The organism is Stenotrophomonas sp. YJH_SMC_32, assembly GCF_059369975.1.
Window position 1 is genome coordinate 1 of sequence record NZ_JCAFTE010000013.1, and the last position, 55437, is coordinate 55437.

At 64.6% G+C, this 55437-nt stretch carries 53 protein-coding genes and 1 pseudogene (1 of these 54 only partly in view); 26 read left to right on the forward strand and 28 right to left on the reverse strand.

The features are described from left to right. Positions 1-117: pseudogene (locus AC5P7S_RS14180) on the forward strand (IS110-like element ISStma4 family transposase); the annotation flags it as partial. A 34-nt stretch (positions 118-151) separates the two neighbouring features. Here the strand turns inward: AC5P7S_RS14180 and AC5P7S_RS14185 are convergent. The 6 genes from AC5P7S_RS14185 to AC5P7S_RS14210 all read right to left on the reverse strand — a co-directional run bounded on the left by AC5P7S_RS14185 (position 152) and on the right by AC5P7S_RS14210 (position 6398). Beyond that, positions 152-475 (reverse strand): hypothetical protein, encoded by a 324-nt coding sequence (locus AC5P7S_RS14185; protein WP_005415023.1) that lies wholly within the window; start codon positions 473-475, stop codon positions 152-154. A 110-nt stretch (positions 476-585) separates the two neighbouring features. Further along, on the reverse strand, positions 586-1887 hold the full coding sequence (locus AC5P7S_RS14190) for an APC family permease (protein WP_329845796.1): 1302 nt from the start codon (positions 1885-1887) through the stop codon (positions 586-588). Next, positions 1884-2645: a L,D-transpeptidase family protein gene (locus AC5P7S_RS14195; RefSeq protein WP_005415025.1), complete on the reverse strand. Its 762-nt coding sequence runs from the start codon at positions 2643-2645 to the stop codon at positions 1884-1886. Before AC5P7S_RS14195 ends, AC5P7S_RS14190 begins: the two co-directional genes overlap by 4 nt. A 15-nt stretch (positions 2646-2660) precedes the next feature. Next, positions 2661-3509, reverse strand: a complete 849-nt coding sequence (locus tag AC5P7S_RS14200; RefSeq protein WP_053498690.1) for a MurR/RpiR family transcriptional regulator — start codon at positions 3507-3509, stop codon at positions 2661-2663. Positions 3510-3867: 358 nt separating this feature from the next. Next, positions 3868-4962, reverse strand: coding sequence for a dipeptide epimerase (locus tag AC5P7S_RS14205; RefSeq protein ID WP_012478950.1), 1095 nt, complete (start codon positions 4960-4962; stop codon positions 3868-3870). Beyond that, entirely contained in the window at positions 4959-6398 is a 1440-nt protein-coding gene (locus AC5P7S_RS14210; RefSeq protein ID WP_095379385.1) for an SH3 domain-containing protein, read from the reverse strand. Before AC5P7S_RS14210 ends, AC5P7S_RS14205 begins: the two co-directional genes overlap by 4 nt. A gap of 132 nt (positions 6399-6530) precedes the next feature. Between AC5P7S_RS14210 and AC5P7S_RS14215 the strand changes: the two genes are divergently transcribed. The 9 genes from AC5P7S_RS14215 to hglS all read left to right on the forward strand — a co-directional run bounded on the left by AC5P7S_RS14215 (position 6531) and on the right by hglS (position 17552). Next, positions 6531-8003: a transglutaminase-like domain-containing protein gene (locus tag AC5P7S_RS14215; RefSeq protein ID WP_095379387.1), complete on the forward strand. Its 1473-nt coding sequence runs from the start codon at positions 6531-6533 to the stop codon at positions 8001-8003. A 51-nt stretch (positions 8004-8054) separates the two neighbouring features. Then, on the forward strand, positions 8055-11054 hold the full coding sequence (locus AC5P7S_RS14220; RefSeq protein WP_095379389.1) for a TonB-dependent receptor: 3000 nt from the start codon (positions 8055-8057) through the stop codon (positions 11052-11054). Further along, positions 11042-12628 carry a serine hydrolase domain-containing protein gene (locus AC5P7S_RS14225; RefSeq protein WP_242441394.1) on the forward strand — a complete coding sequence of 529 codons (1587 nt, stop codon included), beginning with the start codon at positions 11042-11044 and terminating at the stop codon, positions 12626-12628. Before AC5P7S_RS14220 ends, AC5P7S_RS14225 begins: the two co-directional genes overlap by 13 nt. Continuing rightward, on the forward strand, positions 12561-13274 hold the full coding sequence (locus AC5P7S_RS14230; protein ID WP_242441395.1) for a M15 family metallopeptidase: 714 nt from the start codon (positions 12561-12563) through the stop codon (positions 13272-13274). The genes AC5P7S_RS14225 and AC5P7S_RS14230 overlap by 68 nt, the downstream gene beginning before the upstream one ends. 381 nt (positions 13275-13655) lie before the next feature. After that, on the forward strand, positions 13656-14027 hold the full coding sequence (locus AC5P7S_RS14235; protein WP_065186625.1) for a hypothetical protein: 372 nt from the start codon (positions 13656-13658) through the stop codon (positions 14025-14027). A 232-nt stretch (positions 14028-14259) separates the two neighbouring features. Continuing rightward, positions 14260-14676 (forward strand): EF-hand domain-containing protein, encoded by a 417-nt coding sequence (locus AC5P7S_RS14240; protein ID WP_005407824.1) that lies wholly within the window; start codon positions 14260-14262, stop codon positions 14674-14676. An 84-nt stretch (positions 14677-14760) separates the two neighbouring features. Beyond that, positions 14761-15510, forward strand: a complete 750-nt coding sequence (locus AC5P7S_RS14245; protein ID WP_053499038.1) for an HAD family hydrolase — start codon at positions 14761-14763, stop codon at positions 15508-15510. Between the two features lie 31 nt (positions 15511-15541). Next, positions 15542-16030, forward strand: a complete 489-nt coding sequence (locus AC5P7S_RS14250) for a hypothetical protein (protein WP_005415036.1) — start codon at positions 15542-15544, stop codon at positions 16028-16030. Between the two features lie 160 nt (positions 16031-16190). Beyond that, on the forward strand, positions 16191-17552 hold the full coding sequence (gene hglS / locus AC5P7S_RS14255; RefSeq protein WP_095379396.1) for a 2-oxoadipate dioxygenase/decarboxylase HglS: 1362 nt from the start codon (positions 16191-16193) through the stop codon (positions 17550-17552). 136 nt (positions 17553-17688) lie between these two features. Here the strand turns inward: hglS and scpC are convergent, their stop codons facing one another. Beyond that, complete coding sequence (gene scpC, locus AC5P7S_RS14260; RefSeq protein ID WP_495213636.1) at positions 17689-19203, reverse strand: succinyl-CoA:acetate CoA-transferase ScpC; 1515 nt, start codon at positions 19201-19203, stop codon at positions 17689-17691. 385 nt (positions 19204-19588) lie between these two features. Between scpC and glnE the strand changes: the two genes are divergently transcribed. Beyond that, on the forward strand, positions 19589-22384 hold the full coding sequence (gene glnE / locus AC5P7S_RS14265; protein ID WP_495213637.1) for a bifunctional [glutamate--ammonia ligase]-adenylyl-L-tyrosine phosphorylase/[glutamate--ammonia-ligase] adenylyltransferase: 2796 nt from the start codon (positions 19589-19591) through the stop codon (positions 22382-22384). A gap of 175 nt (positions 22385-22559) precedes the next feature. Here glnE and AC5P7S_RS14270 read toward each other — a convergent pair whose 3' ends face one another. The 5 genes from AC5P7S_RS14270 to AC5P7S_RS14290 all read right to left on the reverse strand — a co-directional run bounded on the left by AC5P7S_RS14270 (position 22560) and on the right by AC5P7S_RS14290 (position 26238). Further along, positions 22560-23120, reverse strand: coding sequence for a queuosine precursor transporter (locus AC5P7S_RS14270; RefSeq protein ID WP_005415040.1), 561 nt, complete (start codon positions 23118-23120; stop codon positions 22560-22562). Between the two features lie 75 nt (positions 23121-23195). Continuing rightward, a complete protein-coding gene (locus AC5P7S_RS14275; protein WP_065197240.1) occupies positions 23196-23708 on the reverse strand; it encodes a hypothetical protein in 513 nt (170 codons plus the stop codon). 32 nt (positions 23709-23740) lie between these two features. Further along, positions 23741-24244 (reverse strand): hypothetical protein, encoded by a 504-nt coding sequence (locus tag AC5P7S_RS14280; RefSeq protein WP_032953871.1) that lies wholly within the window; start codon positions 24242-24244, stop codon positions 23741-23743. Between the two features lie 19 nt (positions 24245-24263). Continuing rightward, positions 24264-25115, reverse strand: a complete 852-nt coding sequence (locus AC5P7S_RS14285; RefSeq protein ID WP_095379185.1) for a DUF2145 domain-containing protein — start codon at positions 25113-25115, stop codon at positions 24264-24266. Between the two features lie 163 nt (positions 25116-25278). Then, positions 25279-26238, reverse strand: coding sequence for a mitochondrial fission ELM1 family protein (locus tag AC5P7S_RS14290; RefSeq protein ID WP_095379188.1), 960 nt, complete (start codon positions 26236-26238; stop codon positions 25279-25281). Positions 26239-26364: 126 nt separating this feature from the next. On the opposite strand from AC5P7S_RS14290, the gene AC5P7S_RS14295 reads away from it, so the two are divergent. Together AC5P7S_RS14295 and AC5P7S_RS14300 are read left to right on the forward strand one after the other, a co-directional pair. Then, on the forward strand, positions 26365-26955 hold the full coding sequence (locus AC5P7S_RS14295; RefSeq protein WP_095379191.1) for a malonic semialdehyde reductase: 591 nt from the start codon (positions 26365-26367) through the stop codon (positions 26953-26955). A gap of 86 nt (positions 26956-27041) precedes the next feature. Further along, on the forward strand, positions 27042-27749 hold the full coding sequence (locus AC5P7S_RS14300; protein WP_005415047.1) for a YceI family protein: 708 nt from the start codon (positions 27042-27044) through the stop codon (positions 27747-27749). 175 nt (positions 27750-27924) lie between these two features. Here AC5P7S_RS14300 and AC5P7S_RS14305 read toward each other — a convergent pair whose 3' ends face one another. Next, positions 27925-28326, reverse strand: a complete 402-nt coding sequence (locus tag AC5P7S_RS14305) for a hypothetical protein (protein WP_005415048.1) — start codon at positions 28324-28326, stop codon at positions 27925-27927. Positions 28327-28533: 207 nt separating this feature from the next. On the opposite strand from AC5P7S_RS14305, the gene AC5P7S_RS14310 reads away from it, so the two are divergent. Next, positions 28534-29355: a hypothetical protein gene (locus tag AC5P7S_RS14310; protein WP_095379193.1), complete on the forward strand. Its 822-nt coding sequence runs from the start codon at positions 28534-28536 to the stop codon at positions 29353-29355. Between the two features lie 62 nt (positions 29356-29417). On the opposite strand, the gene AC5P7S_RS14315 is transcribed toward AC5P7S_RS14310, so the two are convergent. Both AC5P7S_RS14315 and AC5P7S_RS14320 read right to left on the reverse strand, forming a co-directional pair. Next, complete coding sequence (locus AC5P7S_RS14315; RefSeq protein WP_095379195.1) at positions 29418-30215, reverse strand: siderophore-interacting protein; 798 nt, start codon at positions 30213-30215, stop codon at positions 29418-29420. Between the two features lie 60 nt (positions 30216-30275). Then, a complete protein-coding gene (locus AC5P7S_RS14320; protein ID WP_095379197.1) occupies positions 30276-30836 on the reverse strand; it encodes a PadR family transcriptional regulator in 561 nt (186 codons plus the stop codon). 545 nt (positions 30837-31381) lie between these two features. Here AC5P7S_RS14320 and aceE point away from each other — a divergent pair. The 3 genes from aceE to AC5P7S_RS14335 all read left to right on the forward strand — a co-directional run bounded on the left by aceE (position 31382) and on the right by AC5P7S_RS14335 (position 37515). Next, on the forward strand, positions 31382-34069 hold the full coding sequence (gene aceE, locus AC5P7S_RS14325) for a pyruvate dehydrogenase (acetyl-transferring), homodimeric type (protein WP_495213639.1): 2688 nt from the start codon (positions 31382-31384) through the stop codon (positions 34067-34069). 171 nt (positions 34070-34240) lie between these two features. Next, positions 34241-36613, forward strand: a complete 2373-nt coding sequence (locus AC5P7S_RS14330; RefSeq protein ID WP_197599087.1) for a sensor histidine kinase — start codon at positions 34241-34243, stop codon at positions 36611-36613. Next, positions 36610-37515, forward strand: coding sequence for a response regulator (locus AC5P7S_RS14335; RefSeq protein ID WP_095379199.1), 906 nt, complete (start codon positions 36610-36612; stop codon positions 37513-37515). The genes AC5P7S_RS14330 and AC5P7S_RS14335 overlap by 4 nt, the downstream gene beginning before the upstream one ends. Positions 37516-37585: 70 nt before the next feature. Here AC5P7S_RS14335 and AC5P7S_RS14340 read toward each other — a convergent pair whose 3' ends face one another. The 5 genes from AC5P7S_RS14340 to AC5P7S_RS14360 all read right to left on the reverse strand — a co-directional run bounded on the left by AC5P7S_RS14340 (position 37586) and on the right by AC5P7S_RS14360 (position 43223). Then, the gene (locus AC5P7S_RS14340; RefSeq protein ID WP_242441392.1) at positions 37586-38899 is read right to left on the reverse strand and encodes a DNA cytosine methyltransferase; all 1314 of its coding nucleotides are present in this window, start codon (positions 38897-38899) and stop codon (positions 37586-37588) included. Between the two features lie 941 nt (positions 38900-39840). Next, positions 39841-40206 carry a hypothetical protein gene (locus AC5P7S_RS14345; protein ID WP_065179808.1) on the reverse strand — a complete coding sequence of 122 codons (366 nt, stop codon included), beginning with the start codon at positions 40204-40206 and terminating at the stop codon, positions 39841-39843. Positions 40207-40693: 487 nt separating this feature from the next. After that, on the reverse strand, positions 40694-40909 hold the full coding sequence (locus AC5P7S_RS14350; protein ID WP_170944958.1) for a hypothetical protein: 216 nt from the start codon (positions 40907-40909) through the stop codon (positions 40694-40696). Positions 40910-41006: 97 nt separating this feature from the next. Further along, positions 41007-42332, reverse strand: coding sequence for an XVIPCD domain-containing protein (locus AC5P7S_RS14355; RefSeq protein ID WP_095379203.1), 1326 nt, complete (start codon positions 42330-42332; stop codon positions 41007-41009). Positions 42333-42353: 21 nt separating this feature from the next. Then, positions 42354-43223, reverse strand: a complete 870-nt coding sequence (locus AC5P7S_RS14360; protein WP_095379205.1) for a hypothetical protein — start codon at positions 43221-43223, stop codon at positions 42354-42356. A 215-nt stretch (positions 43224-43438) separates the two neighbouring features. On the opposite strand from AC5P7S_RS14360, the gene AC5P7S_RS14365 reads away from it, so the two are divergent. The 4 genes from AC5P7S_RS14365 (at position 43439) to AC5P7S_RS14380 (ending at position 47344) form a co-directional block, all read left to right on the forward strand. Next, positions 43439-44365, forward strand: coding sequence for an XVIPCD domain-containing protein (locus tag AC5P7S_RS14365; RefSeq protein WP_095379208.1), 927 nt, complete (start codon positions 43439-43441; stop codon positions 44363-44365). Then, complete coding sequence (locus AC5P7S_RS14370; protein ID WP_095379210.1) at positions 44362-44997, forward strand: hypothetical protein; 636 nt, start codon at positions 44362-44364, stop codon at positions 44995-44997. Before AC5P7S_RS14365 ends, AC5P7S_RS14370 begins: the two co-directional genes overlap by 4 nt. Positions 44998-44999: 2 nt before the next feature. Continuing rightward, complete coding sequence (locus tag AC5P7S_RS14375) at positions 45000-46013, forward strand: XVIPCD domain-containing protein (protein WP_095379212.1); 1014 nt, start codon at positions 45000-45002, stop codon at positions 46011-46013. 185 nt (positions 46014-46198) lie between these two features. Next, complete coding sequence (locus tag AC5P7S_RS14380; protein WP_095379214.1) at positions 46199-47344, forward strand: YncE family protein; 1146 nt, start codon at positions 46199-46201, stop codon at positions 47342-47344. 68 nt (positions 47345-47412) lie between these two features. Here AC5P7S_RS14380 and AC5P7S_RS14385 read toward each other — a convergent pair whose 3' ends face one another. Together AC5P7S_RS14385 and AC5P7S_RS14390 are read right to left on the reverse strand one after the other, a co-directional pair. Further along, positions 47413-47805, reverse strand: coding sequence for an XVIPCD domain-containing protein (locus AC5P7S_RS14385; protein ID WP_065186643.1), 393 nt, complete (start codon positions 47803-47805; stop codon positions 47413-47415). 75 nt (positions 47806-47880) lie between these two features. Beyond that, positions 47881-48360 (reverse strand): nuclear transport factor 2 family protein, encoded by a 480-nt coding sequence (locus AC5P7S_RS14390; RefSeq protein WP_095379216.1) that lies wholly within the window; start codon positions 48358-48360, stop codon positions 47881-47883. Positions 48361-48587: 227 nt separating this feature from the next. Between AC5P7S_RS14390 and AC5P7S_RS14395 the strand changes: the two genes are divergently transcribed. Then, positions 48588-49400, forward strand: a complete 813-nt coding sequence (locus tag AC5P7S_RS14395; RefSeq protein ID WP_095379219.1) for an alpha/beta fold hydrolase — start codon at positions 48588-48590, stop codon at positions 49398-49400. Positions 49401-49409: 9 nt separating this feature from the next. Then, complete coding sequence (locus AC5P7S_RS14400; RefSeq protein WP_005415066.1) at positions 49410-49583, forward strand: hypothetical protein; 174 nt, start codon at positions 49410-49412, stop codon at positions 49581-49583. Between the two features lie 112 nt (positions 49584-49695). Here the strand turns inward: AC5P7S_RS14400 and AC5P7S_RS14405 are convergent, their stop codons facing one another. After that, positions 49696-50376: a hypothetical protein gene (locus tag AC5P7S_RS14405; protein ID WP_095379228.1), complete on the reverse strand. Its 681-nt coding sequence runs from the start codon at positions 50374-50376 to the stop codon at positions 49696-49698. Between the two features lie 134 nt (positions 50377-50510). Here AC5P7S_RS14405 and AC5P7S_RS14410 point away from each other — a divergent pair, with 134 nt between their 5' ends. Together AC5P7S_RS14410 and AC5P7S_RS14415 are read left to right on the forward strand one after the other, a co-directional pair. After that, a complete protein-coding gene (locus tag AC5P7S_RS14410) occupies positions 50511-51170 on the forward strand; it encodes a hypothetical protein (RefSeq protein WP_170944957.1) in 660 nt (219 codons plus the stop codon). Between the two features lie 103 nt (positions 51171-51273). Continuing rightward, positions 51274-52242 (forward strand): polysaccharide deacetylase family protein, encoded by a 969-nt coding sequence (locus AC5P7S_RS14415; RefSeq protein WP_095379224.1) that lies wholly within the window; start codon positions 51274-51276, stop codon positions 52240-52242. A gap of 3 nt (positions 52243-52245) precedes the next feature. Here AC5P7S_RS14415 and AC5P7S_RS14420 read toward each other — a convergent pair whose 3' ends face one another. From AC5P7S_RS14420 to AC5P7S_RS14435, 4 genes are all read right to left on the reverse strand, one after another. Beyond that, positions 52246-53172 carry a class I SAM-dependent methyltransferase gene (locus tag AC5P7S_RS14420; RefSeq protein WP_428993042.1) on the reverse strand — a complete coding sequence of 309 codons (927 nt, stop codon included), beginning with the start codon at positions 53170-53172 and terminating at the stop codon, positions 52246-52248. Continuing rightward, entirely contained in the window at positions 53153-53530 is a 378-nt protein-coding gene (locus tag AC5P7S_RS14425) for a hypothetical protein (protein WP_095379426.1), read from the reverse strand. The genes AC5P7S_RS14420 and AC5P7S_RS14425 overlap by 20 nt, the downstream gene beginning before the upstream one ends. A 115-nt stretch (positions 53531-53645) precedes the next feature. Next, entirely contained in the window at positions 53646-54314 is a 669-nt protein-coding gene (locus tag AC5P7S_RS14430; RefSeq protein ID WP_141239403.1) for a hypothetical protein, read from the reverse strand. 145 nt (positions 54315-54459) lie between these two features. Then, positions 54460-54879, reverse strand: coding sequence for a hypothetical protein (locus AC5P7S_RS14435; RefSeq protein WP_095379401.1), 420 nt, complete (start codon positions 54877-54879; stop codon positions 54460-54462). A 90-nt stretch (positions 54880-54969) separates the two neighbouring features. Between AC5P7S_RS14435 and AC5P7S_RS14440 the strand changes: the two genes are divergently transcribed. Next, positions 54970-55254 (forward strand): hypothetical protein, encoded by a 285-nt coding sequence (locus AC5P7S_RS14440; protein WP_005415073.1) that lies wholly within the window; start codon positions 54970-54972, stop codon positions 55252-55254. A gap of 87 nt (positions 55255-55341) precedes the next feature. Here the strand turns inward: AC5P7S_RS14440 and dmeF are convergent, their stop codons facing one another. Beyond that, positions 55342-55437, reverse strand: partial view of a CDF family Co(II)/Ni(II) efflux transporter DmeF gene (gene dmeF, locus AC5P7S_RS14445; RefSeq protein ID WP_095379404.1) — the 3' end only. Its footprint extends 870 nt past the window's final position; the window shows 96 of its 966 coding nt (coding positions 871-966); its start codon lies off the right edge, out of view; it ends in the stop codon at positions 55342-55344.

Sequence of the window (55437 nt, forward strand, 5' to 3'; positions counted from 1 at the left end):
GCGAAAGGGAAGCCCTTCAAGGTCGTCATGTGTGCGGTGATGCGCAAGCTCATCCATCTGGTTTGGGGCGTACTGAAAAGCGGCCGCCCATTTGAGCCTGACGGCGCCCTTGCCTAGGCAAGGGCAACACGGTATCTACAGCAGCCTGGTGCTATCGCTTCAAGCGCGGATCCGCCAGCTGCGCTTCGTCCCAGCCACGGCGCACGGCGTTGCGTGCCTGCGCCCAGTCCAGGCGACTGCGGCCACGTTCGCTGGCCCAGCGCGATTCCAGTTCGCGCTCCACTTCCTCGTAGGCGCGGATCATGTCCTGCGCGCGCGCGGCATGGCCGATCCGGTAGGCCGGCTCGTAGTCCTCGAAGAACAGTTGGTCGTCGTAGTACGGCTCGGCGGTGTAGCGCTCGCGCCAATAGTCGCTGACCGCATCGCGCGGCGTGCTGTCGTCCGGTACGCGGCCGGGAATCTGGTACTCGGTCATGAAAAGGCTCCGTTGTGGACGAAGCCTGATCGTGCCTGCGTGGCGGTTAACGGTCCGGTCCGACAGCGTGATCGCCAGATCAATCCGCCAGGCATGGCCCGGCGCTCCGTTCACCCGGCGTCCGCATCCTTGCGCGGCAGCGTGTAGATCACCGCGCCAATGACGAACGCGACCAGTGCAGCGGCGATGTTCTGCCAGCTGGCACTGGCGAACAGGGCCAGGCACAACAGCAGCGCCAGCACCGGAATCAGCGGGCCACCGGGCAGCTTCAACGCGCCTGGGCGATCCGCGTAGCGCTTGGCCAGCACCAGGACGGCGGCAGCGGTGCCGATGTAGGCGAACAGGCGCGTGGTCATCGACAGCAGGGCGAGCTGCACGAACGAACCGGACAGCGCCAGTCCGAGCGCGATCAGGCCCTGGCACATGATCGATGCGGCCGGCGTATGGAAGCGCGGATGCACCTGCGCCAGGATCTTCGGGCCGTAACCATCGCGGGCCAGTGCGAACAGGAATCGCGGGCCCATCATCATCGTGTTGCTGTTGGTACCCAGGATGGAGATGGTCGCGCCGATGGTGAGGATCAGCGCCAGGGCCTCGCCGCCGAAACCGGCTGCGGCGTCGGCCAGCGGCGTGGCCGAGCTGGCCAGGCCGGCCAGCGTACCCTGCGCCACCACCTGCACCGCGCCATAGATGACGGTGACAGTGATGATCATGGTGATCAGCGCGAACGGAATATCGCGGCGTGGATTGCGGTACTCGCCGGCCGCGGCCGGGATGTTCTCGAAGCCGGCGTAGGCGTACAGCAGCAGCAGGGCGGCCTCGCCCATCCGTTGCAGGTCATGCGGGTCCGGGCGCTGGCCGGAGAAGGCCAGCTGTGGATCGATATAGAACGCGCCGATGGCCACGAACAGCAGCAGCGGCAGCATCTTGCCGATCACCAGCACCACGCCGGTGCGCGCGGCCGAGCGCACGCCGATGATGTTGACGCCGGTCAGGAAGCCCAGCGACACCACGATCACCGCGATGCGACCCATGCCGGCGCCGGCCCACGGCCAGAAGCGCGCGACCGCATCGGCCAGCGCGTTGCTCAATGCGGCCGCCGAGCTGATGCGGGTCAGCCAGATCATCCAGCCGATCTCGAACCCTGCGAAGCGGCCGAAGGCCTCGCGTGCGTAGAGGTAGCTGCCACCGGGTTCATCGAAGTAGCTGGCGGCCTGCGCGTAGCACAGCACCAGCAGCGCGACGACGATGCCAGCGGCGACCACGCCCCACAGGCTGAAGGGGCCGAGCAGGGCAACGGTGGCGGCCGGCAGCAGGTAGATACCGCTACCGATCACATCGTTGATCGACAGGCCGACGATCTGCCAGCGGCTGACCGCGCGCTGCAGCTGTGGTTCGTCCGGCGCGCTCAACGGGCGTCTCCGCTCAGCGCGGGCAGCTGCCACTGCACCTGCAGTCGCTGGTACTCGGTGCGCGGCAGCAGCACGAAGCGCGGCGTATCCTGCGGCCGCAGCCAGTCCAGCAGCGCCTGCATGCGCGCTTGTGGCATGGCGGTACAGCCGGCGGTGGCCTCCCCGGGCGTGCGCCACAGATGGGCGAAGATGCAGCTGCCCTTGCCGGGCTGGTTGTCCGGGTTGTGGGCGATGACGAAGCCCTCCCGGTAGCGCACGTCGCCCTTGTTGTGCAGATCCAGCCGCATCGGCTCGGTGGAGCCCTTGATCGCTGCACTGCCGACTTTCTTCTCATCGACGATGCGGTTGTAGAACGGCGAACCGGGCACGTCCATGCAGTAGCTGCTGTCCAGCATCGGCTGGTAAGGCATTGCGGTGCCGGGGCGTGTGACGGCATAGCCGAACGCACTGCCGAGCGCGAATATGCCGGCCGGGCTGCGACCGTCTCCTTCCTGCTTCTGCGGGCCATCGGCCTGTGCCGGATGCAGGCCCAGGCCCCAGGCGCTGCCGGTACGGCCGAGCGCCACCGGGAACGCCTGTCCGTGCGTGTGCCAGCCCTTGCCATCGCGCACATAGGCCTGCAGCTGCCCTTGGGTACTGTCCCAGCCATCGCTGGTGACCACGATCAGCTGGCGCGCGCCATCCAGCGGCGCCGCGTGAACGGACACCGTCGCAGCAAGCAGCAGCGCAGCGGTAGCGAGGCGAACCAGCGATTTCATCAACAGGTGCTCCGGTCAGGAATCCAGCAGGTGGTCGATCCGCTCCAGGTTTACCGCCAGCTGCTGCTGGCGGTCCGGATTGGTGTGGCAGAGCAGCACGAACAGGAAATCGAGCAGGGCGTGCATGGCGCTACGGTACAGCAGCTGCGCGACCTGCGGCGTGCGGTCGTGCGCGCAGACTGCCAGTGCCGCATCAGCATGTGCGCGCAGCGGGTTGGCAGTGTGGCGGGTAATGGAAATCACCTTGCCACCCATGTCCTGGAACTGCCGCGACAGCTGCGAAAGCTGCGGCAGGTTGCCGAATTCGGAGAACACCAGCAGCACATCGCCGGGGCGTGCGGCCGACAGGTTGGCCAGCATCAGGATCGGGTCGGTGTGCGGCACGACCAGCAGGCCGAGCAGCGACAGCCGCATGGCGAACTCGCGGGCGAACAGGCCGTCGTCACCCAGGCCATGGACGAACAGCTTGGGTGCGCCGTCGAGCAGCTGCACGATGCGCTCGATCTCCTCGCGTGGATTGGCCTGGCGTGTTTCCTCCTCGGCCTGCGCCTTGCTGCGGCGCAGGGCCTCGCCCAGGCGCAGGTAGTCATCGCCGCTGTCGGGTTCGCTGGGCACCTGTTGTGGATCGGCACCGGCGCGGGCCACGTCCTGGCCGATCGAGTACTTCAGGTCCGGGTAGCCCTTGAAGCCGAGCTTCTGGCTGAACTTCACCACGCTGGACTGGCTGATGCCCAGCGCACTGGCCAGCTGCTGCGATGAGTAGTCGCGCAGCAGGTGGGCGTTGTCGAGGATGAAGTCGGCGATGCGGCGCTCGATGGCAGACATCTGCCCGCGCTCGGTGCGGATCTTCAGCAGGGGCGGCATGCGGGGCGTCCGGGCATGTGTAGGCGCGTTGCGGCTGGCAGCGTAGAGCGTGTCATGGAATGGGTCGAGCGGGTTCCAGCCTCGAAGAGGTTACGGAGCGCAGTTGTTGCTTTTGAAGTTGAGTCCGCCTTCAAGCGAGCCGAGCACCGCAGGTCCGGCGAGGGCGAAGAGGCGCGGGTGTCCGAGCGTAGCGAGTTCCCGCGCCGTCCCTCGACGGGCCGAGGAGCGCAGGGAACCGGTGCGTAGCACCGGCTCGCGGTCGGCGGAGCGTTTCTTTTGGTTACTTTTCTTTTCGCGAAAAGAAAAGTAACGCCCGACCCAACGTCAGTGGCACGCCAGGCCAACCGCAAGGCAGAAATCACCCCAGCATCTCCAGCCCACGCACTTCGGTGATACCCAGCCCCGGCACGTCGCTGATGCTGATCTCCGATTCGTTGAAATGCACGCCGCCGCTGACCGGATCGAACTGGCCCAGCGAGGGACCGTCGAGGTCGACCTTGGTGATCACATCGCTCTTGGCCACGGCCAGGTGCACGGCCGCGGCCACGCTGATGCTCGATTCGATCATGCAGCCGATCATGCACGGCACGCCGTAGATGCCGGCGATGTCGGCGATGCGGATCGCGTTGGACAGGCCGCCGGTCTTCATCAGCTTGATGTTGATGATGTCGGCCGCGCGCTGCTGGATCAGGTCCATCACCTGGCTCGGGCTGAACACGCTCTCGTCGGCCATGACCGGCGTGTTGACGCGGTCGGTGACGTACTTCAGGCCGCTGATGTCGGCGGCCTTCACCGGCTGCTCCAGCAGCTCCAGTACCACGCCGGCTTCCTCCAGCGTGCGCATCGCATGCACCGCCTGCTTGGCGGTCCAGCCCTGGTTGGCGTCCAGGCGCAGCAGGGCGCGGCCCTCCACGGCGGCGTGGATTGCCTTGACCCGTTCGATGTCCAGTCCGATGTCCTTGCCGACCTTGATCTTTAACGACTCGAAGCCGCGTTCGATCGCCGACAACGAATCGGCCACCATCTTGTCGATGTAGTCCACGCTGATGGTGATGTCAGTGGTGATCACCGGGTCGCCGCCACCGAGCATCTGGTACAGCGGGGCACCGTGCAGCTGCGCCCACAGGTCGTACAGCGCGATCTCCACCGCGGCCTTGGCGCTGGTGTTGCGCTCCATCGCGGTCTGCACCAGCGTGCACAGGTGGTTGAGGTTGACCACGTCCTGGCCGATCAGGCGTGGGGCGATGAAGTGGCGGATCGCTTCGATGATCGAGCCGTGGGTATCACCGGTGATCACCGCTGTAGCCGGTGCCTCGCCGTAACCGGTGTGACCGGTGTCGGTGCGGATCAGCACCACCACGTCTTCCACGGTCTCCACCGTGCGCAGCGCGGTCTTGAACGGTGTCTTCAACGGCACGCGCAGCATGCCCAGTTCGATGGCGGTGATCTTCATTCAGGAGTCTTGGCCCGCAGGCGCTGGATGTTGGTGATGCGGTCGATGTAGCGGACGGTGTCGCTGGCCATCATCGGCTCCAGCGGCGTGACCGAAACACCATTGAGATGGGCCTGCACGCGTTTGCCGTCGGTACCGAACCAGCTGCCGCCCGCCGTATCGTGGATGACCCAGGTGCGGCCGTCGACGTGGCCGATGGCCATCATCACATGACCGGGAATGTAGACCAGGTCGCCCACCTTCAGGCTGGCGACGGCACGGTCGCGCACCGCCTTGCCGTCCTTGCCGGTGAACGGCAGGCGGTCCAGCGCCGGACTGACCGCCTGCGCGCTGGTATTGCGCGGCAGCAGCACGCCAAAGCTGCGGTAGATCTCGGAGACGAAACCGCTGCAGTCGCGGGTGTCGTAGTCGTGGCCCCAGCCGTAGCGTTCGCCGAGGAACTTGAAGCCCTGCTGCAGCAACAGGCGCGGGGTCAGCGGCAGGTAATCGGCGGCGGTGTCCTGCGAGCGCGGCAGCAGCGCCGGCACCAGCTTCAATCGGCCATCGGCCTCGCGTACCGGCAACTGCACCACCCACGAGGCGTGGGCCTGCTGGCCGTTCACCGGCTCTGACGCGGGCCAGTCGGCCAGCACCGGCAGGCGCACGCCCATGTCCAGCTGCAGGCGCGAGACGCGCGGCTCCTCCGGGGTATGGGCGGTCTGCGCGGTGGCGCCGGTGACGATCCGGTACGGTCCCTTCGCGCCGTAGCCGAGCACCGTGGCCTTGTCGCCGCTGGCGATGGCGTCGGCTTCGATCCACGCGCTGTAGCGCTCGCTGTGCACGAACAGCCAACGGCCATCGGTACTGCGATGGACCACGGCGACCTTGTCGCCGGGGAACAGTGCCGATTCCTGGAAGCGGTCGATGTCGGTGTCACCGACGGTGCTGAAGACGCGCTCGCGGGTGGGGAAGGTGCGCAGCGCGGCACGCTTCACCACCAGCCCATACTGCGGTGCCACCTGTGTGGGAATCGCATCGAGGCCGAGGTTGGCTTCGATAGTGCTGCGCAGCGCGGGTGCGATCGCCTGGCCCTTGTCGTTGTAGAGGGCGCGGGTGGGCCAGCTCGACAGCGCGGTGATGCTGGCGCGAACCGTCGCCGCATCAAGCTGGGCGGGCAGTGTGGCGATGTCCTGGATGTGGCTGTCCTGCGCCCGCATGCGCGCGTTCTGTGCTTCGATCTGCGCGCGATCCAGAATCGGCGCATCGGCGTCGTCCAAGCGCGCGGCCCAGTACTGCGGGGTCAGATAGGCCTCGTGCAGGCCGATCACATAGGGCAGCGGCGCACCCGGGTCGGGCGGTGGGGCCGCCTGTGCAAAGGCCGGGGCGGCCAGCAGGCACAGGGCCAGGGTCAAGCGGCGCGGCCAATGCCGGTGCCGTTCGCGGAAAGCCAGGCTCATGCGGTGCACACCCTCCTCGAATGCCTGTTGGAATATTTATTCCTTTTGGCCCCGAAAGCAAGAATAAATTATTGACCAACATCCCGGCCCGTGTTACACAGCCGTTACCACCCGCGCTGGGGAAGTGTCGCTGTGGATCCTGCCGTTCGCAAACCGCGTCTGACTGCCGCCGCCGGCCTGGGTGCCGTGTTGCTGCTGTGGGTGTCGGCCACGCACGCAGCAGGCGAGCGCAGCAGCCAGCAGCAGGCGCGTCAGGCGCAGGTGATCGACCTGATCGACAGCGGCCGTTTCCGCGACGCCGACGCGCTGCTGGCCACTACACCCGCCGCCACTGACGAAGCGTTCCAGCGCGAGCGCATGCGCCGCATCCGCCTGGATTTCGCCCTCGACGAAAACGCCGCCAAGGACGCCGTACGGCGCGGCATTCCCGATCTGACCGACGAGGAATTTGCGCGCTGGGACCAACTCGGCCTGATCGAGCATCTCGATATCGATGGCGAGCGTTGGTACTTCAAGCGCGCACCCTCGAACCTGTTCCTGCTCAGCGACGAAGCACGCGCGCGCCGCCGCACGGATGCACCGATGCCGCCTCCGGGCCCCAACGAAGTGCTCAATGCCCACCACGCAGGCGTGGTTGCTGCGGCCGAACAGAGTGGCCAGGCGTCGGTTCTGCCGCAGCGCTATGAATTCACCCAGTCGCTCACGGTGAAAGCCGATGTGGTGCCCGCCGGTGAAACGATCCGCGCGTGGATTCCGTACCCGCGCGAGATCCCCGGCCAGCAGGAGCAGGTGCAATGGCTGGGCAGCACCCCGGGCAAGGCGCGCGTGGCTCCGGCCCATACCCAGCAACGCACCGCCTACCTCGAAGCCAAAGTGGTTGCCGGGCAGCCGACCCGCTTCGAGATCCGCTACGCGGTCACGATCTTCGCCCGGCATACCGCGATCGATCCGGCCAGGGTGCAAGCCACACCGGAAGATTCCTCGTTGAAGCCCTACCTGGCCGAGCAGCTGCCGCATGTGCGCTTCACCCCTGCGCTGAAGCTGTTCTCCGACCAGGTGCTGCAGGGTGAAACGCGCCCGTATGAAGTGGTGCGCAGGCTGTTTGCTGCGGTCGATCGCATTCCCTGGGCCGGTGCGCGCGAATATTCCACGCTCAGCAACATCAGCGATTACGCGCTGCGGGCCGGCCATGCCGACTGCGGGCAGCAGACCCTGCTGCTGATCGCGCTGCTGCGCATGAACGGTATTCCTGCACGCTGGCAGTCGGGCATGGTGTTCTCCGGCGACGGCAGCGGCTACAACAACCTGCATGACTGGGGGCAGGTCTACCTGGCGCCGTATGGCTGGCTGCCGATGGACGTGACCACCGGCGCACTGGCCAGTGATGTGCCGGCCCTCCGTGACTTCTATCTGGGTGGCCTCGATGGCTACCGCATCGCCTTCAACGACGATTTCGGCCAGCCCTTCGTGCCGGCCAAGCAGCACTTCCGCTCGGAAACGGTCGACTCGCAGCGCGGCGAGGCCGAGTGGGCAGGCGGCAACCTGTACTTCGACCAATGGAGCTACGACTTCCAGTGGCGGGTACTGCCAGCCAGGCAACGCTAGCGCGACACATCGCATTCCACACCATTCAATTCTTGCAGGAGAGAGCAGGGGATGAAGGCTTACAGCATCAAGCGGGCGGCGTTGTGCGTCGCCCTTGGGGCGTGTCTGGGCATGATCGCGCCCAGCGCATTCGCACAGGATGGTTCAGTGGTTGGCCGGCTGGTCAGCGATGCCGGCCAGGTACCGGCCGGTGCCACGGTGACCGTACGCAATCCGGCAACGGGCTTCGTGCGCTCCGTGCAGGCCGAAGCCAACGGCAGCTACCGCATTCCGTTGCTGCCGGTGGGCACCTATGAGATGGAGGTCGGCTTGCCGGGTGGTGGCGCCAGCCGTGTCGGCCAGGTAACGGTCAGTCTCGGCAGCGCAACTACGGTGAACGTGCCGCTCGGCGCGGTCAGCACGCTGGGCACGGTTGAAGTACGGGCACCGCAGGTAGTGTCGATGGTGGATGTGAAGTCCACCGAGTCGGCCACCAACATCACCCGCGAGGAACTCTCGCGCCTGCCGGTGGACCGTGACATCACCGCCGTGGCGCTGCTGGCGCCGGGTGCGGTGAAGGGCAAGGGCTCGCTGGGTGGCCAAGGCATTTCCTTCGGGGGTTCGTCGGTGGCTGAGAACACCGTCTACATCAATGGCCTGAACGTCACCGACTTCTACAACCGGGTCGGCTTCTCGTCGGTACCGTTCTCGTTCTATCAGGAATTCCAGGTCAAGACCGGCGGCTACTCGGTGGAGTTCGGGCGCAGCACCGGCGGTGTCATCAACGCGGTGACCCGCTCGGGCAGCAATGATTTCAAGGCCGGTGCCGAGCTGGTGTTTGAGCCGCGCGCGTGGCAGTCGCAGGCGCGCGACCGCTACGACGGCAACGGCAGCCGCTACATCACCGCCAGCCGCGACGACTACAGCCGCAGCGCGCTGAATGTGTTCGCTTCCGGTGCGCTGGTGCAGGATCGACTGTTCTTCTTCGGAATGTATGAGGCGCGCGACTACCGCCCGACCTCGACCAACGACGCCGGTACGCGCCTGAGCCAGGGCAAGGCCGATGACCCGTTCTGGGGCGGCAAGATCGACTGGCAGATCACCGACAACCAGATGCTGTCGCTGTTCGGTTTCTCGGACAAGAGCAAGACGCTCACCGATGTCTACGCCTACGACTACGCCACTGGGCAGACCGTGGGCGAGCGCAGCAACCAGATCTACAACACGGTGGGCGGCAAGAACTGGTCCGGCACCTACAGCTGGCAGGTGAACAACGACCTGACCATGAAACTGATGTATGGCGAGAACAAGCGCAACCGTGTGCAGAGCTCGTTGATGGACCAGAACTGCAACCGCGTGTTCGACAACCGAACCGCCAGCCAGGGCGTGCCGCCCTCGCTGCAGGGTGACCGCAGCTGCACCAGCAGTTCGCAGCTCGAATCCGCATTGGACACCCGCAAGGCCGCGCGCGCCGATTTCGAATGGACGCTGGGCAACCACCTGCTTCGCTTCGGCCTGGATCGAGAGGAGAACACTTCCGACTACAGTCGCGCCTATCCCGGGCCGGGCGGCCTGCGCTACGACATCTACGCCCGCACGCCCGGCAGCTCGCTCAACGGCGGTGTCGTGCCGGCCAGCGGCCTGGTGGCGCGCACCCGTCGCTATGAAGTGGAGGGTGCATTCGAGACGATCAACTCGGCCTACTACCTGGAAGACAACTGGCAAGTGACGCCGAACCTCCTGCTGAACATGGGTCTGCGCCTGGAAGCCTTTGACAACAAGGGTGGCGACGGCAGCAGCTACATCAAGATCGACGACATGCTGGCCCCGCGCCTGGGCTTTTCCTGGGACGTGCGCGGCGATGGCACGACCAAGGTCTTCGGCAACCTGGGCCGCTACTTCCTGCCGGTTGCCAACGTCATCAACATCAAGCAGGCCGGTGGCTTCCTCGACGAGCGGACCTGGTATGAGTTCCTCGGCTACAGCGGCGCAGCCAACAACATCCCGAACCTGGGCGCGCAGATCGGCCCGGTGGACAACTCGCAGGGCGACGGCAGCGTGCCGGACCTGCGTGCCGAAGTTAACCGGGACATGGACCCGGTGTACCAGGACGAGGCGATCCTCGGCTTCCAGCAGATGATCAACGAAGCCTGGTCGGTCGGTGCCAGCGTGACCTATCGCCGGCTGCACAACGCCATCGATGACATGAACATCACCGCGACCGGGCAATGTGGTGCCATCGACGGGGTGTGGATCATGGGCAATCCGGGCCGCACCAACACCGTATGGGGTGACACCAACTGTGACGGCAGCAACGATGGCTGGATCAGCATCGATACGTCGAAGGAAGGCTGGGCGCTGTACGACGACAACGGCAACTACGTCGGCCAGCGCGGCTGGGTGAAGCCCAAGCGTGACTACAAGGCACTGGAGCTGCAAGTCGACCGGGCCTGGGACGGCAAGTGGGGCTTCAACGCGTCCTACACCCTCGCATACGGCCGCGGCAATGCAGAAGGCCCGGTCAACTCCGATACCGACTTCGCCGATGCCGGGCGTACCGAGAACTTCGACAATCCGTGGGTGAACTACCGCGGCTACGGCTATCTGGCCAACGACCGCCGACACCAGTTCAAGTTCCGTGGCAGCTATGCATTGACCGAGAACCTGAGCGTAGCCGCTACGCTGGGCGTGCAGTCGGGCAGCCCGATCACGCGCTTCGGCGCCGGTAATCCATTCGACGCCACCGATTTCCACAGCTACTACGTGTGCGTGTCCAACTGCCAGGCCACGGTGCCCTCCGAACGCGTGTTCGTACATTCCCCGCGCGGTGGCGATGGCCGCACGCCGTGGACCTACGACCTGGACGTGAGCGTGTCGTACAAGGTGCCGATCCCCACCGACCTGCGTCTCAAGCTGGCGGTGTACAACGTGCTCAACCAGCAGCGCGTGGTGACCGTGGATCAGGACTACGAACCGCAGGACAGTATCGGCACGCCGAATCCGCTGTACCGCTACGGTACCGGGTTCCAGTCGCCGCGTTATGCGCAGCTGACCGTCACATGGGCCTACTGAGACCCGCCCAGCACGCTCGACGCTGCATCTGCGTGGCCGTGCTGGCGGTGTTTCCGGTTGCGGCGGCGCAGACCAGCGCGACCGCCTCGATCGATGCCGACGTCGTCGCCGTGGTCCAGCACGAGCACCTGCCCGGGCTGGCCATGGCGGTGGTCGAGCAGGGGCGTGTGGTGTATCAGCATGCCGAGGGCGCGCGCGGCGACGGCGGCCGCATCGACCAGGACACGCTGTTCAAGATCGCCTCCAACAGCAAGGCGATGACCGCCGCGCTGCTGGCGCGGCTGGTGCAGCAGGGCAAGCTGCGCTGGGAGGATCCGGTGCGGCGGCATCTACCGGGCTTCCGCATGCACGATGCGTGGGTGGGCGAGCAGATGCAGGTGCGCGACCTGCTGATCCACAACAGCGGTCTCGGCCTGGGCGCCGGTGACCTGATGCTGTGGCCGGAGCCGAACGCGTTCACCCGTGCCGACATCATCGCGGGGCTGGCGCACCTGAAGCCGGTCAGCAGTTTCCGCAGCCGCTACGCCTACGACAACCTGATGTACGTGGTGGCCGGCGAACTGGCCGCTGCGACGGGTGGCAAACCGTATGACCAGTTGATGCGCGAGCAGGTGTTCGAGCCGCTGGGCATGACCCGCTGCCAAGTGGGGACGTGGTCGGTGAAGCGGGTCGGCAACGTGGCGCAGCCACATGCCTGGCGTGGCGACCACAATACGGTGGTGAACGCCGATGGTGCGATCAGCCCGGACCTGCCGTCGATGGCCGCCGGCGGCATCCGTTGTTCGCTGCGGGACATGACGCGCTGGATGCAGGTGCTGCTCGATCCCGGCCTGGCACCTGGCTGGTTGGATGCTGAGCAGCGCCGTACGCTGTGGACCCTGCACATGCCGATGCCGCTGGGTGAACGCCAGCGGCGTTGGGACAACGCGCATTTCTACGGCTACGGCTATGGCTGGCGCGTGTCGGACATGGATGGGCAGTGGAAGGTGGCGCACACCGGCACATTGTCGGGCATGTACTCGTCGCTGGCGCTGCTGCCTGAGCGCAAGGTGGGTGTGGTAATGCTGATCAACGGTGAAGGCGAGGATGCGCGCATCGCATTGATGCAGACCGCACTGAAGCGCTTCACCGCCCCCGATGAGGCGCGTCCGGCGCTGGCGTATCTGGCCGAACTGAAGGCTGACCAGGCCATGCGAGCGGCAGGCGGCCATCAGCGGCCGGCGACGTCGCAGGCACGGCCGACATCGGACGCCGATCTGCCGCGTTGGCAGGGCCGCTACACCGATCCGTGGCTGGGGCCGGCCTCGCTGTGCTCGGGCAAGGACGGCCTGCGCTTCAGCGTGGACAAGTCGCCCCGGCTGGAAGCGGCTGTGCTGCAGCTGCAGGGGCGCTGGCTGCTGCGCTGGGATACGCTGGGCGAAGACGCGCAGGCGTGGCTGCAGCCGGGTGAAGGCCTGGCACCGACACTGGACCTGCGCGCCATCGATCCGGACATCGACTTCAGCTATGACTTCCAGGACCTGCATTTCACTCGTACTGGCGATTGCCCTGACAGCGACCACCAGCGCCGCTGAGCCACCGCGCGTTTCACCGGCCACCGACGCGGCCAGCGCCGGGCTGGTGGAGATCCGTACGTTGTCGCCGCGCATCGACCTGGACATCCGCTATGCGGGCGCCAACAACTTCACCGGCGCGCGCGTGCCCGGCTACGAGGCGCCTTCGTGCTACCTGCTGGCGCCGGTGGCGAAGGCGCTGGCCGAGGTGGAACAGGACCTGCGCGCCGATGGCTTCGGCCTGCGCCTCTACGACTGCTACCGGCCGGTGCGTTCGGTGCAGGCCTTCATGGCCTGGGTGAACGATCCGCGCGAGCTCTCGCGCAAGGCACAGCAGTATCCGGACCTGGACAAGCCGCGCCTGCTGGCCGATGGCTACATCGCCGAACGCTCCGGCCACAGCCGCGGTGCCACGGTGGATCTGGGCCTGCTGGATTGCCGAAGCGGTGCATGTGCGCCGTTGGACATGGGCACTGACTTCGACTTCTTCGGGACACGTGCGCATACGCAGACGAGCGGGCTGAGTGAGACGCAGCAGGCGAACCGGCGGCAACTGGTGCAGGCAATGGCACGGCGTGGTTTCGTGAACTATCCGCAGGAGTGGTGGCACTACACGTTCCAGCCGGAACCGGATCCCGGCTCCGCGTACGACGTCCCGGTACGGTAGGGGTATCGGCAGGGCTGCGCCCTGCACCCGCGGTAGTGCCGGCCGCTGGCCGGCAACATCAGACGCAACAGCAACAGCGTGCGTTCCGTGGGTTGGCTGGGCGGTGCCGGAGTGCGGGGACGCCGTAAATCCGTCCATGGAGGCTTGGCAGCCGCATCCATGCGGCTGACACCCCGCATTCCGGCACCCGCCCCGCCTCTGACAGTTTCCCGTGTGGTCCGTTGTAGAGCCGAGCCCATGCTCGGCTGCTCTTTGTTCAATCGTCGAATTATTCGATCTCGATGGAGACTCATCCACGCACGGCGTGGATCTACCGTGGCTGCCGGATTGGGTCCGAAGCAGATCCCTTACACTGGCCGCCATCCCACCGTTGCCCATCCGATGAACCTTCCTCTGCACTTCGGCCTGCTCGGTACCCTGGAAGCCGGCGCCATCGCCATGCTGGTCGGGCTGCTGGTGTACTTCCTGTGGTCGCAGCTGTGCCGCCTGCTGCGGTGGTCGATGGGGCACGCGATCGGCTGGTCCTGCGTCATCGCCGTGATCATCGCCGCCGGCATCGATGCGTGGAAGCTGTTCTACATGGGCATCGTGCGGCTGGAATCGCCGCTGTACGCGCGCATCTTCCTGGCCACCATCCACGATCCGAACGAACTTGGCAGCCGTGTGGTGCTGGAAATCGCCGGTGCGCTCGCCGGTGTTGCTCTTGCATGGGTGTTGTTCAGTTCGCGGTCATCGGAAAAAACCGTCGACTGACGCAGGTTTTTCGTTGCCTGCCGGTTAAATGCAGAGGCGCTGAATGCGCATCTTATGAGCCACTCACTTCACCCTAACCACCGCGCTAAAGCATGCGTGGAGGCGAGTGGTTAATCGCATGTGTGCGGGCCGGTCGCGGCGCAAAATCGATTCAGAAACGCGGTGGCAGGGTAGGTGCCGTGCGGAATCAACACGCCGCGCAACACCACCCAATTGGCAGGAGACACCCCTGATGACTATTCGCAACCGCAAGCCCCTGATCGCCCTGATCGTCGCCGCTGGCAGCGTGCTGGCCATCCCGGCGATGGCCCAGTCGGCCAAGCAGCAGGCCGCGCATGCACAGAACGAGGCCGCTCAGGCCCAGCAGGCGGCTGCACAGGCCGGCCAGGCCGCCGACCAGGCGACCAATGCGGCCGCAGCGGCATCGGCACAGGCCAATGGCGGTGGCCAGACCTGGGCCAGCATCGATACCGATGGCAACGGCACCATCAGCAAGACCGAGGCGCAGGTGAACGCCGGCCTTGCCCAGGTGTTCGACCAGGCCGATACCAACAAGGACGGCGAGCTGAGCGCCGATGAGTACAAGGCCTACGTGGCCGCCCAGCAGGCCGGCGCCGGTGGCGCAGCGCAGGGTGCACAGGGCAGGTAAGTCCTGCGTCGGGGCGTATGGGAACCCGGGCGGCTTCGGCCACCCGGGTTTTTTTCGTCACCATGGCCCCTGTATCCTTGCGCGATGAACACCCCCACGCCTGCGCCGTCGCGCGCCATCGGCCTGGTCGGTTTTGACGGTGACGATACGCTGTGGAAGAGCGAGGACTACTACCGCAAGGCCGAGCAGGATTACCTTGACCTGCTGTCGCGCTATGTCGACGTGCATGACACCCAGACCGCCCGCCACCTGCTGGAAGTGCAGCAGCGCCACCTGGGCACCTTCGGCTACGGCGTCAAGAGCATGACCCTGTCGATGATCGAAGCGGCCATCGACATCACCGGCCAGCGCATCGAGGCCAAGGACATCCAGCGCATCCTGGAGATCGGCCACGACACCCTGCGCCACCCGGTCGAGCTGATCGATGGTGTACGCGAAGCGGTGGCGGCCATCGCCGAGCACTACCCGGTGGTGCTGATCACCAAGGGCGACCTGTTCCACCAGGAAGCGAAGATCAAGGTCGCCAACCTGGGCGAGCTGTTCCCGCGCATCGAGATCGTTTCCGAGAAGGACCCGGAGACCTACGCCCGCGTGCTGGCCGAATTCGACCTGCCGATGCAGCGCTTCGTGATGGTCGGCAACTCGCTGCGCTCGGACATCGAGCCGGTGGTGACCCTGGGTGGCTGGGGCGTGCATACCCCGTACGCAGTGACCTGGGCGCACGAGACCCAGCATGGCGTGGCCGACGACGAGCCGCGCATGGTCACCGCCGATACCGCCCACGACTGGCCGGCCGCACTGGCGGCGATCGAGGCAAAGGCCGCTGCGGCCTGACAGGGCCCGTCGGCTGCGGCAGAATCGGGGCATGAACCACCGACTGCGCGCGCTGATGTTGTTCCTGTTGCTGGCGCCGGCCACCGTGCTGGCCCAGCAGACCGCCGAGCGCTCAAGCGCCTACGACGTGGACACCGGCGACAGCTGGGTCGATGCCCAGCTGCAGGACATCAACCATTACGCCGAACGCTACCCCGACGCCTTCCTCGACGAAGTGTCGCGCTATGCCGACGTGCCGCGCGGCTACATCAGCGCGCTGTTCACCACCCACGGCTGGCAGGCCGGAGACATCTATTTCGCCTGCTTCTGGGCCAAGGCCAGTGGCCAGACCTGCCGCGACAGCGTGCGTGCCTTCAGCCAGGACCCGGAGGGCGGCTGGGAGGCGGTGGTCAAGCGCATGCCCACCAAGCCGGACAATCTGCACTACCGGGCTGTGCGCCATGCCATCGTGGCCAGCTACCAGCACTGGGACCGGCCGATCACCCTGGATGCCGCGCTGAAGCGCCAGTTGAAGCGGTAGGGTCGGCCGCTGGCCGGCAATTGCAGCCTTTCCAGGCGTCCGGGGTTGCCGGCCAGCGGCCGGCACTACCCGGTCATGTTGCTCTGCGTATCGCCGCCGCCGGGCGCTCCGGCGACAATACGGGTCCGAGCTGTTCCCCGTTCCCGTAATCGAGTGACTGATGAGCGCCTCTTTCGTTTCGCCTGATGTGATCCGCCGCCTGTTCGCGCAGGCCATGTCCCGCATGTACCGCACCGAAGTGCCGCTGTACGGCACGCTGGTGGAACTGGTGGAGCGGATCAACGCGCAGGTGCTTGCCCAGGACCCGGCGCTGGCCGCGCAGCTGCAGCGCAACGACGAGCGTGCGCGGCTGGATGAAGAGCGTCATGGCGCGATCCGCGTCGGTACCGTGCAGGAACTGGCGACGCTGCGCCGCCTGTTCGCGGTGATGGGCATGTACCCGGTCGGCTACTACGACCTGTCGGTGGCCGGCGTGCCGGTGCACTCCACCGCGTTCCGCCCGCTGACCGGCGCGGCGCTGGCGCAGAATCCGTTCCGCGTGTTCACCTCGCTGCTGCGCCTGGAGCTGATCGAAGACGAAGCCCTGCGTGCAGAGTCGGCGAAGATCCTGGCGCGCCGTCGCATCTTCACTGACGGCGCGCTGGCGCTGATCGACCAGGCCGAGCGCGACGGTGGCCTGTCGCAGGCCGATGCCGAGCGCTTCGTCCAGCAGGCGCTGGAAACCTTCCGCTGGCACGGCGATGCCACGGTCGATCTGCCGACCTACCACGCACTGCACAACGCGCACCGCCTGGTGGCTGACGTGGTCAGTTTCCGCGGCCCACACATCAACCACCTGACCCCGCGCACGCTGGACATCGACGCTGCACAGGCGGCAATGATCGAGCATGGCATGGCGGCCAAGGCCGTGATCGAAGGCCCGCCGCGCCGTGCCTGCCCGATCCTGCTGCGCCAGACCAGCTTCAAGGCGCTGGAAGAAGCCGTGCATTTCCCGGATGCCGAAGGTGGCGATGCCGGCACCCATACCGCGCGCTTCGGCGAGATCGAACAACGCGGCCTGGCGCTGACCCCGAAGGGCCGCGCGCTGTACGACCAGCTGTTGTCGCAGGCCCGCGACGCCGGTGGTGAAGGCAGCACCGGCGGCGACTACGGCCAGCGCCTGCAGGCGGTGTTCGCCAGCTTCCCGGATGACCATGACACCCTGCGCCAGGAAGGCCTGGGGTATTACCGCTACCAGCTGACCGACGCTGGCCGCGCCGCGCCGGAGCGCGTGGCCGATCTGCCCGCTGAAGTGCTGGTGGCCGCCGGCCTGGCCACGGCTGACCCGATCGTCTACGAGGATTTCCTGCCGGTCAGTGCCGCGGGCATCTTCCAGTCGAACCTGGGCGGCGAAGAACAGCGCGCCTATGCCGCGCATGCCAACCGCGAAGCCTTCGAGCAGGCCTTGGGCGTGGAGGTGAACGACGAGTTCGAGATCTACGAGCGGCTGCAGGCCGAATCGCTGGCGGCGCTGCGCGGGTAAACCGCTTGCCGTGGCGCCGAGCGTGGGCTCGGCTCTACAGGGATTCTGCGGAGCGGCCCCTTTGTAGAGCCGCCCGCTGGCCGGCTGTTGGGGAAGCCGGCCAGCGCCCGGCTCTACCCGAGGTCCGTAGCGGGCCTCAGCCCTTCATCGTTCCGGTATCCAGCCAGCGCTGGTGCCACGACAACGCTTCCGGCAGCAGGTGCGGGGTGTGCTTGCCGTAGCTCTCACGGCTGGCACGGTCGAAGTAATCCTGCAGCTGCGGGCGGAAGTCCGGGTGCGCGCAGCTGTCGATCAGCACCTGCGCGCGCTTGCGCGGGGTCAGGCCGCGCAGATCGGCCAGGCCCTGTTCGGTGACGATCACCGACACGTCGTGCTCGGTGTGGTCGACATGGCTGGCCATCGGCACGATCGCCGAGATGGTGCCGTTCTTGGCGGTGGACGGGCTCAGGAACGCTGACAGGAAACCGTTGCGGGCAAAGTCACCGGAACCGCCGATGCCGTTCATGATCCGCGTGCCCATCACGTGCGTCGAATTGACGTTGCCGTAGATGTCCACCTCGATCATGCCGTTCATGCCGATGCAGCCGAGGCGGCGCACCAGTTCCGGATGGTTGGAGATTTCCTGCGTGCGCATGATGATGCGCTCGCGGTAGAAATCGATGTTCTCCTTGAACGTCTCATTCGCCTGCGGGCTCAGCGCGAAGCCGGTGCACGAGGCGTAGCTCAGCACGCCGTCGCGCAGCAGGTCGAGCATGCCGTCCTGGATCACTTCGGTGAACGCGGCCAGGTCGCGGAAACCGCTCTTGGCCAGGCCAGCCAGCACGGCGTTGGGGATGTTGCCCACGCCCGACTGCAACGGCAGCAGGTTCGGCGGCAGGCGGCCCTTCTTCACCTCGTGCTTGAGGAACTCGATCAGGTGCGAGGCGATCTGTTCGCTGGTCGCATCGATCGGGCTGAACGGGCTGTTGCGGTCCGGGCCGTTGGTACGCACCACGGCCACGATCTTGTCCGGGTCGCAGCGCAGCGCGGTATCGCCGATGCGGTCGTTGGCGTTCACCAGCGGAATCGGCTTGCGGTGCGGCGGCAGGGCGGTGCCGTAGTAGATGTCATGCATGCCGTCGACGCCGGCCGGCTGCCATTCGTTGACCTCGACGATCACCTTCCTGGCCAGGTCCAGCCAGGTCTTGTTGTTGCCGACCGAGGTGGAGGGCACCAGCGAACCATCTTCGCGGATGGCCGAGACTTCGATGACAGCGGTATCGATCTCGCCATAGAAGCCGAACCACACGTGCTGGGCGACGTGGCTGAGGTGGATGTCGATGTAATCCAGCTTGCCCTCGTTGATGCGGTTGCGCGCATCCGGGTCGCTCTGGAACGGCATGCGCATGGCGATGCCATCGGCCTTGGCCAGCGCGCCATCGAGTTCCGGCGCGGTCGAGGCGCCGGTCATCAGCTTGATCTGGAAGGGATTGCTCTGGGCATGCACCGCTTCGATGCGGCGGGCCAGTTCGACGGGAACGGCCTTGGGATACCCGGAGCCGGTAAAGCCGCTCATGGCCACGGTTTCACCGGGCTGGATCAGCGCGGCTGCGGCCTCGGCGGAGACCACGCGGTCACGGAGACGCGCGTTGGCGATGCGATCAACAGACATGACGACAGTGTTTCTGGGGGGAATCCCGATTATCGGCCATCCTCATCCGTACGGGGGGTTCTACCTTCGTGGAATGGCTTTTCCCCCAGGGGCTCACCCATACCCACCGGTTCTGTTTTGCAGTGCAGCGTGCAAAGTGCTTTCGCAGCCCGCACGATGGCCCTGCATCCCGACGTGGGGGAGGGAGCAGAGCCCGCTGGCAGTTCGCTGCAAGCGGGCTTTTTTATTGCCTGTGGCCCAGTGTGAATACGCGGCCTGCATTATCGGTAGTGCCGGCCGCTGGCCGGCAACTGCAGCAACCTTCGGCAGAATCATGGGATCTGCCGGCCAGCGGCCGGCACTACCGGGTCCGTTGCGTCCCAGCCGGGTCGATACAATCAGACCCATGACCCTCGCCCCCGCTGACCTGCCCGCCCCGCTGCAGCCCCTTGTCGAACGCGCCCTGGCGCGCCTGGCCCAGGTCCTGCCCGAGCCCGTTCCTGCTGAACTGCTGCCGCTGCTGACCCGACTGGCGGTGGCCAGCGACTTCGCGCTGGACACCCTGGTGCGGCAACCGGCGCTGCTGGCGCAGCTGGCCACCCCCGGCTGCCCGCCGATCCCGCCACCGGTGCTCGATCCGCTGCAGCCCAGCGACTGGCCGGCGCAGATCCGGCGCTGGCGTACTGCCATGTCGACGCGGCTGATCTGGCGCGACCTGACCGGCCTGGACGACGTGGCACAGACCCTGGCCGGCGCCACCACCCTGGCCGAGGACTGCCTGCGGCTGGCGCTGGACGCGCTGCAGCAGGAATTCGCCCAGCGCCACGGTGTGGTCCGCGATGGCGAAGGCGCCGCGCAGCAGCTGGTGGTGTTCGGCCTCGGCAAGCTTGGCGGCGGCGAGCTCAACTTCAGTTCCGATATCGACCTGGTCTACGCCTATCCGCACGGCGGCGAATCCGACGGCCCGCGCGCGCTGGCCGCCGAAGAGTATTTCGCCCGCCTTGGCCAGCGCCTGGCCAAGCTGCTGGACGAAACCACCGTCGATGGCTTCAGCCACCGCGTCGACCTGCGCCTGCGCCCGTTCGGCAGCGCCGGCCGCGTCGCGCTGTCGTTCGCGGCGATGGACCAGTACTTCCAGCGCGAAGGCCGCGACTGGGAGCGCTATGCGTGGCTGAAGGCGCGCGCGGTCGCCGGTGATATCGAGGCCGGCGAAGCGTGGCTGCAGACCCTGCGCCCGTTCGTGTACCGCCGCTACCTGGATTTCACTGCGCTCGATGGCCTGCGCGAGATGAAGGCGGCGATCACCGCCGAAGTCGCGCGCCGCGAGCTGCACGAAGACATCAAGCGTGGCGCCGGTGGCATCCGCGAGATCGAGTTCCTGTGCCAGGCGCTGCAGCTGATCCGCGGTGGCCGCGAGCCTGCGCTGCGCGAGCGCCGCCTGCTGGTGGCGCTGGACGCGCTGGTGGCTGCGGGGCAGATCGCGCCCGAGGACGGCAGTGCGCTGCGCGAGGCCTACCTGTTCCTGCGCCGCCTGGAGAACCGCCTGCAGATGCTGCGCGATGCGCAGACCCACGTGCTGCCCAGCGATGCACTGGACCGCGAGCGCATCGCCGTCGGCCTCGGCTACCCGGACTGGGACGTGCTGCGCGCGGCGCTGGCCGAACAGCAGCAGCGGGTCAGTACCGAATTCGCCGCGCTGCTGGCACCGCGCAAGGGCCAGGCCGCGCCCGACGCGCTGGCCAATTACTGGCGTAGCCTGCCCGAGGCCAGCAACGCGCCGTTGCTGGCCGAAGCCGGTTTCCTCGATGCCAATGGCGCCGACCAGTCATTGCGTGACTTCGCGCAGGGCACCGGCGTGAAGTCATTATCCGATGCGGCGCGTGCGCGGCTGGATCGCGTACTGCCCGCGTTGCTGCATGCGGCCACGCGTTCGCCGCAACCCGACGCTGCGCTCAAGCGTGTGCTCGGCCTGTTGCAGGCCGTGCTGCGCCGGACCAGCTATCTCGCGCTGCTGGACGAACAACCGAGCGCGTTGGCGCGTCTGGTCGATGTGCTGGCGCGCAGCGCGCTGCTGGCCGAGCGGCTGGCCGCGTACCCGCTGCTGCTGGACGAACTGCTGGACGTGCGCGTGTCCGGGCCGATGCCCGATGCGGCCGGCATGCTGGCCGAGTGCCAGCAGGTGCTGGCGGTGGAAGATCCCGAATCCGCACTGCGCTGGCTCAACGAGACGCGGCTGGCGCTCAGCTTCCGCATGGCGATGGCCACGCTGGATGGCCGCCAGGGTGCGGTGGACAGCACGCGGCAACTGGCCGAGCTGGCGCAGGCGGTGGTTACCACCGTGCTGGCGATGGCCGAGGCGGACATGCGCGCCGCGCACGGCGGGATTCCCGGTGGACGTTTCGCGATCATCGGCTACGGCAGCCTCGGCGGGCTTGAGCTGGGCTTCGGTTCCGACCTGGACCTGGTGTTCCTGCACGACAATCCGGCCGGCGTGGAGGCCAGCGATGGCGCACGTCCGCTGGAACCGGGGCGCTGGTATGCACGACTGGCACAGAAGGTGATGGCGCTGCTTGGTGCGGTCACCGCCGCCGGGCGCCTGTACGACATCGACGTGCGCCTGCGCCCGGACGGTGGCAAGGGTTCGCTGGTGTCTTCGTTGGCCAGCTACACCGAGTACCAGCGCGAACGCGCGTGGACCTGGGAACACCAGGCCCTGGTGCGCGCACGCGGTGTGGCCGGTGATGCCAGCCTGCTGGCCGATTTCGAACAGGTGCGTGCACAGACACTGGGTCGTGAGCGCGATCCGGCCACGCTGTATGCCGATGTGCTGAAGATGCGCGGCCGCATGCGCACTGAACTGGACCGCAGCGATGCCGCGCGGCTGGACCTGAAACAGGGTGCCGGTGGCGTGGTGGACCTGGAGTTCCTGCTGCAGACCGGCGTGCTGGCGCGTAGTGCGCAGCATGCGGCGTTGCTGCAGCCACGCGACACGCCGTCGCTGATCGATGCGCTGGCGGTTGCCGGTTTCCTGCCGGAAGACACTGCGCAAGCACTGCATGGCGCGCATGCCACGCTGCTCGACGTGGGCCTGGCCTGCACGCTGGACCGTCGCCCGCGACTGGCACCGACCACGCCCGCGATTGAAGACGCGTGTGCGGCGATTACGGCGGCGTGCAGAGCGGCGGAGCTGCCGTTCGGGTGAGTGGGTGCACCCATTAGAGCAATTGCCCGGGGATGATCCGCTGTTGGTAGGTGCCGACCGTTGGTCGGCACAATCTGTCAGCGGTGATGAACTCTGATGGAGCGTGCCGACCAACGGTTGGCACCTACCGTGCTCATGTGCCATCCAAGGTCGGCACCTGCCAGAGCATGTGCGGTCAGCTGGTCGCGCGCAGCGGCGCCATCTTCCACAGCAGCGCGCGGAACGGGGCCAGCAGGCAGACGCCGATCGCCAGCTTCACTGCCAGGTCGCCGGCGGCCCAGCTCACCCACGGCAGGGTGGAACCGGCAAATGCGATCGACCAGAAAATGGTGGTATCCACCGTCGCGCTGCAGGTCGTGGCCACCATCGGTGCGCGCCACCAGCTGCCGCGGCGCAGGCGGTCGAACACGGTGATGTCCAGCAACTGCGCCACGATGAAGGCTGAGCACGAGGCAACGGCGATGCGCGGCGTGGCCACCCAGATCGACAACAGCACCGCCACCGCGAAGCCGATCCACGCCACGCGGCGCGCCGGGCCCGGGCCGAAGCGGCGGTTGATCAGGTTGCTGACCAGGAACGCGACCGGATAGCTGAAGGCGCCCCAGGTCAGCCAGTCGTTGATCGGGTACTGCACCAGCACGTTGGACAGCAGCACCACCGCGCCCATCGCCAATACCGCCAGCACCAGGGCGCGGGCGGTCAGCGGGGCAAACACAGGGGCAGGACGCACGGACATGGCGAGCCAGGGGGACAAAGGGGATCGCCCATTATCCGCCCGGCCCGCGGCAAAGCCAAAACCGCTTGTTCAGCTTTACAACGCTTCGCTCATCACATCGCCTGCGGCGTAGGCGGTGGGGACGTAAGCCAGCGCTTGGCCCTGTGCGCTCTTCACGGTCCAGCCGGCACCGGCCTCGGTGGGGTCGAAATGTACCTGCTGGCCGACCACGAAGGCCGCCGTCTGGTCTTCATGCACGCGCGCCGGCCAGCGCAGGGTGGCGGTCTGATCGGCCTTGTCGGGCACCTGCAGCTGCACCTGGCGCTCGCCGGCCGCCGTGATCTCCACCTTCTTCACGTCCATCGGCGGCAGTGGCACCGCCTTGGTGCGGGCAACCCTGCCATTGCGTTCGCTGGCCTTGAACGGCGCCTTGGACAGTTCGGACAGGCCCGCCGATGCAGCGAGCGGCACCGAGACCACGATCAGCGAGGTGATCAGCACGCTGGCTTCGCTGCTGTTCAACTGCGGCGCGGCGCCGGCATGGACGGTGGGCACCAGCAGCGCGGAGAGCAGCAGGGCGGAAGCGGGAACGCGCAGGCAACGGAACATGGAGACCTCCTGGTCAGCGTGGGGACGGCGGCTCAGCGCCGGGTATCGAAGATATCGCGCGGGCCGGTGGCCTCGGGCAGGTATTCCAGCGGGCGGCCCTGGTTGTCCTTCAGCTGCCAGCCCTGGTCGGCGCCGGTTGGCTCGAAGTTCACGGTCTGGCCCACGGTGAACTGCACGGCCGGGTCGCCGACGCCGCGCGGATACTGCATCGATGCGGTGTTCTGCGGATCGTTGGCATCACGCAGCAGCACTTCGCGGCGGCCATCGACGGTGGTGGCGATTGCGCTCACCTCCATCTGCGGCAGCTTGATCTGCTGCGGGCGGGCCAGCGGCTGGCCGGCATCGGCCGCATCCTGGGCTTCCTTCGCTGCTGCGGCGCGGGCCGAGGCCACCATCTGCGTGGACATTTCCAGGCTCGGTCCCTGCGGGCCCGGGTCATGGATGATCACGATGCGGCGTTCGGCGTGGGCGGCCGTCGACCACGCCAGGCCGGTGACGATCACCATCGACAACACAGAGGTAAGCAGCGGACGCATGTCGTTCTCCTTGCGGGATTCAGGGCGTGGAGGCGGTGGCACCGGCCACCGGCACATGGGGGATCACCAGTTCCTGCTGCAGCTGGCTGCGCTGGTGCAGGAAGTCGAACACCGATTCCACCGTCACCACCGAATAGTTGCCGGAGATGCGTTCGCCGGCTGGATGGTCGGTGGTGGTGGCGTTGGCTACGAACAGGCGCGCACCCACGCGCTTGCCGAGGCCGATATGCAGCACGCTGGGCTGGTACTTCTGCTGGCGCAGCCACTGCTGTGCCTGTTCGCGCTTGACGATGGCCGGCGCGCCTTCGGTCTGCGCCATCGCCGCCGCCAGCACTTCCAGCACCCACTGGTTGGAGTTCTGGTGGTCGGTGGCGAACGGGTAGGCGACCACGTTGTACCTTGTTTCGTGCAGCGCCTTGGGCTGGATCGAGGGCGGCACCAGCATCGCGCGCAGCGCCGCACGCAAGGGGGCCGACGGCACGCCGATGCGCAGGTCGGTATGGCCGCCGCTCTCGCCGACGAAGTTGCCGAGGCCCTCGTGGTACAGCTGCGAGCTGTCGGTCTTGCAGCGGTTGAGCAGGTGCATCGCGCGCCAGCGGCCGTCGTCCTCGCGCAGCAGGAAGGCCAGGTGGCTGTGGCGCAGGCCGTAGCGGCTCAGGTCCTGGCCACCGCGCGCGGCCACCACCACGTCCACCTCGGGCAGCGCGTCCAGGCGTTCGGCGGTGGTCCAGGCCACGTCCAGCATCGCCGCCTGCGACGCCACGCTCGGGTAGCGCTCGCGGCAGGCGGTGCTGTCGGCCCAGGCCGGTGCGGTCGCCAGCAGGCTGGCGATCAGCAGCGCGGCGCGGCGCAGGCGGGAAAAACGATCCATGTCGGTACCTTCAACGGCGGGCAGGCCCGCGCGCCGATCATACGCTGCTCAGCGCAGCGGGCGATCCACGCCCTTGCGCCGCGTAGTCGGGTAGTGCCGGCCGCTGGCCGGCATCGGCAGGGTGTTCGGTAATGCGTGCAGCATTGCCGGCCAGCGGCCGGCACTACCCCAGGGCCAGGCGCTGCTTCACTTCCGCCGCCACACGCGCGGTTTCGCGCAATGGCTCGATGCGGTCGTACTGCCAGTCCAACCAGTGCGGCTGCAAGCGCCCGCGTTCGCGCAGCTGCTGCTGGAACCGGGCCAGCCGGCCCTGCGCGGTATCGGCCAGCGCCACCATCACCGGCATGCGCGTGGCGCAGGCTTCAGAGAGCAGGTTCACCGAATCGGGCGAGACCACCACGCGGTTGGCCCAGCCGAGCAGGCCACCATAGGGATTGGTACCGTCGCCACCATCGCCCCAGATCACGTGCGGCAGGTCGGCGAACTTCGCGCGCAGGATCTCGGCCAGGGCTGGCGGCGTGCGTCGCGAGGTGGTGGCCAGCAGGCTGCCGCCTTCGTTGCGGATCTGCTCGGCCAGCGCCTGGAACACACCGACCATCGCGGTCTCATCCCACGGCGCCAGCGGTGTCGGCCCGCCCACCAGCAGTGCGGTGCGCGGACCGGGCAGGGTGCTGAAGCCGGCGAACGCGGCGCGGCCCCAGGCCAGCCAGTCGTCGTCCACCGGGTTGAGGCTGCCGAGCAGGGTCAGCACATTGCTGCCGCGCAGGGCGTCGTGTTCGGGCACCACCACCACGTCCCAATGGCGGGCGCCGATGCGCGGGTCGAGGATCTGCACCACCTGGCTGCCGCGTGCACGCAGCACGCGCAGGGCACCGGCCGCCTGGCGACCACAGCCGATCGCCAGTGTCGGCGCCTCGGCCGCCAGCGTCGCCAAGGCCTCGCCGTAGCCATTCACATCGCCGGGCAGCCGCCGCGGCGACAGCCAGCGCCAGGGTGCGCGCGGTTGCAGGAGCAGCGGTCGGTGGGTGCCCTGGCGCAGTGCCGAGGCCAGCGCGACCGCCTGGCGGACATTGCCCGCACGGCCGTCAGTGACCGTCCATGGCGCGCTCGATCGTTTCACCATTGGCATTAATTCGTTTCAGCCCTGCTGGGTGTTGCAACAGTCGCGACACTCTACACTGCGGCTCGTCGTTTCGCCCCGCGCCGCCCGCGGGCACTGACTTCCTTTCGCCGCCCTGGAGATCCACCGATGTCCCACGCGCTCGACGCCGCCGCCCTTGATCAGCTGTTCCGTACGGCCCGCACCCAGAACGCCTTCCTCGACAAGCCGGTCCCCGAGAGCCTGCTGAAGGAACTGTACGACCTGGTGAAGTGGGGCCCCACCGCGGCCAACACCACGCCGGCGCGCTTCGTCTTCGTCACCTCGAAGGAGGCCAAGGACAAGCTGGCCCCGGCGCTGTCCGAAGGCAACCTGGCCAAGACCATGGGCGCGCCGGTCACCGTCATCATCGGTTTCGACCTGGACTTCCACGAGAAGCTGCCGTACCTGTTCCCGCACACCGATGCCAAGGCCTGGTTCGATGGCCCGCAGGAAGGCCGCCACGAAGCCGCCATCCGCAACGGCAGCCTGCAGGGTGCCTACCTGATCCTGGCTGCGCGCGCGCTGGGCCTGGATGCCGGCCCGATGTCCGGCTTCGACCCGGCCAAGGTCGACGAAGCCTTCTTCGCCGGCACCTCCATCAAGTCGAATTTCCTGGTCAACCTGGGTTACGGTGATCCGGCGGGCCTGTTCCCGCGCCTGCCGCGCCTGTCGTTCGACGAAGCGGCGCGCATCGCGTAAGTCGCTGTATCGGTTTCGGGCCCGCTGTTCCGCGGCGGGCCATTGCTGCACCGTGTACCCACCCTACGATCCGGAGAGTTCCTCAGATGAGCGCCACCCGTAAACTGCTGCTGCCGCTGGCCCTGACCCTGGCCATCGCCGCCTGCTCCAAGCCGGCCGACACCGCTGCCCCGGCTGCCGATGCCGCCGCCCCGGCCACCACCGAGCAGGCTGCCACCCCGGCGGCTGATGCCGCTGCTGCCGCGCCGGCCGCCGAAGCGATCAAGATCGCCTCGGGCACCTACAAGCTGGACCCGAGCCACACCGACGTGCTGGCGCAGTGGAGCCACTTCGGCTTCTCCAACCCCAGCGCGCACTTCGGCAACGTCGAAGGCACCCTGGTGTACAACGCCGAAGACGTGACCAAGTCCACCGTGGAAGTGAAGCTGCCGCTGAGCGGCCTGAACAGCTTCACCGCCAAGTTTGACGAGCACCTGAAGAGCGCCGACTTCTTCGACGCCGCCAAGTTCGCCGATGCCACCTTCAAGAGCACCAAGGTGGAAGCGGCCGGCACCAACAAGCTGACCGTCACCGGCGACCTGACCATCAAGGGCATCACCAAGCCGGTCACCCTGGACGTCACCGTCAACGGCGGCGGCGAGCACCCGATGGCCAAGGTTCCGGCGGCTGGCTTCGATGCCACCACCACCCTGAAGCGCAGCGATTTCGGCGTCGGCGCCTACGCCCCGAACGTCAGCGATGAAGTGAAGATCCGCATCACCACCGAAGCCACCGGCGAAAAGCCGGCCGCTTGATGCACCCGACTCACTCGTCGTGAGAAGGCAGAAGGCCCGCTGAAAAGCGGGCCTTCTTTTTGGGTTCTGCATGCGAGGCACCCGATGCCGACGGGGTTGCCGGCCAGCGGCCGGCACTACCCGGCAGGTGCCAACCTGCATCTGGTGGGTGCGGACCGTTGGTCCGCACGATCCTTCAGCGCAGCGCGCCCAACCACACGCCACACGCTTCGCTCGGGCTCTGCTTGGCCTTCACCACCAGCCCGCTTACGCGCACGAAGGTCTGCGCGGCCTGTGCCACGACCTGGCGTGCGATCAGCGCCGCCTGCTTGGTGGCCGCCTGCTGCTTGCGCAGCTGCACGATGTTGATCGAAGGCCGACCCACCGGCGCGTACTTCTGGTCGCGGCGCAGCACGTCGGCCACCTGCGCCACTTCGAATTCGGCCTGCAGGTAGCGGTGCTGTGCTTCCACCAGCTCGCGCAGCGGCGCGCGCAGTGCAGCGGTGTCGGCGAAGGCGGCCAATGCCGCGTCGCAGGCGGCGTCATCGGCGAAGCGGGTACGCAGCGCGTCCACGCTGGCCAGGGTCAGTTTGGCCATGTGGGCCTCGTTGCTGCAGGAAAGGAGCGCGATTGTCGCATTGCCAGCTCGGTAGTGCCGGCCGCTGGCCGGCAATTGCATGGGAGTGTGCGGACCAACGGTCCGCACCCACCAGTCGATGGCGGTCCGCACCCACCGACGGCGGCGCAGCCGAGCATGGGCTCGGCTCCACAATGGCCCGCTGTATCACCCACGGAAGGAAGACCCATGCAGGACGCGCAGTACTGGTTGAACGAATTCTGGTCGGGCCTGAGCGTGCTCGATCTGGTGGGCGGCAGCGTGCTCGGTACGCTGCTCGGCCTGGTGCTGGGCATCGCCGGCTGGCGCTGGCTGCATCGCCGTGGTTGGTTGCAGCGGCGCAAGCGCTGGCATCACTGGCTGCTGGCCAGCTACGTGGTGCTGCTGCCGCTGGCCACTGCCTTCTTCGGCCTGCAGCTGGGTTTCACTGCCGGTGCGCACCGCGCGCTGTTCAAGCAGCTCGATCATTTCCAGCCGCACCTGCAGACCCTGGTGGAAGGCTGGAGCGAAGGCTTTACCGATTCGCTGGACGACCCGCGCATGCGCGAGGCACTGCGCAGCCAGGGCACGGTGGGCGACGTCGCCGACACCATCGCCTCGGCCTACCTCAGCGAGCATCCGCTGCCTGGCCTGGACCGTCTTGGCAACGGCCCATTGGCACGCGGCACCGGCTGGGTGATCGGCAGGGTGCGCGAGGGCCTGCTGCGCAGCATGGTGGAAGACACGCTGGTGGACAGGGCCGGTACCCTCGGCCTGGAACCCAAGGTGGTGCGCGAGGCGCTGACCATGCACGTCGATGAGCTGCTGCACACCCGTGGCGTGTTGCGGCTGGTGAAGGCGCAGATCAACGGCATGATGCCGGGCGTGTACTTCGGGCTGCTGTTGCCGTTGCTGATCATCGCCCTGCTGGTAGCGCTGGAGATCTGGGCCGCGCAGCGGTTCGGGTGGACGCGGCAGAGGGTAGTGCCGGCCGTTGGCCGGCAATTGCAGGTTCCTGCCGAAGGTTCATGAGGTTGCCGGTGCATGGGGTCAGATCCCTTTTCCACAGGAAAAGGGATCTGACCCCGAGCCGGTCAATCGCCGTCGGTTTCGTCCGGGTGGGCCTTCCAGTAGCCGGTGGAACGAATCCAGTCGCGTGGCACGCCCAGGTGGCCTTCGATGAACTTGCGCATCATCCGTGCGCGCCGTGATTCGGTGGCGATCCAGTAGAAGACATCGCCGTCCGGGGCCTCGAAGTCGGTCAGCATGTCTTCCAGCAGCGTACTGCTGGCCGCCGGGAAGCCGTTGCGCTCCAGCCAGTGGATGCGCACGTTCTCGTACTGCGGCAGGTCCTGGCGCTCGGTCTCGTCGCGCACTTCGATGAAGGCCTGCACCTCGGCACTGTCCGGCAGCACGTCCAGCCAACGGGCGATGGCCGGCAGTGCGGTTTCATCGCCGATCAGCACGTAGGCGTCGTAGCTGTCGGCCACCACGAACGAGCCGCGCGGGCCGCCGATCACCAGCATGTCGCCCGGCTGTGCGCGTTCGGCCCATGGCCCGGCCACGCCCTGGTCGTGCAGCACGAAGTCGATGGCCAGCTCGCCGGCTTCGTGGTCCCACCAGCGCGGGGTGTAGTCGCGCGAGGGCGAAGGCACCTTGCCGTCCGGGTAGCTGCGGCCTTCGGCGGTCAGCACCGGCAGCACCATCTCGCCCGCAGCGTTGGGGAAGAACAGCTTGATATGGTCGTCGGCGCCGGGCGAATCGAAGCCGGCCAGGTCGTCGCCACCCAGCACCACGCGGCGCATGTGCGGGGTGACCTCTTCAGTGCGCAGCACGGTCAGTTCACGGAAGCGCACATCCAGGCGCAGGCGCGTGTTGTTGTGTTCGGTCATGGGGGTTACCTGTAAAGGTGTCGCGCGGGGGCGCGCGGCGTAGGGGAGACCTGGCTGGCGTCAGTCTGGCTGGGTCGTTGAAATCGGTGGTTGCTCGCTACCGGCCGTACCGTTGAGCAGGGCCGAGGCCCGCGTCAGCAGTGCCGCCACTTCGTCCGCCTCACCCTCGGCCCAGCGGCCGTGGTGGTGCACCAGCGCCCGCTTGAACTCGCGCAGGGCCGCGGCCAGCGGCGGCGGCAGCGAGGCCTTGGTGATCTCGCGGGCACGGTCGAAGGCACGCCGCTGCGCCAGGCGCACCTGGGTGCGCTGCACCTTCAGCTCGAACTCGCCGGCGGCGGTGATGCGGAAGATCCGCTTGCCATCCACTTCCTCGGCCTCGATCCAGCCGGCCTGCTCGAAGCTGGCCAGCAGCGGGTACATGGTGCCGGCACTGGGCGTGTAGGCCTGCATGAACTGATTGCTGATCAGCTGCATCAGCTCGTAGCCATGGCGCGGCTGCTCGCCGATCAGGGCCAGCACCAGCAGGCGCAGGTCGCCGCGGCTGAGGACGCGCGGCTGGCCGTTGCGGCGCGGCACATCCGGATCGGTGGAACGGGCTCTGGCAGAAGCGGTACGGCTCATTTCGATATATCGGTAAACGAGTATGCAAACGATATATCGATATGTCGAAAGCGACAACATCCGATCCGGCCACAAGCAGGTGCAATTTGGGCCACGGACCTTCGTGCGCACAGCAAAAGGGGCGCCCCCTGCGAGGCGCCCCGGCGATGCTGTGGAAGGGAGCAGGGCCATCGGGCCCATCACTCGCGCCTCACCCTGGGCCCGTGGCTGGCAGCGATCCAGAGGCAGGTGCGACATGTTGTCGCCGGTTCAGAACCGCTGCCCCGCGCCCACCTACGGCGGTGCCGGAGTTGCCCTACAACCGTCATCGGCAGCAGTAACACTGCGTCCTGCGCATGGGCGCAGCGGCCCGCAAGCGACAGCCCGCGCCGCCGCCAAGGCCCGCCGCAGGGCCATCAGCGGGCCCGGCAAGCCCCTTGCGGACACTGGCCGGTTGCATCCATACGCCAGCGTAGCCAAGTGACGAAAGCCCTTGGTGCGCTACACTTTGCGGTCTAGAAATCTATACAACAGTCGCGCGCGTGCGTGCGGTTATGGGAGCGCTAATGAACTGGTTGAACGAGGTGCTGAACAACGACCCGAATCCTGTGGAAACCCAGGAGTGGATCGAGTCGTTGAAGGCCGTTATTGATGTCGAGGGCTCCGAGCGCGCGCATCAGCTGCTGGAAGGCATGGTGGAACTGACCCGTCGTTCGGGCGCCTACCTGCCGTTCTCTCCCACCACCGAATACGTCAATACCATCGAACCGCAGTTCGAGGCCAAGAGCCCGGGCAACGCCGAGCTGGAATGGCGCATCCGTTCGATCATCCGCTGGAACGCGATGGCCACCGTGGTGCGCGCCAACCGCAAGCCGGGTGACCTGGGCGGCCACATCGCCTCGTTCGCCTCCGGCGCCACCCTGTACGACGTGGGCTTCAACCACTTCTGGCGCGCCCCGAGCGAAAACCACCCGGGCGACCTGCTGTTCATCCAGGGCCACAGCGCCCCGGGCATCTACGCGCGTTCCTTCCTGGAAGGCCGCATCAGCGAAGAGCAGCTGGACAAGTTCCGCATGGAAGTGGACGGCGGTGGCCTGTCCTCGTACCCGCACCCGTGGCTGATGCCGGACTACTGGCAGACCCCGACCGTGTCGATGGGCCTGGGCCCGCTGGCCGCCATCTACCAGGCGCAGTTCATGCGCTACCTGGAAAACCGTGGCCTGATCGAGAAGTCCGACCGCAAGGTGTGGTGCTTCATCGGCGACGGCGAGAGCGACGAGCCGGAAACCCTGGGTGCCATCGCCCTGGCCGGCCGTGAAGGCCTGGACAACCTGATCTTCGTGGTGAACTGCAACCTGCAGCGCCTGGACGGCCCGGTGCGCGGCAACGGCAAGATCATCCAGGAACTGGAAGGCGTGTTCCGTGGCGGCGGCTGGAACGTCATCAAGCTGCTGTGGGGCGGTTACTGGGATGCCCTGCTGGCCAAGGACACCAACGGCGTCCTGAAGAAGCTGATGATGGAAACCGTCGACGGCGAATACCAGAACTGCAAGGCCTTCGGCGGCGCCTATACCCGCGAGCATTTCTTCGGCAAGTACCCGGAAACCGCCGCGATGGTCGCCGGCCTGAGCGACGACGACATCTGGCGCCTGAACCGTGGTGGCCACGACCCGCACAAGGTGTACGCCGCCTACCACCAGGCCGTGAACACCAAGGGCATGCCGACCGTCATCCTGGCCAAGACCGTGAAGGGTTACGGCATGGGCAGCGCCGGTGAAGCGCTGAACCCGACCCACCAGACCAAGAAGCTGGACGACGAAGCGGTGCGCCACTTCCGCGACCGCTTCAACATTCCGGTGACCGACGCGCAGCTGGCCGACGGCCAGGTGCCGTTCTACCACCCGGGCCCGGATTCGCCGGAAGTGCAGTACCTGCAGGAACGCCGTGCCGCGCTGGGCGGTTACCTGCCGCAGCGCCGCCGCAAGGCCGACAAGACCTTCGTGGCGCCGAAGCTGGAGGCCTACGAGCGCCTGCTGAAGAGCAGCGGCGAGCGCAGCTACTCCACCACCATGGCCTTCGTGCAGAGCCTGAACATCACCCTGCGTGACAAGGAACTGGGCCCGCACATCGTGCCGATCGTGGCCGACGAAGCCCGTACCTTCGGCATGGAAGGCCTGTTCCGCCAGATCGGCATCTACGCGCCGTTCGGCCAGAAGTACAAGCCGGTCGACGCCGACCAGCTGATGTTCTACCGCGAAGACCAGAGCGGCCAGGTGCTGCAGCAGGGCATCAGCGAGCCGGGTGCGATCAGCTCGTGGATGGCCGCCGGTACCAGCTACTCGGTCAGCAACGTGCCGATGCTGCCGTTCTACATCTATTACTCGATGTTCGGCTTCCAGCGCGTGGGCGACATCGCCTGGCAGGCCGCCGATATGCGTACCCGCGGCTTCCTGCTGGGTGGCACCGCCGGCCGCACCACGCTGAACGGTGAAGGCCTGCAGCACGAAGATGGCTTCAGCCATCTGGTGGCCGGTGGCATTCCGAACGTGCGCAGCTACGACCCGACCTTTGGCTTCGAAGTGACGGTGATCCTGCAGCACGGCACCAAGCGCATGATGGAAGACCAGGTGGACGAGTATTACTACGTCACCCTGATGAACGAGAACTACACCCACCCGGAAATGCCGGAAGGCGCGGCCGAAGGCATCGTCAAGGGCATGTACCTGCTGACCGACGCCGGCAAGCCGAAGAAGGGCGAGCTGCGCGTGCAGCTGCTGGGCTCGGGCACCATCCTGCACGAAGCCATTGCCGCGGCAGAGCTGCTGGACAAGGACTTCGGCGTGACCGCCGATATCTGGAGCTGCCCGAGCTTCAACGAACTGCGTCGCGATGGTTTCGACGTGGAACGTGCCAACCGCCTGCATCCGGAAGGTGAGCAGCGCAAGGCCTACGTGACCGAACTGCTGGAAGGCCGCCAGGGCCCGGCAATTGCCGCCACCGACTACGTGCGTGCGTATGCGGACCAGATCCGTGCGTTCGTGCCGATGTCGTACACGGTGCTGGGTACGGATGGTTTCGGCCGTTCGGATACGCGTGCGAACCTGCGTCGGTTCTTTGAAGTGGACCGCTACTACATCGCGCATGCCGCGATTGCGGCACTGGCGAAGGAAGGGAAGATGACCGCGAAGGATGTGGCCCGGGCGATCAAGCAGTACAAGATTGATCCGGAGAAGGCTAATCCTGTTGGGGTTTGATTTCGTCAATTAATTGACGAAAGAAGGGCGGCCATTGGCCGCCCTTTTTTTTAAGTGCGCTGCCCCGCGGCGCGTACTCCGTTAGTCTCTGCTTTGAGCCGCCTCTAAATGGATGGTGCGAGGAGTGCCTGAATTTACTATGCTACTCAACATTGATCGTGATTGATCTTGATGAATTTGGACGGGAAACGGGGGGCTGGGATGCAAGAAGATCTATATTTCGATGTGAGTTCTGGACTCAAGAGCGTTATTGGTAGGGATCTCATTACCAATGACGAGGTGGCGATCTTCGAGCTGGTAAAGAACTCATTTGATGCGAATGCTAGCAATGTCCAAATTTATTTCGGTGCGGCCGAAATAATAATCGTAGACGATGGCGAAGGAATGTCGCTTAACGAAATAAAGTCAAAGTGGCTTCAAGTCGCATACTCGTCTAAGAAAGGAAGCGATCAATCAAACTTCCGAGCAAATCTCACTGCACGAAAGCATTATGCGGGTAGCAAGGGTATAGGTCGATTTTCATCAGATCGATTGGGGGAGAGCTTGGTTCTTCAAACTAGAGCGTCTCAGGCTGCAGATGATTTAGTTAATAAACTTCGCATCGAATGGGGGCTCTTCGATGGGGACTTGACTGCAAAGTTTGAAAGTATACCAATCGCGTATTCAACTTCTTCCGCGTTCGAACTACCAGAGGAGCTGACAGTTCCGGAGCACGGAACCGCAATTTCAGTGGAAAATACAAGGCTCGTCTGGGATCGCGACAGAATTAAACAGCTTAAGCGATCTTTGGCAAAGTTAATTAATCCCTTTGGCTCTGCATCTGACGGATTTCGAATTAGAATAGTTGCGCCGGCTGAGTTGGGTGCGGATAGGGATTTAATAGCTAAATCTGAAAGTCGCCAGAATATTGAGAGTGACCTCATTAATGGCGATGTTGGAAATTTTATATTCGCAAGTCTTCGGGAAAAAACGACTCACATCAATGTGTGTATCGAAGGGGAAGGTTCAAAAATAGTCACCACCCTGACCGATCGTGGTGAGGTTGTTTATAAGATACGAGAGGATAATGTGTACGGACTTCTTGCTCAGGCCGGATTTACGTGCGATCTCTACTATCTTAATCAGTCGGCTAAGGCAACATTCGCTCGAAGGATGGGGATGCCTTCCGTTCAATTCGGATCGGTTTTCCTTTTTAGAAATGGGTTCAGAGTCTTTCCTGTGGGGGAGGAGCATGATGACACATTCGGTATCGACCGTAGGAAGCAGCAAGGTTACGCAAGATACCTTGGTACTCGCGATGTCATTGGAAGGATCGATGTCTTCGGAACTGAGGCTCTGTTCCGAGAGGCTTCCAGTCGAAATCAGGGGTTGGTAGATACCCCTGCTGTGCTCGAGCTGTTTGATTGCTTTTGGGAGAAATGCCTAAAGCGTTTGGAGCGATATGTAGTTCCAGTTACCTGGGCAGATAAGGCTGAAAAGAATACAGATGACCTTTCTCGGCTGTTGACCGATGCAGGTAAAGCGAGAGTTACCTCAGCATTTGCAAAGATAGTAGAGGATGAAGATGTTGAGGTTATTTCGTACAGTAAGGATCTAATTTCCGCCTTGAATGAAAGGTCTGCGCAATTTGAATCCTCGCTGGATAGCTTGAAAACTATCGCACTTAAGACCGCTGACAAAGGACTACTTGATAGCCTTGAGCTAGCGGAAGAGCGATTTGCAGAGCTACGCAAAGCCGAAGCAGATGCACTCAAAACTGCGGAGCAAGAACGCTTAGCGAAAGAAAGGGCGCAGCGTGAGGCAAGTCAAGCTCGGGCCGCAGCCGAATCCGCCAATCTGGAACTGGAGGAGGAGAGAAGCAGGAATCTCTTCCTTAAGTCGATGACGAGTTTGGATCTGGATGTGATAGTTAATATGCATCATCAGATTACCATCTACGCTGCTGACCTGCGGACTCAAGTGGAGAACTGCTTGGCAGTGGCAAGGATAAAAGGGGGGCTAGCTCTGGCTGATGCGGAGGCTCGTCTAGAACAAGTGTCCTTCCTTTCCCAGAAAATACTCTCAGTATCCAAGATTGCTACTAAAGCGAACTTTAGATTGGAGTCTGATCAGATTGAGGATGATATAGCGTCATTCGTTGAAAGCTATATAAATGATGCGAATAAGCCGTTCCTCAACAACATTTCGGTCGTCGTTTCCAAGGGTGATGTCTCTCTTTCAAAGAGGTTCCGGCCAATGGAGATGGCGGTCGTTATTGATAATTTGATAAATAATTCGAAAAAGGCTGGCGCCAGTGAGTTGTTGGTTACTATGGGTATGGAAGCTAAAGATGTTCTCCTGATTTCATTTGCTGACAATGGCTCTGGATTAGATAAGGGGATATCGGATCCATCCCGAATATTTGAAATGGGGTTCACTAGAACTAGCGGCTCTGGATTGGGGCTCTATCACGTGCGGCAGGCGCTGGGAGAGTTGAATGGAAGCATAGCGATGGACCATGCTCATGAGCATGGCGCAAAATTTGACATAAGGATCACAAAATGAAATTGGATTTCACTGTTTTGTGGATCGATGACCAGCCGAAGCATATTCAAAGCTATCAGGAGTCTCTGCAACTGAAGATCGCCCCGCTGGGCTTTCAGTTGGAGGTGGTTTCTGCCCGGAGCATCGCTGAAATCGCAGATGCGGTTGGCTCGAGGGACGGCCACGACGGTATAGATTTGGTTCTGGTCGATTATGATCTAGGAAATGGCGGTGGTGGTGAGGTTGCTCTCGAGCAGGTTCGGAAGATATTTAGATATAAGGAGATAATTTTCTACTCCGCAACTGACGTAGAGAAGCTGCGCACGCTGGCGTATGAGCGTTCGGTGGATGGCGTGCATTTTTCGACCCGCTTTGGCTTGGTTCAGGAGGCCGCTGATGTGGTGCGAAAGCTGCTCGGGAAAGTGCTTGATATCGACCACATGAGGGGGCTGGTGATGGCAGCGGCCAGCGACATTGACGATCTTGTGGAGCGGAGTTTGGTCGCCGTGTATGGCAAGCTGGAATCGTCGCTGCGAAAGGAGTTCGTCACTGATCTTCATAATCAGATGACAAGGAAGCTGGAGAGATGGCAGCAGGACCTCGATCAAGCCATGCAGATCGGAGATCTCGAGTCTCTCTTAGCGCTAAAGGCCATGTATAGCGCAGCCGATAAGCTCACATCTCTGAGGAAGAGGCTAGAACTTCAGGCTCCTTCCACGGATGAGCGCAACGAAAAGATGAAGCACTACGCTACCAATATCGTGCCACGAAGAAATAAGCTGGCGCACGCGCGGTTGGATCGGGCGGGAGCTCTTCCTGAAGGATTTACTTCAGAAGATATGACTGCGCTTAGGCTGGACTACATCAATCATAGGAAGAATTTTGTTGAAGTTGCGGTATTGCTTGATGTGAATTTTGATTGAGTTATTCGGAGCGGAGAGGGGTGGGGCAAGATGCCGAATTCACCTCTCTCCGCAATATTATGGCGCGTCCCTAAGGGGGTGCCAGAGGCGTCGAATCGATAGACCCTTGACGAATGATTCTTGCGAGATGCTCGCCGATCGCCTTCGCCATGGGAACTGGAACCGCATTGCCGATTTGGGTGTATTTGGGCAGCTCCCGCTCGTGAATGCCTTGTAGAGGGTTGCCTGCACGCCGGATACCCCCTGTGGTTCTCTTACCTTTAAACTGATACCAATCTGGAAACCCCTGAAGTCTTGCCCATTCACGGACCGAAAGCGTTCGAGGCTGTTCAAAATGGACATAGTCATCAGGTAGCGAGGTCGCCGTTACAGTGGGTCCTTTGTCCGTCCATTGCTTCGGCAGTACACGCTGCGCAAATTTTTTTGTCGACTCAAACGAATCGCCCTTTATCATTGCATCGAACTTCATAATTACCGACAGACTGTGCTTGCTATAAGTGTGTTCCGTAATAGGATCACCCTGTTGAGCGATTATGAGACCATCATGAGAGCGTCTGAGGTCAATCTGAGTTTGGCTGAGCGGCTGCCAGGGATAGAGCGTGGTGCTGCCGCCATTGATATAGTAGGGATCTACGAGATCACCAAGAACGTCCAGAATTGACGGTGCATGCGAAAGGCTACCGGATGGAAGGAAGCCGCTCGATATACCAGTCCCATCGATTTCATCAATGTCTCTTCTTTTGGTGACCTCGCCCGCTATGTCGCTACGAATTCCAACAAGTATTACGCGCGGCCTGTTCTGACAAACGCCATAATTTCTCGCATAAACAAGTTCAGCCGCGAGCTGGTAATCTCCGATGCCCGCGAATGCCCGCTTAACGTCGCGCCATATCTCTCCGGGTTCCCCAAAATAGGTCCATTTTCCGGTAAGTAGGCCTCGAACATTCTCAAAGACAAACGCTCTGGGTCGCAAGCGATCGACAGCTCGGGCCATATCCTTATAGAGGTGGTTGGAGGGTATGTCCTCTTTGCTTACCGCATAAGATCTTCGATGCCCTATCCCAGAAAAGCCCTGGCAAGGAGGGCCGCCAACAATGAGATCGATTTCCCCATGATTCAATGAGAATTCAGAGCGTATGTCTCGTTGAATTCTTTCGAGGTTCTCTTTCTTGGTGATCTTTCTCGCGTCAGCTGAGCTGAACCTGTTTAGCCACTTCTCCTGATCCAATCCGTCGCCGAACCAAGGATGAATTTGCATCCTATTTGAGATGTACGTTGCGCGAGCATCTAGGTTAATTTCGTTAACATATATTGGCGTGAATCCTGCTTGCTCGAGCCCAAGGCCAAACCCGCCGCAGCCGGCGAATAGATCGACGACGCTCAAAAATTGCTTTTCCAATGAGCTCCCCCAGTGTTACTAAGTTTCATCCGTTAATGGATAGATCCTTCACGCAACCCGTTATCATACCCCAGAATCACGGCCTGATGGCAGTGCGTACTATCCGCGATTGTATGATCGCAGGTGCTGGCGCGGTTGCCCAGGTGGAGTCTGGTCGCAAGGGGGGGGCTTCGCCAATGATGGCCCCGAGCGGCTTGGTGTTCTAATGTGCTTAGGCCTCATGTACTTTTTGAAGTGAGAGGTTTGCAGACCTTAAGGGTGGGGAAGACATGGAGCAGGTGAAGGACTATTCGGACAGTCGACTCTATGCTGGTTGTGTGTACTGCGGGATGCAGGTGACTACAAGAGACCATGTCCCATCTAAAGCATTTCTAGATGCTCCTTATCCGGAGAATCTTCCCGTGGTTGGTGCATGCAAAGACTGTAATGAGGGGTTCTCGAAGGACGAGCGATATGTTGCCTGTGTGATTGAAGTGGCTAGAAGAGGGAGCTCTGAACCTCTGGAGATGAGGAGGCTGACCGTCGCCGCTACGCTACAGAGATCTCCGAATCTGAAGGCGCTGATTGATTCTGGGCGTTCTGAACTGAATGGGAGGGTGCAGTATGGCTTCGATTCCAATCGACTGGAGCGAGTCCTAGTAAAGCTTGCTAAGGGGCATGCTTGCTATGAGTTGGCGGTTTGGAACTTGAGGGCTCCGAGTTCTGTATGGTGGGCGCCTCTCGTCGCACTCTCAGAGCTGGAGCGCGATCAGTTTGATGAGCCTGTGCTGGTTAACACTATTGGCGAAGTTGGATCAATCTGGAATCGAAGCGCAGATGCTGTTTTCCAGTCGACAGAGATGAAATGATCCGGAGCTGTGATAGCAAAAGGGATCTGGCTGGGCTCGCTCTGCTTTAAATGCGGTTTGAATTTAGGTGGCTCAGGGCTACCCCCCATGCAACCGCTCAGCTACCTGAGCAGTCAACGCAACACACGCCATCTTCAACCCTTCCATCACCCGATCCCCCAGATACTCCTCGGGCGCGCCGTTCTGCCGAGTCCGCTCCGCAGCCAGCATCAACTCCGCCACCACGCGCAAACCAGCCAACGCACAATCCGCATCCGCCAGCTGAAGGCAACGCCCGGGCAATTGATGCCGCTCCGGCCAAGGCTGGCCGTCCGCGGCCGCACCGGTTCCGATGCGGTGCAGCGTGGCGACGAAGGCGTTGGGATCGACGGACGGTTCGCGCTCGGGTTCGGCGTTGTCCGGATCGTACTGCGCGTGCAGGGAACGGAAGTCCGATGTGTTCATGGCAATGCTCCGTACAGGACAGATAGCAGCGCCACCGATAAAGGCGGCGGACGGTGCGTGTCTCGAAAACCGGTGAATACCCAATCCGGCGGGTCCGAGGACCCCCACGCACCGCCCGCCATGGATCGCGAACGGATTGCCAGCCGGCGCCATCCGAAGATGACGCCGACTGGCAAGCGCAAAGCACTGGGTATTCAGACGGGTTTTCGAGTCCCGCGCCACCTAGTGCGAGGTGGCATGCCAAGGTGTACTCGCATGGTTGCGAGATGCCAAGAAACCGTGGGCCGCAGAGGCCGCAAATGCTGACGCTTACAGCATTGTTGCATGGGGCGCGCGTGGCAGAACCCTTGCGGTGCAGTGGTTTCGGACGGTGTTAAGTTACAGCCCGAATGCGCATTGAAAAGCACGGTTTGCAGCTGTTCGGGATCCCAAAAGCGACACGTAGCCCACAGAGCCCATTCGCGCAGCGTGCCGATTGCGACACAACTTAACTTTGCACCGCTACGCGCGGCCGAGGCCACAGCGCATCGTCGCGCTCTAGGTCGTAGTCGCTGCCGAACGCCAGCGCCGCGTCGTGTGGAGGAAGGTCTGCGTAGCAGCCCAGCAGGTACTCATCCATGCCTGCGTCACCATGATCGATGGCGAACAGGTAGAGAAGCTCCTTGTCGAAAGCTTCCAGCCATGCAGGGTCGATCTTGGTCATGGTCATGGTCATCCTCCCGAAGCAGGGGAGGATGACCTGGGGAGGTCTCAGGGGCTGCGACCTCCTGCCCCAAGGGAGGCCGCCTCGATCTGGGCGATCAGCCCATGCGCATGGCGTGGCTCTGCTGTTCCTGCGTACGTGCATCCAGCGCCTGCTGCTCATTCTGGCGGGCGAGCTCGCGCTGATCGCCCACCACAGCCAGTTGCTGCAGCGATTCAGCCACCGGCGTTTGTGCAGCCACGGCAGTGGGCATTCCTGCACGCAGGTGGGCAGGGTCAGATAGGTCGCCTTGTACAACAAAGATGGTGTGACCCGCCGGCTGATTGGCCGTGGCGTTGCTCAGCACCACATGGTCCACCTGTTCCAGACCCTGCTCGCGTGCCCTCACTGTCAGGCTGGCGGCGAGGTTCTCACTGGTCGCGTCGAAGGGGCGGCCGTGCTTCTCGTCCAGTGCAGCGACGCCCTGACGAATCTGCTGATGGAGGGCATAGTCCGGGCTGCCTGGCTCTATCGCCGCGATTCGGCGTCCTTCCTTAAAGAGAGGCTCGGGCTCCTGCGTAGACACCACGCGCGGGCTCTTGGCGATCTCTCTGTAGGGATCTTCAGGATGAAACTGCTTCGCCTTGACCTCGCGTTCCAGGCGAACCTCGCGGGTCTCGTTCAACGCGGAAATCTCGGCGGGATCGGTCTCTTTGGTTGTTCTATCGAGCGGGGGAACGCCCACTGTGCGGTTCCAGCTGCCGTCTTTGGCGTCGTAGCTGTGATAGTCGAACTTGGTACCAATCACGTTCGGATCTACGGCGTCGCGCTGCAGGAGCGCTGCGCCCTCGAACTTGCTCAGCTCAACGAAGTAGAAATGCCCAGCGGGCTGCGGCATATCCAGGTGCACGCTGACGGCCGTCTTGCCAGCACGGAATGCGCCGGCAGCGCTGTTGTCGAGCATGTTCTGCCAGACCTTTTCGGCTGCCTGCTCGCCGCGTTTGTGCTCCGTGGACACCAGCAGCAAGCGTGGCGTCCAGCAGTTCACATTGAGGTCGTTCTTTTCGAACGAAACATCGTGGGATTTGAGCGTGCTGGTGTAGGGCAGGTTGAGTGCCAGATCGGGCCTGCCGGCCTCCATCCAACTTTTGCGCTCCGCCAGGTCGTTCCTGATCAGATCCTGGCCGAAGGTTTCTTGCCTGCGTTCGGTGAACGCTACGTTCTTCTCGTTGCCGAACAGCGTGGCCTGTTGCTCGGCAACGGCGGTTGCAAAGCTGTTGGCCACCCGGCCGGGGAGGCTGTCGTTGCGCACAACACCCAACGCAAGCAGGCCGTAGCCATCATTGTTGGGAAGCTGCGCGAGATAGTTCCAATACAGCTCGCGGTTTCCCTCCTTCGCGTAGGAGGACAGGACACGAATGTCCTTATCGGTAAGTCCGCTCATGATTCATCCTTGAGATGCGGTTTACGGCTGAACGCGATAGCGGCTCAGAAGATCACGAACGCTGGTTTCCAGTCGCTGCCAGTCGCTCAGCATGACGCGTGCATAGTTCATCTCGATCGCGATGCTGTCGCCCACGTCCACGATGGAATGGCGGCACATTGCGATCTGGCCTTCGCCAGCGCGTTCAAGTGTCTTTCCCTGAACTACAAGTCCGTCAGGAATCCGATCTGCCGGGTCGCAGCTGATGAACGTTGTCAGTTGGCCCTCCGCCGAGCGGGCCACATACCAGTCTGGCTCCATCCCCGGGTTGTGCACGTAAGGCCTGCCCAGCGCAGCCTCCGAGTCCTTTGCATAGGCTGCCATCAACGATGGGTCAATCGCATACGGCGTCAGACCCCAGCGTTCGGGTTGTGCAACGCGCAGCGCGAGGTTCTCTACCGGGTCCCTTCGCTCCAGTGATCCCGGTGCGCTGGTGGCCTCACTGCTGGACCGACGTGCCAGATAGTTCTGGATGGGAACGCGATCGATGTATCTAAGCTCGACCAGTACCTGCCGCCGGCTGTCCTGCGAGCTGCGCACCGGGCGATCACCGGGGGGCGCTGCATCGAAATCCGGCCAGAACACCGTGAGCATGACGCCTCCATCGGCCAGGGGGCCCGTCTGGTTGTAGTAGAGGTTGGCCGGGAACATGAAGCGGTGCGGGCCAAGCCGAGCTTCCACCGGCTGCGTCGTGTAGGTCTGTCCGCCCACCGTACGTGGGCTGGTTGCGGTTTCGGACATGGGGGTTCCGTTCGGGTCCTTTTCCGTGGATGGGGCCTTCGCGCAGGCGGTGGTGCTCAACACGGCCACCAGGGCGAAGGAGGCAAGCCGGCAAGCCGGTGCTCTGCTCATGGGCGATTCCCTTGCATGACCGGAACGACTATAGATCGGTGGAATGGCAAGCTCCAGTCGTTGCCGGGACCTTGCTCACGCCCGGGTCCAGTACTGCACGCTGGCTCACATATTCAGCAAATCGCGATCGGCGTCCTCAATTCCTCCACCTGCCCCCTATCCCACCTATGCCATCATCCGCCCAGGACCGCAGCACCCATCAAGGCTGAACAGGCATGGAGCAGGCAACACGCTACACCGTAACCCTTTATCTGGCCGCGCCCGGCACCCCGCTGAAAAGTGGGGGCATTTCGCCGCGCGGCCACATGTACCTGCAGGTCGCTGCGGGCGACGAGGCTCACAGCTACGGTTTCGCGCCGCCGCGCCAAGCACCGGGCGAAACCCGCACCGGCGTGCAGTACGCGCAGGTACGCCACGACGATGCCGACGAGCATCTGGACCCGTACTACAGCCGCACTCTGGAAATCACCGAGGAGCATTACGGCTGCCTGCGTGATTTCGCCGAGGAACCAGCCGAGTTCGAATTCGATTTGGATCGCCCGGCCACCATCAATCGCTGCAGCGATTTCGTCTGGGCGGCCCTGCACTACGCCGGCCTGCATCCGCTGCCGGCGCCGCTGGATGGGGGCAGCAACCTGGGCGAGTTCGCGGTGCTGTTCAACCTGCCGGAGATCCAGTGCATTGCCGCGCCGTTCCCGGGCAGCGACCTGAATGCCGAAATCCACCACGCGATGCCCGAGCGCGAGGCCGAGCATCATCGCCAGGGCGACCGTGCCAGCGATGAGCCGCCGCCGACGCCGATCGAAGTGGCCGGCACGCTGCTGGACCCTTCGCACCCCGACCATCGCCTGTTCTCGCAGCTGATCCAGAAAGTGGCCGAGCTGGATGCCGCGCATGGGCGCCCGTTCGATGCGGCCAGCCAGCGCATCAGCGCCAGCCTGCTGGTGCTGGCCAAGCAGAACAACCTCTCGCGCGTGGACCACGTGCTGCTCAGCCGGCCGACCCAAAACAGCCATGCCGCCGAGAGCATCTTCATCGTGCAGGGCGACCGCAACGACCCAGGGCACCGCCGCGCCAGCATCGCCACCGAGGTGGCGGCCAAGACCGATGTGGCCGATTCGCTGCGGTTGAAGGAGCAATGACGCGTCCAGTTCGGCGGAGGCTGGTGGTACTGGCGGTGCTGGGCGCGCTGGCGGCATGCCGTGCGTCACCAGCGCCTGAGGTTGCGCCGTCCCTGCTGACGCGCGCACAGGCCGAGGCCCGCACGGTTGTGCCGCTCACGCGGGCCGTGCAGTTGCAGAAGGCCGGTCGGATTGCCGAGGTCACGTTTGATTTGCCGGCGCCCCAGAAGCCGGCCATTCCGATCCTGAACATCGGGTTGCGGCTGCAGGATACCGATGGGCGACGGCTGCTGGATGCTTCGGAGAAGATCACGCTGGGACGGCTGCCAACGCGGCTGCGCCTGGAGCGTATTGATGGCGGTGCACCTGGTCCTGTGCAGCTCTGGCAGCGTACTCGCGATGGACGCGATTCTCAGAAAATCGGGGAGGATGGCGTGGTAACAGACCTGACGACGGGGAGCGTGGACATCAACAGCTTGGCCGAGGCCGGGTTGTACTCTGAAGAGGTGCTCTATCGCACGTTGCAGTTGGCGCAGGTCGGAGGCATTGCACCCGGGCGCTACGTTCTGCGGGTGGACCTTGTGGAGGATCGGCCCCGGCTGGAAGGCCTGAAAGCAGAACTGATCGTTGGCTATCAATCACTAGGAAAGTGAACATGCACAAGGACGATGCCGAACGCTACAGCGTAACCATTCATCTGGCGGCCCCCGGCACGCCGCGCTACGGCCGTGATGCTGAGGGAAACAGGTTTCTGCTGGAGCCCTCGTTCGCGGGGCACATGTTCCTGTCGCTGCGCCGTTCGGGTGAACCCTTGCCGGAGAGCATGGGTTTCACCCACGCAGGCACCAAGGACGAGCCGAACAGGGGCAAAGTCGATGACATGGATGTGTTGGTCTACGACAAGCCCCGCTTCGAGCGCACGATCGAGATCAGCAAGGAGCAGTACGACCGCATCCTCGAGTTCTCGGCGAACCCGAAGAAGCACGGCTTCGACATGGAGTACGACTTCTTCTCCAACGCGTGCACCGATTTCGCATGGGGTGCCCTGAACCACGCTGGGCTGCGCCCGGTCGGGCTGGCCGGGGAGATCACCAACTACGAGGGCGCTACCAGGGTCCTGGACAACATCCGCGCGGTCAATGCCATTCCGCAGCAGGTGAAGGGCAGCGAACTGGACAAGGTGCAGTGGAACCCGATGCCGAAGCAGACCTTCCGCGAGTGGATGTTCACCGAGAACGGCGAGCAGTGGCGCGGCAACAGTACGCTCGCGGCAAGCGGCACGCCCGCAGACCCGGCGCACGACGATCATGCCCGCCTCAACCAGATCCACCAGCAGGTAGCCGACCTCGGCGCTTTCGGGGCGCGCAACGGCAATGTCAGTGCCAGCCTGCTCGCGCTGTCGAAGGAGCAGCAGTTCTCGCGCGTGGACGAGGTGGTGCTGGGCGAGCAGCGCGGTGATACCGCACCGCAGCTGTTCATCGTGCAGGGGGACCGCAGTGACCCGGCACACCAGCGCGCCAGCATGCCGGCGGAGGTGGCTGCGCAGGCACCGGTGGAGGCCTCGTTCGATCGGGTCGCGCAGTTGCAGCAGAATGAGCCGCAACGAGACGCGCAGCGCCTGCAGGAGGAGCAGCAGCTTCAGCAGAGCCACGGCCCACGGATGGCATAGCGGCGGGCGCAGCATCGAGGTCGAGCGTCGGCCATTCCCGCGCCGGCGCACGCCACGCCCCCCACCTGCTACCATTCCCCCGCATCCCCAGCCAGCCCACCCCGCGCAGACAGATGTGGGGCGGGCCGTCGCAGTACGGCCCAGCGAGCCAGGACACCTTCCCGTGCCCATTCAAGGACGCTCGCATGTTCAGTACTCCTCTCTTCCGCTCGGCCGCCCTGGCCGTTGCCGTTTTGCTCAGCCTCGGCGTGCCCTCCGCGTTCGCCGACAACGCGCCCGCCGCCAGTGCCACCGCCGCTGTACAGCGCCAGGCCGTGGCCAAGGGCCTGTACGAGCTGGCTTACAGCCCGAAGCAGAACGCCGTGTTCGTGGCCTCGTCCGGCGGCTTCGGCGATGACGCCGGCCCGGCCCAGGTGCTGCGCCTGAACCCGGCCACGCTGGCCGTGGAAACCCGCATCCCGCTGGAGCGCAAGGCGTTCGGTGTGGTGCTGGATGACGCCCACAACCGCCTGTACGTGGGCAACACCGTGGACCTGTCGGTGACCGTGGTCGACACCGCGCAGAACAAGGCCGTCGGCACCCTCCAGCTGATGGAGAAGAAGACCGGCAAGGACGGCAAGGCCGCCTACACCCATGACCTGCGCGAGCTGGTGGTCGACAGCGCGGCCAACCGCCTGTACGTGACCGGCCACAGCAGCCAGCCGGACGTGAGCAGCGTGCTGTTCGTGATCGATACCACCACGCTGAAGGTGATCAACACCATCGACGGCCTGGGCAATGCCAAGGCACCGGGCCTGGCGCTGGATGCGGCCAACAAGCGCGTCTACACCAGCAACCTGCTGGCCGACCTGGTGGTGGTGGGTACCGATTCGAACAAGGTGGTGGCGCAGCACAGGATCGCCGCCGAGCAGCCGATGAACATCGCGCTGGATCCGGCCGGCAAGCGCCTGTTCGTGACCGACCAGGGCTCGGAATTCCTGCGTGGTTACCAGGCCAAGAGCAGCGGCCTGGTCAGCAAGCATCCGGGCCAGCGCGTGCTGGTGCTCGACCGCAGCACCGGCAAGGAACTGGCCAGCATCCCGACCGATGCCGGCCCGCTGGGTATCCTGCTGGATGCACCGCGCAAGCGCCTGTACGTGACCAACCGCGAAGCCGGTACGGTGACCGCGTACAACAGTGACAGCTACCAGAAGGTGGCGACCTACAAGGTGCCGACCCACCCGAACAGCCTGGCGCTGGATGCGAAGAACAACGTGTTGTTCGTGAGCATCAAGAACGGCGAGAAGGATGACAAGGGCGCTGACGAGAGCGTGGCGCGGATCCAGCTGTAACAGCGGTGCACAGGCTGTAAACGCAGGGGCAGGGCGCAACGCGCTGCCCCTATTTCATGTCGCAGCGTTTACCCCAGCCGCGGCGCGGGGTTCTGCATTTCCTGCGCCTGCGCCTCAACCTGCTGCTGCACATCCAACCCCAACTTCTGCATCGACTGCTCCACCGGCGTCTGCGCCGCCACCGCGGTCGGCATCATCGCGCGCAGGTGCGCCGGATTGGCCGGGTCGCCCTGCACCACGAAGATGTTGTGTCCGGCCGAGTGCTGGGCCGTGGCGTTGCTGACCAGCACGTGGTCGACCTGTTGCAGGCCCTGTTCGCGGGCGAGCACGGTCAGGCTGGCGGTCAGGCGTTCGCTGGTCTGGTCGAACGCACGGCCATGCTGGGCGTCCAGTGCGGCCACGCCCTGACGGATCTGCTGGTTGAGGCCGTAGTCGGGGTGGTTGGGGGTGATTTCTGCCATGGCGATCGAACGGTAGCGGTGGGTCGGGGTGAACCCCGCCAGTATAGATCCGGCCGGTGAAGGGCGCCGGAAAGGTCAGTCCGCCGGCCGATGGTCATAGCTGATCACCCGTTCGGCCAGCCAGTGCCCGTCCACGCGGCGCCAGACCTGGATGAAGCGGGCCTGGCCGGTCCAGCGTTCCACCCCGTCCTTGCCGCGCTCGTAAAAACGGTGGTCGCCGATTTCGAGCGCCCGCTCATCGTGCAGCGGAAACACCTGCAGCGAAGATTCCACGAGCTCGCGGCGCAGCTGCCAGCCACCCTCGCGCGCGCTGCTGCACAGGTTGGCCACGCTGTGGCGGAAGTCCTCGCGGCTGCTGGCCGACTTGCCATCCTTGTCATGGAAGAACTCCATGTCCTGGGTGGTCATCGCGGCGGCCTTGTCAGCATCGCAGGCCTCGAAGGCGGCGGCGAACAGCTGGGTGTCGGCCTGGCGGATCTGCTCGCGCAGGTCATCGGAGGGCGCGGGTGCGGCGGCGAGGCCGGCGGCCAGCAGGGGGAGGGTGAGCAGCAGCATGGCGAAGCTCCAGGGAGGGTTCACGCAGGCTCGCATGGCGCTTGGGCCACTGCAGCCGGCTTCCGACGAAACGGCCCTGCCACGGAATGAATGCCCATATTGGCGGCCCGGTTCCAGCCTTGAGGCCGTTGCCTGTGCAGGGGATGTCATGAGCGGCCGGGATTCCCTCACGGCCGCCACAGGTGACGGCCATTAGCCTGCACTCCTTCCCTTCCACAGGAGCTCCCATGCCTGCTTCCCGCATCCGCCTGCACGTTGAAGACACGGGTGGCGATGGCCGCCCGGTCATCCTGATCCACGGCTGGCCGCTGTCCGCCGATGCCTGGAAGACGCAGGTGGCGATCCTGCGCGACGCCCAGTATCGGGTGATCAGCTACGACCGGCGTGGCTTTGGCCGCTCTGACAAGCCGGCCGAAGGTTATGACTACGACACGCTGGCGGCGGACCTGGCGGGGCTGATCGAGGAGCATGACCTGCGCGACGCCACCCTGGTCGGTTTCTCGATGGGTGGCGGCGAGGTGGCGCGCTACGTGGCCAACCATGGCCAGGATCGCCTGCAGAGTGTGGTGTTCGCGGCCGCTGTGCCGCCGTTCCTGCTGCGCAGCGACGACAATCCGCAGGGGCCACTGACCCAGGCCAAGGCCGATGAAATGCGCAGCGGATTGGAGAAGGACCGCGAAGCGCTCTTCGATGGCTTCACCCGCGACTTCTTCAGCGCCAACGGCCAGTTGATGGTCAGCGAGGAGACGCGCCAGGCGGCGATCGCGCTGTGCCATCAATCCGACCAGGCGGCGGCGCTGGGCTGCATGAAGGCGTTCGCCACGACCGATTTCCGGGATGACCTGAAGAAGATCACGGTGCCGACCTTGATCCTGCACGGCGACAGTGACGCCATCGTGCCGTTCGAGGGCTCTGGGCAGCGTACCCACAAGGCCATCAAGGGCAGCGAAGTGGTGATCCTGGAAGGCGCGCCACATGGCTGCAACACCAGCCACGCCGACCGCTTCAATCTGGCCCTGCTGAACTTCCTGAAGCGCTAAGCTGCGGCCATGCGCCAGACCAGAACACCCCCGTGGAAGAAGCCCAACCCCAAGGGCCAGACGTCGCAACCGCTGTCGGATGCGCAGAAGGCCGCGGCGCGGCAGCGGGCGGAGGAGAACGGGCGGCGCTATCCGAACCTGGTGGACAACATGTGGGCGGCGAAGCTGCCGCGTGGGTCGTGATTCAAAGGCTGGGTGCGGGCCTGGTGGAGAGCCGAGCCGATGCTCGGCTGGCGCGCGCAGCGCGTGCCGTCCGGAGAAGGGGGGCAAAGGGCAGCGGAGCATGGGCTCGGCGCTAAGGGCCGGGCAGTGGCTGCCAGTCCGCCTCCCTCCACGGCGCAACGTCGCGTTGCTGTACGTCAATGGCCTCGATTGGCAACCCGGCCAGCCGTGCCAGTTCCGCACGCAGCATTTCGGTGTCCAACGGCAGCGCGATGGCCACCTGCAGGCGGTCGCCCTGCTGCCGGACCTGCACGGGCACGACCGCACGGGCTTCATGCTCACCGCCGGTGCGACCGATCGGGTAGCGCATCGCCGTGGGCCGCCCCAGCTGTGCGAGCGCGGGTTGCCATGCCTGCAGCACGACGGGCTGTGCGGCCACGGGAACCTGCGCCTCGACGACGGTTCCTGCATAACCGATGAGATTGCCCACCATCACCTGGAAGCGTGCGCCATCGGGGATGACCAGCACGGTGGCGATCAGCGCCATCAGCGAGAGGATGGCCGCGGCGAAGCGCCAACTGCGCGGCGCGGCGGCGGCGCGGGTCGCCGTGCGCAGCCCCGGCTTGCGCCGCAGCTTGCGCGCGTAGATGCGCCGATCCTTCCTGCGCGGGCTGGTGCTGTGCGCCGGCAGGTTCAACGGGACGCGTGGCAGCCGGGCGACGCGCGCGTCGATCAGGCGCGCGAGCAGCCACCACGCGAGCACGAATGCCAGCAGGGGCAGCAGCGTTCGTACGATCAGGTACAGCATCACCATCGGGAACACCAAGGAAAATTCGCATTCAAACAACCGTGCCATCGTAACGGCGCTGCGTAGTGTGTGTCGCATCCGCCAGCCGACACGTGCGAACTGCTTGGTTAGGATGGCTCTTTGCTGTCATGGATGAACCGATGAGCGCTGCCACCTCCCGAATCCGCCGCATCTGTGGGCAGGGGCCGATCCTGCTGATGCTGCAGCTGGTCGCGTTGCTGTCCGTTGCACTGGCTTCCGGGTTCTTCCATTGCCGCGTCGACCTGCTGCTGGAGCCGATCACCGCGGCGTGCGGTGGCCCGGATGAGCAGGCGCGGTTGCAGATGGCCGAACAGGTGATGGCGCGCGCCGGTGCATTGGACGACTGGCAGCCATTGAGCTGGATTCCATTGGCGGGCATCGTGCTGGCGCTGCTGGGTGCGATGGCGGTGTGCGCGAGCCGCGCGCTGTGGCTGCGCGATGGGCTGCGCACGGCGAACGTGGCGCTGCTGCTGCTGCATGGCGGCGCACTGTGCTTGGCCGGGTGGACGCTGCACCTGTACGAGAACGCATGGAACAGCGTGGCGCGCTTGTCACCCACGGCATGCCTGATGGACCTGGGGGCGGAGGGCGATACCCCGCTGGTGCAGGCGCAGTCCGTGGTGTTCCACATCCTGACGCGTGAGAACGCAACGCTGATGCGCAATCCGGACGACCTGGCGCTGGTGCTGGTGGCGTTGTTGATGGCGACGATGGTGGGCGGCATCTCCCTGTGGCGGGCGATCGTGCGGGTTCGGGCGGCACGATCGGCAGTGGCCTGACGGGCCTCCGCGGCCGACCGGATCCGAGACATGCAGAGCGCACGCTCGGCGGCGCGCGGCAATCGCGCTACAGTCGACGCCTCGCCACTCTAGGGAAGACCCGATGCGCTTGTTGCTGCGTGCGTTGCCGTTGTTGCTGTGTTCGCTGGCCGTACACGCCGCCGAGGTGGACCGTCGTATCGCGGTGACCATCGATGATCTGCCATGGGCACGGCTGGACCAGATCGTGCCGCCGGATCTGCAGGCGCGGCACGAAGCGTTGATGGCCCAGCTGCGCGAGGCCGGCGTGCCGGTGGTGGGCTTCGTCAATGAGAACAAGCTTGAGGTGAATGGACAGGTGCAGCCGGCGCGGGTGCAGATGCTGCGCGACTGGCGCGAGGCTGGCTATGTGCTGGGCAACCACACGTACTCGCACATGGATCTGAATGCGAAAGGCGTGGCGGCGTTCCAGCAGGATTTCCTGCGCGGCGAAACGGTGCTGCGGCCGCTGCTGGCCGAGAAGGGGCAGGCGCCACAGTGGATGCGCCACCCCTACCTGCGGGCCGGGCGCACCGCGGATGAGCGCGTGCAGATGGAGGCGTTCTTCAAGCAGCATGGCTATCGCGTGGCACCGGTGACGGTGGACAACGGGGAATGGGTGTGGGCGTTCGCCTATGCCAACGTGATGAACGAGCAGGCGGATTCGCCGGCGAGCGACGCGACGCTGGCGCAGCTGCGCAAGGGCTACGTGCCGTACATGCTGAACAAGCTGGATTACTACGAGAAGCAGTCGCAGGCGCTGCTGGGGTACGCGCTGCCGCAGGTGTGGCTGATGCACGCCAACGAGCTCAATGCGGCCACCCTTGCCGAACTGGTGGCGGCCACGAAGCGCCGCGGCTATCGCTTCATTTCACTGGACGAAGCGATGCGTGACCCGGCGTATGCGCGGGGTGCGGAAGGCTACAACGGCCGCTATGGCCCGAGCTGGCTGCATCGCTGGGCGATGGCGGAGAACAAGCCGAAGGACTTCTACGCCGGCGAACCGGAGGTGCCGGCGTGGGTGATGAAGCTGGCCAAGGTTGATTCGGAGTGAGGCTCAGCGCTTGACGGCCAGCACGCCGTCGAGCGCCAGTTCCGCCTTGAAACCAGCCTTTTCCAGGCGTTTGGCCACTTCACGCGGCACGTCGCGGCCGCTGGTCAGCTTGTTCGGCGCGCCGGTGTAATGGAACAGGCGACCGCCCTTGCGGATGACGCGGGCGAGGTGGTCGTAGAACACCTGCGAGTACAGCTCGCCGGCGATGCCGAAGCGCGGCGGGTCGTGCAGGATTGCGTCGACACTGTTGCTGGCCACCCGTTCGATCTGCTGCGAAACGTCACCGTGGCTGAACTGCAGGCGACCACCGGCGGCAGCCGAGTCTGGATCCGGCGACCACGGGTTGAGCGTGCGAAGCCACATCACATCGGCGTTCTTCTCGAATGAACGGATCTGGCCGACACCGGCCTCCAGCGCGCAGGCGGCGAAGTAGCCCAGGCCACCGCAGGTATCGAGGATGACCTTGCCGGCCGGGGCGACCAGCTCCACCTTGCGGCGTGCATCCTCGAACGGCGACAGCTTCGAGGTCGGCAGCATCTTGATGCCGTCGATCTCGAAGGTCGGTGCGCCCCATTCGGTGGGCACCAGCTTGATCAGCGAGCCGCTGTAGCGCGAGATCGGCGCGAATTCCTCGCCATCCCAGTAGTACAGCGTGCGGTCCTTCAGCTTGCCCGGCCAAGGGTAGGGCTGGCCCCGGAAGTGGAAGCCGTCCGCATCCAGCGCCACGCTGTCCTGGCTGCGGCCGAGGTCAAGCGATCCCTGCCAGTCGGCGGCGCCCTTGTCATGGGCACGGCGCAGGGTATCGGCGCTGTCGCGGGTCAGCAGGGGGCCGGTGTAATGGGGCACGGCGGGTACCGGGGCGGTTCGGGGGAGGGCATGGTACCGCAGCTGTTGTAGAGCCAAGCCGATGTCAAAGCAGGTCCACGCCATGCGTGGATGCAGGCAGGGAGGAGTCGGGCGTGGGCCCGACGCTAGCGCTGGTGCAGCTGTAACCGTGTGTGGTCCCTTCCCCCGCGATCATGCCGACGCCACGCGACGGCTGCATGCCCTGCCGCGCGCACGATCGACGATGGGCCTCCTGAGTTTGCGGTGGCTGCCGATCGAAGTCGTAGCGCATGCGGCCGTCCTCCTGCAGCAGCCAATGCACGGTAACGCGCTCATGGCGACCATCACCGAGATCCCAGTCCAGGGTGCGCATGATCAGAGTCTGGCCATCGGGCAGCTGCCGGACTTCGTCATAGGCCCCCTGAGACTGTATTGCACCGGCCATCAGCAGGAGGGGCAGCATGTTGCAATATCCAAGACTGAATGTCATTTCGTCAGTCCTTTGCCAATGAGTAGATGGCGTTGATGCATGGACGAGAAATGCCCTGCCTTTGGGCATGGGCATCTCCCTCTAGGAGCTATTGAGCGAAGATCGTCCCTCTATTGGTGGCACATTGCTTGGGGATGCAGGTCTCCATCATGGTGTTTGCAAACTTGGACTGCGAAAAATAGCAATTGACGCCAAACTGGGTTCTGCCTCTGAACGGCCCAGCGTAGTGGTCGATTTCCTGTGCAATACAGCGTCCATTGTCCACGCTGAGGGTTGAACGTCTCATGCCGCCAATAGAGCTCTCCCAACTCCCGCTCCCAATGGGAAAGATATTCTGACCAACGGGTACCCGACCACTTGGTGCAGTCGCCGTTGCCCAATCAATACTGTTCACAGGGTCGGCAGGGGGCGCGGGATCATCGCTGTAGCAAGACCAGCCGGTGGAGGGACCCGACAACGTCATGGTCCCGCTTGAGGGTGTCATTTCCACCGACTCGCAATAGGCTTGGTGATAGAGCTGCGTGGCTCTACTCTGGTCTTCATAGCGATAGCTGAGTCTCCCAAAATCATCTTGTTTCAGGCGCTGTGTCACGTCCACGATGCCGCCATTGAAGTCTGGCCAGCTGCTTGTCCTATCTACGCTGACACTTCCGTCTGGATTCGCGACTACGACATCTATGCTTAGGCGCTCGCTAGCGCCAATGGCGGTCGCGGGCAGAAAGGCCGCTATCAAAAAGGCGAGTTGCTTCAACTTCATGTCTCAGCTCCTCTTTTGGGATGGAGAGCTGATGCTGAACTGAGTTCTGGTCGCCCGACGAGATACCTATCCAGTTATCGTTGTTTTGAAAATTTTCTTATGTTTCAGACTGTTAACCACGAAAGAAGCCGTCGCAAACGTCTGCTCAAATGCACTTCACCGCATACACCGGCCCGGCCCCGATCAGCATCAACGCCATGTAGTCACTATCGCTGGCCTTGCCCTTCAACGTCGCGTCCTTGTTGAAGTGGAAGATGCCGAAGCCACCGGCCATGCGGATCAACGCGCTGTCGATCTGCTCGGCGTCATCGCGGAAGTAGCGGCTGATCTCGCTGCGGGTGGCCTTGTGCAGCGCATTGGGCTCGCGCTGCCACTGGTCGCCGCGGCTGAAGGAGACGAAGTACTGGCCGCCTTCCTTGTCGATGCGGAAGTCGGCCGGCTTGCGCGCGCCGGTGGCGAAGCAGCCCTGCAACGGGTCGGTGGAAAACGGAAGCCCGGCGTCACCGCTGCAGGCGGCGGTCAGCAGCAGGAGGGCACCGGGCAGCAGCAGGCGGAGCGTGCGCATGGGATGTCCCTACAGGGCAGGTGCGGCTAGTGTAGGCGGCATGCGGGCGTGGCCCGTACAGAAATTCGGCAAGGACACAGGGGTTTTCGGATGGCGCAGGGCAAGGCACCGTGGTGCGGCGTGGCCAGTTGGCTGGGTATTGCAGTGGGGTGGGGGGCAGGCACCGTGGCGGCACAGGCAGCGGTCGCTGCGGGTGGCAATGGCATGGCCGCAGGGCTGGGCGTGGGCGTGCTGGGTGCGGCGCTGGTGGGCGGCGGCCTGGCCGTAGCCTCGCGCGTGCGCGGTGAGCGCTGGCCGTGGATCGGCATCGGCGGTGCAGTGCTGAGTGCGCTGCCGCTGCTGATGTACCTGCTGCGGATGATGCTGAAGCTGTAGCGGTAGTGCCGGCCGCTGGCCGGCACCTGCAGGTTGCGTGCGGTGCTCATGGGGTGCCGGCCAGCGGCCGGCACTACCGGACGCGGGTCATGCGCTGCGATGGATCTCCACCGTCACGTGCACCAGCTCTTCATGGATCGCCAGCGCGTTGCGCACGGTATCGGCATCCAGCGTGGCGTCACT

Bases quoted from the DNA above. Each gene is read 5' to 3' on its own strand.
- AC5P7S_RS14235 (WP_065186625.1), top strand. From the start codon at position 13,656: ATGAACCTTCCTCTGCACTTCGGCCTGCTCGGTACCCTGGAAGCCGGC.
- AC5P7S_RS14405 (WP_095379228.1), bottom strand. From the start codon at position 50,376: ATGGTGATGCTGTACCTGATCGTACGAACGCTGCTGCCCCTGCTGGCA.
- AC5P7S_RS14380 (WP_095379214.1), top strand. From the start codon at position 46,199: ATGTTCAGTACTCCTCTCTTCCGCTCGGCCGCCCTGGCCGTTGCCGTT.
- AC5P7S_RS14240 (WP_005407824.1), top strand. From the start codon at position 14,260: ATGACTATTCGCAACCGCAAGCCCCTGATCGCCCTGATCGTCGCCGCT.
- AC5P7S_RS14205 (WP_012478950.1), bottom strand. From the start codon at position 4,962: ATGAAGATCACCGCCATCGAACTGGGCATGCTGCGCGTGCCGTTGAAG.
- AC5P7S_RS14435 (WP_095379401.1), bottom strand. From the start codon at position 54,879: ATGCGCACGCTCCGCCTGCTGCTGCCCGGTGCCCTCCTGCTGCTGACC.
- AC5P7S_RS14425 (WP_095379426.1), bottom strand. From the start codon at position 53,530: ATGCTGCCCCTCCTGCTGATGGCCGGTGCAATACAGTCTCAGGGGGCC.
- AC5P7S_RS14300 (WP_005415047.1), top strand. From the start codon at position 27,042: ATGAGCGCCACCCGTAAACTGCTGCTGCCGCTGGCCCTGACCCTGGCC.
- AC5P7S_RS14400 (WP_005415066.1), top strand. From the start codon at position 49,410: ATGCGCCAGACCAGAACACCCCCGTGGAAGAAGCCCAACCCCAAGGGC.
- scpC (WP_495213636.1), bottom strand. From the start codon at position 19,203: ATGTCTGTTGATCGCATCGCCAACGCGCGTCTCCGTGACCGCGTGGTC.
- glnE (WP_495213637.1), top strand. From the start codon at position 19,589: ATGACCCTCGCCCCCGCTGACCTGCCCGCCCCGCTGCAGCCCCTTGTC.
- AC5P7S_RS14385 (WP_065186643.1), bottom strand. From the start codon at position 47,805: ATGGCAGAAATCACCCCCAACCACCCCGACTACGGCCTCAACCAGCAG.
- AC5P7S_RS14275 (WP_065197240.1), bottom strand. From the start codon at position 23,708: ATGTTCCGTTGCCTGCGCGTTCCCGCTTCCGCCCTGCTGCTCTCCGCG.
- AC5P7S_RS14280 (WP_032953871.1), bottom strand. From the start codon at position 24,244: ATGCGTCCGCTGCTTACCTCTGTGTTGTCGATGGTGATCGTCACCGGC.
- aceE (WP_495213639.1), top strand. From the start codon at position 31,382: ATGAACTGGTTGAACGAGGTGCTGAACAACGACCCGAATCCTGTGGAA.
- hglS (WP_095379396.1), top strand. From the start codon at position 16,191: ATGAGCGCCTCTTTCGTTTCGCCTGATGTGATCCGCCGCCTGTTCGCG.
- AC5P7S_RS14250 (WP_005415036.1), top strand. From the start codon at position 15,542: ATGAACCACCGACTGCGCGCGCTGATGTTGTTCCTGTTGCTGGCGCCG.
- AC5P7S_RS14295 (WP_095379191.1), top strand. From the start codon at position 26,365: ATGTCCCACGCGCTCGACGCCGCCGCCCTTGATCAGCTGTTCCGTACG.
- AC5P7S_RS14200 (WP_053498690.1), bottom strand. From the start codon at position 3,509: ATGCCGCCCCTGCTGAAGATCCGCACCGAGCGCGGGCAGATGTCTGCC.
- AC5P7S_RS14350 (WP_170944958.1), bottom strand. From the start codon at position 40,909: ATGACCAAGATCGACCCTGCATGGCTGGAAGCTTTCGACAAGGAGCTT.
- AC5P7S_RS14225 (WP_242441394.1), top strand. From the start codon at position 11,042: ATGGGCCTACTGAGACCCGCCCAGCACGCTCGACGCTGCATCTGCGTG.
- AC5P7S_RS14245 (WP_053499038.1), top strand. From the start codon at position 14,761: ATGAACACCCCCACGCCTGCGCCGTCGCGCGCCATCGGCCTGGTCGGT.
- AC5P7S_RS14415 (WP_095379224.1), top strand. From the start codon at position 51,274: ATGCGCTTGTTGCTGCGTGCGTTGCCGTTGTTGCTGTGTTCGCTGGCC.
- AC5P7S_RS14320 (WP_095379197.1), bottom strand. From the start codon at position 30,836: ATGAGCCGTACCGCTTCTGCCAGAGCCCGTTCCACCGATCCGGATGTG.
- AC5P7S_RS14365 (WP_095379208.1), top strand. From the start codon at position 43,439: ATGGAGCAGGCAACACGCTACACCGTAACCCTTTATCTGGCCGCGCCC.
- AC5P7S_RS14355 (WP_095379203.1), bottom strand. From the start codon at position 42,332: ATGAGCGGACTTACCGATAAGGACATTCGTGTCCTGTCCTCCTACGCG.
- AC5P7S_RS14395 (WP_095379219.1), top strand. From the start codon at position 48,588: ATGCCTGCTTCCCGCATCCGCCTGCACGTTGAAGACACGGGTGGCGAT.
- AC5P7S_RS14330 (WP_197599087.1), top strand. From the start codon at position 34,241: ATGAATTTGGACGGGAAACGGGGGGCTGGGATGCAAGAAGATCTATAT.
- AC5P7S_RS14440 (WP_005415073.1), top strand. From the start codon at position 54,970: ATGGCGCAGGGCAAGGCACCGTGGTGCGGCGTGGCCAGTTGGCTGGGT.
- AC5P7S_RS14210 (WP_095379385.1), bottom strand. From the start codon at position 6,398: ATGAGCCTGGCTTTCCGCGAACGGCACCGGCATTGGCCGCGCCGCTTG.
- AC5P7S_RS14335 (WP_095379199.1), top strand. From the start codon at position 36,610: ATGAAATTGGATTTCACTGTTTTGTGGATCGATGACCAGCCGAAGCAT.
- AC5P7S_RS14430 (WP_141239403.1), bottom strand. From the start codon at position 54,314: ATGAAGTTGAAGCAACTCGCCTTTTTGATAGCGGCCTTTCTGCCCGCG.
- AC5P7S_RS14185 (WP_005415023.1), bottom strand. From the start codon at position 475: ATGACCGAGTACCAGATTCCCGGCCGCGTACCGGACGACAGCACGCCG.
- AC5P7S_RS14310 (WP_095379193.1), top strand. From the start codon at position 28,534: ATGCAGGACGCGCAGTACTGGTTGAACGAATTCTGGTCGGGCCTGAGC.
- AC5P7S_RS14290 (WP_095379188.1), bottom strand. From the start codon at position 26,238: ATGGTGAAACGATCGAGCGCGCCATGGACGGTCACTGACGGCCGTGCG.
- AC5P7S_RS14315 (WP_095379195.1), bottom strand. From the start codon at position 30,215: ATGACCGAACACAACAACACGCGCCTGCGCCTGGATGTGCGCTTCCGT.
- AC5P7S_RS14370 (WP_095379210.1), top strand. From the start codon at position 44,362: ATGACGCGTCCAGTTCGGCGGAGGCTGGTGGTACTGGCGGTGCTGGGC.
- AC5P7S_RS14420 (WP_428993042.1), bottom strand. From the start codon at position 53,172: ATGGCGTGGACCTGCTTTGACATCGGCTTGGCTCTACAACAGCTGCGG.
- AC5P7S_RS14410 (WP_170944957.1), top strand. From the start codon at position 50,511: ATGAGCGCTGCCACCTCCCGAATCCGCCGCATCTGTGGGCAGGGGCCG.
- AC5P7S_RS14195 (WP_005415025.1), bottom strand. From the start codon at position 2,645: ATGAAATCGCTGGTTCGCCTCGCTACCGCTGCGCTGCTGCTTGCTGCG.
- AC5P7S_RS14390 (WP_095379216.1), bottom strand. From the start codon at position 48,360: ATGCTGCTGCTCACCCTCCCCCTGCTGGCCGCCGGCCTCGCCGCCGCA.
- AC5P7S_RS14345 (WP_065179808.1), bottom strand. From the start codon at position 40,206: ATGAACACATCGGACTTCCGTTCCCTGCACGCGCAGTACGATCCGGAC.
- AC5P7S_RS14375 (WP_095379212.1), top strand. From the start codon at position 45,000: ATGCACAAGGACGATGCCGAACGCTACAGCGTAACCATTCATCTGGCG.
- AC5P7S_RS14285 (WP_095379185.1), bottom strand. From the start codon at position 25,115: ATGGATCGTTTTTCCCGCCTGCGCCGCGCCGCGCTGCTGATCGCCAGC.
- AC5P7S_RS14360 (WP_095379205.1), bottom strand. From the start codon at position 43,223: ATGAGCAGAGCACCGGCTTGCCGGCTTGCCTCCTTCGCCCTGGTGGCC.
- AC5P7S_RS14305 (WP_005415048.1), bottom strand. From the start codon at position 28,326: ATGGCCAAACTGACCCTGGCCAGCGTGGACGCGCTGCGTACCCGCTTC.
- AC5P7S_RS14230 (WP_242441395.1), top strand. From the start codon at position 12,561: ATGACTTCCAGGACCTGCATTTCACTCGTACTGGCGATTGCCCTGACA.
- AC5P7S_RS14220 (WP_095379389.1), top strand. From the start codon at position 8,055: ATGAAGGCTTACAGCATCAAGCGGGCGGCGTTGTGCGTCGCCCTTGGG.
- AC5P7S_RS14270 (WP_005415040.1), bottom strand. From the start codon at position 23,120: ATGTCCGTGCGTCCTGCCCCTGTGTTTGCCCCGCTGACCGCCCGCGCC.